Origin of the sequence: Silvanigrella paludirubra, from assembly GCF_009208775.1 — a bacterium.
Lineage (GTDB): Bacteria > Bdellovibrionota_B > Oligoflexia > Silvanigrellales > Silvanigrellaceae > Silvanigrella > Silvanigrella paludirubra.
In genome coordinates, this window is record NZ_WFLM01000005.1 from 349,195 (window position 1) to 406,865 (window position 57,671).

Below are 57,671 nucleotides of genomic sequence, written 5' to 3' on the forward strand. Positions count from 1 at the left end.
GTATAATTTTTTTACTTCTTATTGTACCATGAGAAAACTTTGAAGCCAAAATCCTCAAAGTTATTTTTTTCGGAGATATATGACTATGGATCAATCTATTCTTTCTATACAATCTTGTGTAAGTTATGGCCATGTTGGTAATAGCGCTGTTACGTTTCCATTACAACGCCTTGGAGTTGAGGTTTGGCCTATACACACGGTCCTATTTTCTAACCATACAGGATATGGACAATGGGGCGGAAGAGTTTTTGACATTGCCGCAGTAAGAGATGTTTTTTTAGGAATAAAAGAACGGGGTGTCCTTAATAAATGTAGTGCAATGCTAAGTGGATATATGGGCTCTAAAGAGCTTGGAAATGTTATGATAGAAGCAATTCTAGAACTCAGAAAATTAAATCCAAATATAATTTATTGTTGCGATCCAGTAATGGGGGATGTTGGAAGAGGTTTTTTTGTTAAAGAAGGTATACCCGAATTCTTTAAAGAAGAAATGATTAAATATGCAACAATTATAACTCCAAATCATTTTGAATTAGAATATTTAAGCGATCAAAAAGTAAATTCAATCGAAGATGCAATTGAGGCATCTAATAAAATTTTATCAAAAGGTCCACAAGTTGTTTTAATCACTAGTCTGTTACTTAAAGATAACTTAACTTCAAATATTAGCATGATGGCAGTTCATAAAAACTCTGTATATATAGTGACTACTCCTTATATTCCAATTACATTAAATGGAACAGGAGATATTACTGCGGCTTTATTTACTCATTTTTATTTAAAATACAAAACAATAGAAAAAGCTTTAGAAGAAACGATTTCAAGAGTTTTCAGCATTATAGAAGAAACACATAAAGAAAATTCAAAAGAATTAGTTTTAATAAAATCTCAAAATTATTTAATTCAACCTAAACATTTTTTTAAAGCAGAAAAAGTAAAATAAATCTCAATCCATCGTTCCGCCTTTTCCGCTATTATGGTCAGAGCTACTATGAGATCGATGTTTGAAAAAACGCTTTTCAAAATAAGCAACAAAAGATAAAAAACAAATAAGTCCAATTGTAATTATTATTGTTGATAAAAAAATGCCATATCCAATCATAATTCCCAAAGCAGAAACAGTCCAAATAACAGCTGCTGTTGTCAAGCCTTGAACCTTACTTTGAGATTTAAATATTGCACCAGCACCAATGAATCCTATTCCAGAAACAATTTGTGATACAATACGGGTAACATCTGCTGATGGTGCAGGTGTTGCCGAGCCATAATCTGACATCATCAAAGATGCTGCCGTAAATAATGCAGAAGCAGCACAAATAAGTGCATTTGTTTTAATACCAGCGAGTTTTCCTCTATACTCTCTTTCTATTCCAACAATAGTCCCAACAATTAAGGCAACGCCAACTTTTGGCAATAGAAAAAGAAGAATATCAATCTCAGGTAAGTAGTGTATAGGTAATTCGTAATCTAATGCCATTTAATAAGTCCTTTAATTATTTAAACTTATTTATTCTATTTTATTCTTTTTTGAGAAAATTGTTTGCAAATTTTTCATTGATTGCCAAAGTAATGACCAGACATTAAAAAAAATGAACTAAATGACGAATGAATTATAAATGAAATGATTTTTTGGAGTTAAAATGACTGAAAAAAAGGTTCAAATTAATGAAGATGATTTAGCAAGACACATGGGCGATCAAGCTTCTAGAGCAGAAACATCTGGAATTGCCCAAAAGAAATTTTTTCATTTTCAAAAATTAATTACAAAGGTCTATTCACTGTCTGACAAGGAATTTGACATAGCATTTTCAACGTTAGAAAGCATGCTAGAAAACTTTAATAGTAAAAAATTAAATGCCAAAAAAGATGAATCCGCAGAAAAAAATAAAACAAAATCAATAGAAATAATTACAAATAAACAATAATAATCTTATTGATATTCTGAAAATATAATAGAAAATTTATTTTCTTTAGACCTAAATATTGCTGAAGTAGGTTTAACTTCTAAAGGATTCACAAAAGCTATCCACTTTACTTCAACTTGGGTATCTTGAGAAAAAAATCCATAATAAAAACGACTATTCACAATTATGGCATATCCATTTTCATTTTTTGTTAACGAAACATAACTTTGAACTTCTATGTTGGAACCTGAAATATCAATATTTGAAATTGAAAAGTACTTATTATTTGAATCGTTTTTTTCTGGCTCTTGCTGAGGAATATCATTTGCTTCTAAATCTTTTTGTTCTTTTTTCTCTCGAACAATATAAATACCATTATTATCTTTTTGTTTTAAAAATGCGTATTCACCACATAAAAAACTACGCAAACCTTTTGCACCAATTTTAGAAAACAAAGAAGAAAATTGCTCAAAATAATCATTTGAAATAATAATATTATTAGATGAATTATAATTTATTTTATTTTCATCAATATCAAAAGAATAATATTCTTCACCCAATGGACCAATTACACTTGTTTTTAAAAGATTATAATTATTTTTCCAAACACTTTCCATTTCTATTGGTGGAAGGCGGACGCTATCCGTGCTAAAATCTGCTAAAAATTGTGGGTTACTTGCCTTGTAACATTTTTCTTTTATTATTTTTACAACTTCATTTATTGGATCTTCTTTTTTTACCAATATAAGTTCTTGTTTTTTCTTTGAAGAAACACACGAAGAAAAAACAAAAAATGGAAAAATTATTAAAATATTAAAAATAAATTTATTCATAATATTTATTTCACCATTAGTTGAAAAGCTGTTTTCGCAATATTTTTTCCAGCTAAAAACTCATACGTCCTTAATCCTGTTGGAGAAGTAATATTAATTTCACCTATTCTACAACCTATTAAGTCGAGCCCTGCAAATAAAATATTTTTACTTTTTAAATATTCAGCAATTTTATTGCAAATTAAATTTTGCTCTTTCGACATTTCGCGTAAAATAGCAGAGCCACCCTGGGCTAAATTAGAAGCAATTTTTCCTTCCGCAGGAATTCGAACAAAATCACCAATAACAACACCGTTTGCAATTAAGACCCTACGATCACCCTGAGTATGAATTTCTTCTAGAAATGGCTGAATCATTATTTTTGACATATTTAAATTTTCATTATTTTTTAAATTTAAAAATAATGATTCTGTATTTTTAAAATGCTCCACACTTTCACCACCATGGCCTAACCAAGGTTTACAAATAATTCCGTTTTTCATTAGAGATTTATTTTCATTACAAAAATCTTTAATTATTTCAAAAGAAGAAGATAAACAAGTAGGAATAATTTGATCATGAGTTAAAACACCATCAGAAAAGGCTTTCCATTGAAGAGCTTTTTCATGAAAAGATAAAAGAGCTTCTGCAGGATTTATTATTTTAACATCTGATTGTGAAGCTAGTATCCAACATAAATCTTTATAATTTTCATTAAAAGGAGGATCTTTTCTAACGAAACAAATTTCAAATTCTCTTAAGGGTATTTTTTTTTTATTTATTAAGTCAAATTTAATTTCATCAGTTGAAACCGAATGTATTTGATTTAAATCACTGACAAAAACACTTTCACCAAATAAATGTACGTTGTTAGATTCACACCAAAAAACTTGCCAAGAGTCCTCAATTGCAGCTTGAGCCAAGGCTATGCTTGAGTCTGATTTTAGTTTTGCTTTTTCAATAGGGTCTGCAATAATTAATAATTTTTTCTGCATAAAAGCTACATTCCTTTTAGGACAAAGCTAATCAATGCATAACTGTATTATAATCCAATGTAAATTGCAATCAAGAGCTTGCTCGTGAATCAAAATGAATGATATAAAATAAGTTTACTTACCATGTCACTTTAATAGGGAGTGAAAACAATGATTGATTATAGAAAACTTGGTTTTGTTTCAACAAAACAACACACTATTTGTGAATATGAAGGAAAAATGCTTGCTGAACATGTTATCACTCGTGATGGTTTTAATGATCATTATTCTATATTATATCAAAAAAGAGCTCCAACTCACGAGATTAAATCTGAAATTTTTAAACATGATAATCCATTTTTTCCTAATTATAACAAAGAAAGTAATACAGAACTAAAACGCCGTCATTTTCAAACACCTATTTATAAAAAAGAAGGCAATCTTTTAGATTCTAGAGCAACATTACTTGTAAATAATAGCTGCACTGTGGGTATAGCAAATCTTTCTAAAAGCGATACGTATTTTTTCTCGAATTCTGATGCAGACGAATTATTTTTTGTCTCAGAAGGCAAAGGTGTTTTACAAACTGTAATGGGAGAAATTGATTATAAAAAGGGGGATTATCTTTTTATTCCCAAAGCAATTCCGTATCGTTTTTTACCAAATGATAAATCAAACATGCTAATTGTAGAGGGTAAAAATAAATTTGGAATTCCTTCTGAATTTAGATTAGCAATGGGTCAACTTAAACTTGATGCGCCTTATAATCATAGAGATTTTCATTCTCCAAGTAGATTATTAAATATAGATGAAAATGAGAATTATCCCATAATTGTAAAAAAAGACAATCAATTAACAATTCACGAATATACAGATTTCCCATATAAAGTTGTAGGATGGGATGGTTGGTATTGGCCTTTTTCATTCTCTGTTTATGATTATCAGCCTAAAACAAGCTCCGTGCATTTACCACCAACAATTCACACCGCTTTTAGTGGTAATAAATTTTATGTCATGAATTTTGTTCCACGAATGTTAGATTACCATCCGAAAGCAGTTCCATGCCCATGGCCACACTCGAGCATAGACTGTGATGAAGTCATTTTTTATGTGAGCGGAGATTTTACGAGCCGTAAGGGTATTTCAAATTATTCTATAAGTTATCATCCTTCCGGGATCCCACATGGACCTCATCCTGAACGTTATGAACAAAGCATTGGCGCAAAATATACGCAAGAACTTGCAATAATGGTTGACACGTTTGAGCCATTATTTGTAACAGAAGCAGCAATGGTACTTGAAGATAAAAAGTATCATTATACTTGGGATAGCCCAAATCATCTTTAAACATTTAATAGAAATGGCACAAAGAATGGCTCAAAAAGAATCTGAAAATCATTTTAATGTTGTGCTTACTGGAGGCGGAACTGCTGGTCATGTTTGGCCTCATTTTGCTTTATTTGAAGCTAGTAATTCGGCACTTGCAAAAGCTTTCCAAGAAAATAAAATCAATGTTCATTATGTCGGTTCACAGTCTGGAATGGAAAAGGATCTTGTCCTCTCCAATCAGCCTACCTGGAAATACTATTCAATTGCCACTGGAAAATTACGCCGTTACTTTAGTCTAAAAAACTTTACTGATCCTTTTTTAATATTATTAGGTATAATACAAGCTTTTATATTATTAGGAAAAGTAAAAGCGTCTATTGTATTTTCTAAAGGTGGATTTGTATCAGCTCCTGTTGTTTGGGCTGCTTGGTTACGTGGCATTCCAATTATTATTCATGAAAGCGATGCTACGCCTGCATTAGCCACTAAATTAACAATTCCTTTTGCATTAAAAGCTCTTGTTGCTTTTCCTGAAACAATTAAAAGAATTTCACCATTATTTCAAAATAGAGTAATTGAAATTGGACTACCAATTAGAGAGTCTTTGTTTTCTGCAACAAAAGAAGAAAGTCAAAAATATTTTTCTTTATCTCCAGAACGAAAAACAATTTTAATTTTTGGTGGTAGTTTAGGAGCGCAAAGTTTAAATAAAAAAATGTTCGATATTATCCCTGAATTGCATAATAATTACAATATTATTCATATTGTAGGTAAGGGAAATAAATTTGAAATTCCTGGTTTATCTAACTATAGACAACTCGAATTTTTAAATGATGGCATGAAGTTTGCATACGCCTGCGCTGATCTCGCTATTTGCAGAGCGGGCGCAAGTAGTATTTTTGAATTAGCTGCAGCCCGCGTTCCCATGATTCTCATTCCATTAGGAATGCATGCAAGCAGGGGGGATCAAATTATTAATGCCCGCATTTTTATGAATAAAGGCTGGGCTCAATCCATAGATGAAAATACATTTCAAAATAACTCAGCTATTCAGCTTATTGAATCGACAATAAATTCGCTTGAAGAAAGAAAAAAAGCCCTCGAAAGTGCTCCTACAAAAGAATCTGCTATGAAAACTGCAGATCTTATATGGGAAATATTATTAAAAAATGAGAATAATAAGTAATGTCTGAAATTAATAATTTTAAACTTAATTTTGAAAAATTAATGAGTCAAAACCCAAATGACTCATTAGCCGAAATTAATCTTAGTTTTCATGAAATACCTGAATTTGCTAAAATCATTTGTGCAAATTTAGAGCCTGGAGATTGGCTTTTTTTAGATGGAGATCTTGGTTCAGGAAAAACAGCATTTACAAAAGAATTATCAATATCTCTTGGAGCAAATGAATTTTCTACAAGCCCAACATTTTCTATTTTAAATTCTGAATTACTAAACCCATTAAAAGGCATAAAAAACTCTAAAATTCTAAAATTAATTCATTTAGATTTATATCGTTTAAAAAATGGCAAAGAACTTATTTATTTAGGTTTAGAGAACGAATTTAATTTAAATTCTTCCATTTGTGTATTTGAATGGCCTTATAATGTAGAAGAAGAAGATTTTGAAACTTTATTTAAAGTAACAAAATGCTCGAGACCAAAAAGAATTATTGAAATATTAATTAATCTCAATTCTGATAGCTCATCAAGAAATTACACCGTTAAAAAGATTTTATAGCTTCATGTTTTATTACTTTTCTTTTTAAAACATAAGATAATATACTACCACAAACTATAAATAATATCGTTAAGTTTACATAATAATGCTTATCAAAAACATTCGCAAATAATCCTATTAAAGCTGCTGAAAAAGCTCCCGCTAATAATTGTAAGGTACCAAGTAATCCAGATACTAGTCCTGAATTTTTAGAAAAATGAAGAATCCCAGCAGACATTGCTGTACTAAGCAAAAATCCATTGCTACCTGTTACTAAAGTTACAGAAATCATTAATGTCCAAACATTAAGAGCATTAAATGACTCTAATAAAAAAAGAAGTAAACAACTTATCATCATGCCATTTATACCAATATTTAAAATATAATTTACAGATTTAGTTTTAAGCAATGAACGAGCAATAAGTGAAGTTGTAAAATAAGGAATAACGGCTGGAAGGTATAATAAACCAATTATTGCTGCAGAATAATCCATTTTATGGAACATCAATGGAGCACCTGCTGCATAGACCCACCAAACAGCAGTTGAAAAACAAACAATGAATATATAATAAAGTAACTTTAAATCTGTTAACATAATATAAAAATTATTTAAAATACTAAGTAAACTTAAATTTTTAGTTCTTTTTTCAATTGGTTTTGTTTCAGGTAAAAAGATAAAAACAAATAAGCTAATTATCAATCCAAAGATAAATACAAACACAAAACTTGAACGCCATGAAAAGTAAATAGATAAAGCTCCCCCAATAGAAGGTGCTAAAGCGGGGGAAAGGGATACTAAAGGAACTAATACAGCAAATGCTCTTTGAGCTTTTAAAGGTTCAAAAACATCAGAGAATAGAGAACGCCCTATTACGATACAGGCAGATGCAGAAATTGCTTGAAAAAATCGACAAATAATAAAAAATTCTATATTTTTAGAAAAAATACAGCCTAAAGTTGCTAACAAAAACATAGGTATCATTAGATTCAAAATTGATTTTCTTCCAAAACGATCAGACAATAGCCCATGCGGAATTTGACCAAGAGATAATCCAACAATAAAAGCGGTTAAAGACATTTGTGACAAACTCATCGAAGTATTAAAATATTTTGTCATTTCTGGCAAAAAAGGTAAAAATACATCAGAAGAAATAAAAACAATCATACACAATAAAGAAACAGATATAATAAAAAACCATTCTTGGGCACTTGAAATTTTATCTTGTAACAGATTTTTTTTAAATTCAGCTATATTCATGAATTCACCTTAAATTTTTAATTCTAATAAAATTTATTATTAATCTATTCATTTTTGCATGTCAAAAACTAAACGTACATATTTTTTAAAAACAATATAATAAATTTATAATTTTTTAGACTCATTGGTGAATATAAAATGTTATTTTATTTGAATAAAAAAGAAAAAACATTTATAAAATTATTTTTATTCATCTTTATTATTTTTTTTCATAATTATGCAAATTCAATATCTATTACTTTCATTGTCCCAGGAAAATCTAATGAAGATTTTTGGGTAAATTCTGCCGAGTTTACAAGAGCAGCTGCTCTAAATTTAGGTTTTGAATTTGAAGTATTATATGCTGAAAGAGATAGATTATATATGCTTGAATTAGCTAAAAATGTGTCAGAAAGAAAACAAAAACCAGACTTTGTTTTTATTGTCAATGAAAAACAAGCAGCTCCTCAAATGCTTCAAGTGTTAAATAAAAACAAAATACATACAATATTAACTCATATAGATTTAACAGAAGATCAAAAAGAAGTTTTAAAAACTCCTAGAGAAAATTTAAAATATTGGCTTGCCACTATTTATCCAGATAATGTAAATGCAGGTTATCAAATTGCTAATGAAATTTATAAAAAAACAAAAAAAAATGTTAAAAACAAAAAAAATTACTCACTAGTAGCAATTAATGGAGATAAATCAACAAAAGCTTCATTGGAAAGAGAGCTTGGATTAAATCAGTTTTTATTAGAGCATAAAAATATAACATTATATCAAATTATTTCTGCTGAATGGGAAAGGCAACTAGCATATGAAAAAATGCTTTTAATACAAAAAAGATATCACGACATTGATATGATCTGGGCCGCAAATGACCCCATAGCCCTAGGTGCTTTAAAAGCAGTTAAAGAGAAAAATAGAAAACCGGGTAAAGATATTTTTATAGGAGGTTTAAATTGGCAACAAGAAGCGCTTCAAGAAATAAAAAATGGTTCATTATCTATTTCTTTAGGCGGGCATTTTATGACGGGAGCCTGTGCTGTAATTATTTTGTATGATTATTTGCATGGAATTGACATAAAAGAAAAAAATTATGAAATGAATTTAAAGATTTTTTCTACTATCAATGAAAATGAAGCTGAAGAATATACTAAATACTTGGATAGATCACATTGGAAAAAAATTAATTTTAAAAAATTATCAAAATTTTTAAACCCTCAACTAAATGATTATGATTTTGATGCAAAAAAAATATTAAAATCCATTAATAACAATTAAATATTTTACAATATTTGAAATAATAAATTTAAAAAATTAGTTGACTAACACTAAACCAATAGTGTATTAGTTCATATTACACAATAAATTCATATGTAATTTTTATTTAACTACACATAATTACTAAAATGTAATTCATTTTTTCTTTGTGTTTCTAAAAAAATAGATCAAAATAATTTTTAATACATTAGTTACTAATTCATTTAATTTATAACTTTTTACTATTATAATTAATTAAATACTTGTAATATAAATTAAATTATGTATTAATTACATCTGAAGATTGTTTTATTTCGAAATACATTCAGCTTTAAAAAAAAGATTAAATAACATTCCTTTATTATTTAAAAAAAATTTAATACGGAGTAATTCATGAAAATTAAAATAATTTTCTCATTAATATTATCTTATTCTCCTTTTCTATTTTTAAAAAATACTTATGCTTTTGAACTTCCAGACGTAGATCCTATAGAGTGCAAAACTTCACTTAGAGAAGATTTTCTTTCAAATAAAGGAACTATTAGTTCTGTTATTGATAATATTGGAAAAAATTTTGACCCCGAAAATTCAAAACAAGGAAAAATAGTTGATTCATTTAGCGTAACGTTTGCAACAGCAGCATTGGCTACATATACCGCTGGAGTAGACGGATTTAATGTAACTTCAATTTTAAATTTAATTAAAAATATACTAGATAATGTTTATAAATTTGATTTTCCTAATGGCAATATTGCTGTTCCAGTATGCGAAAAGAAAAATCCTGCAAAAGAAATTACCCTAGCAAAAAATATTATTAATACTTTTTATAGTACTCATAAATTAGGGGTGAATCAATTTTCTTCAAGCTCAGATATTTTTACTATTCCAAAAAATAGTAAAAATATTTTAATAATTGGTAAAGAAAACAAAATGAATTTAGTTAAATTCATGAACTTTAAAGAAGATGATATAACAATTACAAGTGTATCAACTTTAGAATTTCCCTTAATAGCATTAAATAAAAGAAAAGATTCTTGCAAAGAGGGATTAACCTTAAAAGGTGGACAATATTGTACTGTAGAATATTCTTTTGATAGTAGTAAAGTTATTAAACAAAATTCACAAAGTATTATTGTAAATTATGTAAGTAATACAGGACCACACAGTGTTTCTTCTAACATAAGCTATGGGACATTCGATAAAGATTGTGTACCTTTTAAAGTATATGCACCATGGGGAATTGGCTATGCTATAGATATTAAAGGTCCAAATAATCCCGAAATTAATTTAGCTAGTTGTGCAATATTAAATGAAGAAAATTATGGTGGCAATAAAGAATATCCAGACTATTTTAAAAATATATCAGTTGGACAAACCTCTCCAAAAATTTATGTTTTAAAAAATTCAACTGTTAGAATTCATAGATTCTGGGGAAGTAATAATGATTATTTTTATAATATTAAAAATGGAATAAATAATTTTGTTCAATGTAATGGAACTTTATTTGGTAACATGAATTGCTGGGAAACAAGAAGAGATTTTTAATTTTTAGCATAAATAAAATAATATTTAAATGGAGATTTATCTATGAAAAACAAAAATATTCTTTCAATGATTTCTGTATTTTCAATATTTTTAATTTCAGCTTGTGGAAATAAAAAACTTTCCAAGTCTGATACGAATGAAGAAAACAATATAAGTGAAAATAGGAATATGAATGAGAAAATAGATCTTAAAAAAGGAGATGATACCAGTTCGGGTGAAGGGGGAATTAAAGACATCAAGTTACCAGAAACCTTTGAAAACCCATCAGTTTTATTTAACGCTTTAAAATATACTGAAGAACAATCACGTTTTTGTAGACTTTATTATGATAAAAATATAAGAGATGTTCTCAGATATCAGCTTAATGTTTTATATACGAAAGATATTAATAATGCTGACACTGGAAAAAGCGCTGCTGTTTCAAGCATATTAATTGCCACAATGGGGACATTTATTGGAGCAATTGACGATGAGGGTTGTGAAAAAGACCCTTCAAATTATGTTAAAACAGTTTATGAATACGTAGTAAAAACAAGTAAAATGCTAAAGCAATAAGAAAGTTTAAATGAATGGAAAGAGTTTTGCAAAATATTCCAACTTTTGAAAAAATACCATTTCAATATTCAATTATTAAAAATTTTATTGCAATCTTAAATTTAAAGATTACTAAAAATCCTTTAAGTGAATTAGAAAGCGCTGAATATGGCGCTTGTCAATTTGAAATTGAAAGCAAAAATATAATATTCAGAGTTGCAAAAACAACTCCTACGAAAATAGGGCAATTTGTAACACTTTGGAAACGCCCAAATTCTAATTCTGATATTGCACCATTTGATTTTGAAGATCATTTTAAATTCATAATGATTTTTGTTTATAATGATTTAAATTCAGGAGTATTTCTTTTTAATAAAAATATTCTTACAAAAAAAGGAGTTATCTCTTTACATAATAAAGGAGGAAAAAGAGCAATCCGAGTTTATCCACCATGGTGTAATCCTGATTCAAAACAAGCAATATCTTCTCAAAAGTGGCAATGCGAATATTATATTTCTCTAGATCAAACTACAGAAAAAGAAACAAGTTTATTTAAAAATATTTTAAATTCTTAATCACTATCCTTTAGCAATTTTTTTAATCATTCCATTAAAAATATAACCATGAAATGGCAATACAATAAACCAATAAAACCTACCAAAAACTCCTAATGGTCTAAAGGTTGCTGTTTGAATTACATTATTATTTTGATCAATTTTAAACTCTAACCAAGCTTCGCCTGGAAGTCTCATTTCTGCATATAATAATATTCTTTTATTTTCTTTATCTGCAATTAAGACTCTCCAAAAATCTAAAGCGTCACCTGCTGATATTTCAGTTTGATTTTTTCTACCTCTTCTTAGTCCAACACCGCCACATATTTGGTCAATAAATCCTCTTATTTTCCAAAGAAAGTCTCCAGAATACCATCCATTTATACCACCAATTGACCATATTTTTTCTATAGATTTTTCTACATTTTCTGATTTTTCTTTTCTGACATCTAAAAAGCATCCATAACTTGGTACTTCTAAGTGCGAGGAAATTCCATCGCTTAAAATAGAGCTCGTTTGAGCATCTTTCCAACTTGATAGCACTTGATTATGTTCAATTTTATCAAAAGCGATACGAATTGACTCTTTATAATCAATTAAATTGATATTTAGCATGTTTTTTAAGTTATTTTCTTTACATATTACTTCTATTTTCATGCTATCAACTAAATTTTTTGCTAAAGAATAGCTTGTTGCAGTTACAAAATAAAGCCAATATGAAGATAATCGAGGTGTCATGACAGGAACTTCAAATATTTTTCTTCTTAGTTTTCTTATATATGCAAATTGCAATAACATTTCTTTATAAGTTAAAATATCAGGACCACCGATATCATAACTTTTATTATACGTTTCTTTATTCTCCATGACTCCGGATAAATATTCAATTACATTTCTAATGGCAATAGGTTGAGTTTTTGTTTTAACCCATTTTGGTGCTATCATGACTGGTAATTTTTCTACTAAATCTCGAATTATTTCAAATGATGCACTACCAGAACCAACAATAATTCCTGCTCTCAATGTTGTTAGGGCGTAAGAAGAATTTGATAAAATATTCTCAACATTTTTTCTTGATTCTAAGTGTTTTGATAAAATAGTATCATTTATAATACCACTCAAATAGATAACTTGTTTGACAGAAGTTTTTTCCATATAATTTTTGAAATTTAATGCAGATATATTTTCTAAAATTTTAAAATCGTCATTATCTGTAGACATAGAATGAATTAAATAATAAGCGATATCTATATCTTTAGGAATATGAATAAGTGTTTCTTCTTTTAAAAAATCAACTTCAATTAAATGAACTTTTTTATTTTTAAACTTACTTAAATCAAACCTTTTTTTGTCTCTTACACAGCAGTATACTTCATGATTTTTATCTAAAAGCTCTGGTAATAATCTTTTTCCAATATAGCCAGTAGCTCCTGTTAAAAGTATTTTCATAAATAAATCCTTTATTTTACATTATAACATATAATGGATCGGAGTTTTTTATCATTTATTAAATTTTTATATTTAGCTTAATAATATTAAGATATTATGTTTAATTAAGTTTTTTTAAAATTGGATTTATTTATTAGAATCTTATCTAAATTAAAATACAATTCGCATTAAAGCGAATTGTATTTTCTATATTCATCTTTAATTTCTGATAATAAAATATTTTCAATTTCTTCTAATTTAACCTTACGTGGTTCTGATCTATTATCACGGTATTTCAACTCTACACAGCCTTCTGCATAAGTTTTTGGTGAAAGAATAATACGAAATGGAATTCCCATTAGATCGGCATCTGCAAATTGTGATCCTGGTTTTTCATCACGATCGTCCATTAAAACTTCTAAACCTTGCTTTGTTAAGCTTTGGTAAAGCTCTTCGGATTTTTCTATAATAATATTTTCTTTTCTATTTAAAACACAAAAATGTATTTCAAATGGAGAAATAGGTAGAGGTAATATAGGACCTCTGTCATCATGACTTTCTTCAATAATAGCAGGAAGAAGTCTTGTTATACCAATTCCATAGCATCCCATAATAGGGTATTGTTTTTTTCCATTTTGATCTAAATAGGTACATTCCATACCTTCTGAATATTTTGTTCCTAAATGGAAAATATTCCCAATTTCAATGCCACGTGTTTCTTTTAAGCTAGAGTTACAATTAGGGCATGGATCACCTTCTCTTGCAGCGGCAATATCTCCAATTATGACTTTCTTTTTTTCTGATTCTGTTAACTTAGACAAAAAGTCTCTTTCTAAATTAAAATTCACATAATGATAATCTTTTTCATTGGCACCCGTAGCTAAATTATTGCTTTTTGCAACGGTATGATCAATTACGACATAACATTCATTTAAATTTAAACCTATTGGACCTGTACTCCCCGCAACAGCTCCTGCCTTTACGATAGATTCATGAGTTGCTGTTACAACTTCAGATTTAACTAATGTTCGCACTTTTTTATCAATAACCTCAAGATCACCCCTTACAAAGGAGATAACAGGAACTCCTTCTAAGGTTTGAAACATGACTGCTTTTGCTGTTTGTTCAGCTGGAATTTTTAACATATTCGTTAAAAGTTCTATTGTTTTTGCATTTGGGGTATGCTCTTTTGTCATAGAAACTTCTGTTTGTTTTTTAATTACAAATGGTGAAGTCGATATTTCTTCATTAGCACTATATTTGCAATGAGGACATGTTATTAATTTATCTTCACCAGTTGGAGCGAGCATTTGAAATTCATGAGAATATTTTCCACCAAATAAACCATTATCTGACATTACACTCACAAAATTTTTACAGCCCGTACGCTTAAAGAAACGATTATAGGCATCATATACACGATCATAGTATTGCTTTAAATCTTCTTCATTTGCATGAAAACTATAAGCATCTTTCATTGTAAACTCACGCAAACGAATTAATCCACCGCGCGGACGAGGTTCATCACGAAATTTAGATTGAATTTGATACATCATAACTGGTAACTGACGATAACTCGTGATTTCCGTACGAGCTAAATAAACCACAGGTTCTTCATGTGTTGGGTTTAATACCATTGGTTTTTCATGACGATCTTTAAACTTCATCATATCTTTTCCAAAAGTTTGGTAACGCCCTGTTTCTTCCCATAGCTCTTTAGTTGCTGTACAAGGCATTCTTATTTCTTGCCCTTCAACAGCATTCATTTCTTCTTTACAAATTTTTTCAATTTTAGCGATACAGCGCATTCCAATTGGTAAAATGCCATAAATTCCTGCTGAGTACTGGCGCATAAAACCGCCTCTGAGCATAAATTTATGACTTGGTAATTCGCTATCACGTGGTGTTTCTTTAATTGTTCTACCAACTAATTTGGACATGCGCATAAAAAAAAATCTCCAAATATTATTATATTAATTAAATTTCATTCAATAAAAGTTCTTCAAGAGTAATGACATTGCCGCCAATATGTTCTTTTAAAGAAACAAATTCTTTTTCAGCAGATTCAAGATGATTACCTCTTCTAATACAAGTAATCAAACGATTTTTCGGGGTATGAGCAGATGGCACAAACTCTGTAGCTGTCACTTCATAGCCTTTAGAGCGTACTAAACAAATTCTGAGCGCATCTGTAAAATGTGCTGCAATTTCTCTACGAACCTGAGGAGTATGAAATACTGGAGACATAGGATGACTTGTTTCACTATCTTTCCATTTACGAGCTAGTTCTGCTTGGCAACAAGGAGCAACAGCAATAAAATCGGCTTTTTGTTTAATGGCAAATGAAAGTGCCATATCTGTTGCAGTATCGCATGCATGAAGCGCTACCACAGCATTCGGCCTTGTTTCTTTATCCCATTTGTAAGTTAACATAGAAGCAGATTCAAATTTTAATATAGAGCTATATCCTAATTTTTCAGCTTTTTCGTTACAGCTTTTTATAATTTTTGTATTTGTATCAACGCCAATTATTTCTACAGGATGTTTCCATTTTTCTATAAAACACCATGCTAATAAAAATGTAAGATAAGATTTTCCACATCCTGCATCTAAAATACAAACTTTTTTATGTCTTTTTACAAGATCTTCAAAATGCGGTTCTAACAAATTAAACATATGATTAATTTGAATAAACTTTTTTAAATTATCAGGAGAAATAGAAGCATCAGAGTTTAATAGACCTAATGAACGTAACAATAACGGCGCATTTAATGGAGTTATTGTGTAGTTTTTATCACCCATAATTTTTTTAAGTCGATCTTGTGTCCACCATTTATTGGCAACTTCTTTGAAATCTGGTGGCTTTTTATAAATTTCCATTATTGAATATTTCCAGCTTGTTTTAAGTGCTCTAAAAAAACAGAGACACCATCTTCGTCATTTGAAAGCGCTTTTGCTTTAGCAATTTTAAGCGCATGTAAATCGGCATTTGCCATTGCAACACCAAGTCCTGCTTCTGCTAACATTTCTACATCGTTTTCTCCATCTCCAAATGCAATCACATCTTTCATATTTATTCCTAAATAGTCGCAGACATATTGCATAGCTGTCCCTTTATTCACTTTTGGTGAACCAAGTTCAATCCAGGGCCAACCATTAAACGTACAAAATTTTGCACCAAGTGGTTTAAAAAACTTTGTTTGTTCAGTTAAAAAAGCCTCACGATTGCTATCAGGTGTTAATAAAAATAAAAAGCTAACAATAGATTCTGCGGGAGGATTATCAATATCCAATTCTTTAACATCGGAATCATAATGAGTAGAAAATTCATTTGAATCGAGAAGATTAGGATGCAAACAATAAAAACCATTTGCTGTATCAAAAAGAATATTCTGAATATAATAATCAGAATTTCCATTTAAAATATTTTTGCACATTGCAAAAATAGCTTCTTTTAATTGATTATCAACATAAGAAAGCATCATAGAATATCCATCAATACTTTTACGAATATCATTTCCATTTAAAGTAATAATTGGAGTGTCTATTTTTAATCCTTGAGTTACTTTTTTTACTGACTTTAATGTTCTACCAGTAGCAATAACTACGGGTATTCCATTATCAATAAATTCATTGAGACATTTTAAATTTCTTTGAGAAATAACTTTTTGTGAATTTAGAAGAGTGCCATCAAGATCAACAAAAATCGCTTTATAATTAAAGCCCATATTTTCCCCATCTTTAGAAATTATTTATTTCACGAAAAACTCAATTTTAATAAATCATAATTAACTTAACAAAGAACCTTCTTTCAAATATTCTGGAAGAAAAACAGGACTTATTTTTCCTTCAATTGTATCTGTAGATAACATCATTCCTTCGCTTGTTCCGAAACGCATTTTACGCGGCGCAAGATTACAAACTATAATTACTTTATGATTCACAACTTCCTCAGGTTTTACCCATTCTCTAATTCCTGAGAAAATTTGCCGTTCACCAAATTCACCAAGAGAGACAACAAGTTTTAATAATTTATCGGAACCATCTACACACTCAGCACTAACAACAGTACCAACACGCATTTGTACTTTAGAAAAGTCTTGAATTTGTATTATATCAGTAGCGAGATTTGTATCTGAATTTTTATTTTCTATATTAGATAATTTTTCTGATTTATCCACTTTTTTAACTTCTGATTTTTTAATTTCTTTTTTCTTATCAGGCTCAATGGCAGCAAGTTCAGCAGCAATATCAATTCGATTAAATAACTTTGGAATATGATCACAGACAAATCCACTATAAATAGAAGTAAATTCTTTTACTTTATTAATGGAAGGTGGAGTATGATTTAAATTTTCACCTATACTTAACAAAAGTTCATTCATTTTTGAAGGATGAAATGAATAAGATAAATATCCTACGGTTCTTAAAACACCAACACATGTAGCTAAAATATTTTCTAATTGAGCCAAACTTTTTTCATCGTTGTTTTTTGCAATTTCCCATGGTTTTTGATTTGCAATAAGTTTATCAGCTAAAGAAACTAAATTAGATATTTCATTCATTGCATCTGCAATTCTAAATTCATCAAATGATTTAGTAACATTGATTAAAGCATTTTGGGAGATTTTAACAATTTCTTTTTGTTCATCATTTAATTCATTCAAATGGAATTTTGGGATTTTTCTCTCAAAATATTTTTCAATCATGGCAAGAGTTCTTGATAATAAGTTACCAACACCATTTGCAAGGTCAGAGTTATATCTTTCAAAATAGGACTTCCAAGAGATATCAATATCATCACCAGGATTAGTAGCTCTAAAAACAAAATTAACAAACATATCTCGACCATAATGTAAAATTTGGTCAACAGTAACAACGTTACCTAAACTTTTTGACATTTTATGTGCATCTTTTAGCAACCAACCTGTTATTAATAACTTTGGCAAAGGAATATCTAAAGATAAACACATTGCAGGCCAGAATATACCATGAAATTTAATAATATCTTTACCAATAATATGATTTACATTTTTCCAAAATTCACTTGTACGAGCTTGATCTAAGCCACCAATACCTGTTACGTAATTTGGTAATGCATCAAACCAAACATAGGCAACATGCTCTTTATCAAAGGGCAATTCAATTCCCCAAGTTAAACGAGTTTTTGGTCTTGATATACTTAAATCACCTTCCAAATTTTTTAACATACCAAGTAGTTCATTTTTATATTTTTCTTGATGTGTTATTTTTCCTTGAGAAATAAGATCAATTAATTTATCGCGGTATTTTGAAGTTCTAAAAAAGTAATTTTTTTCTTTACGTAATTCTGTTGGTCTTTTATGAACTAAACAATTATTATTTTCATCACGCTCTGAATTTGTTAAAAACCCTTCACACTTTATGCAATAATAACCTTCATGCTCCCCAAAATAAATATCACCTTTTTTATGACAGTAATTTAAAATATCTTGAACATTTTTAACATGATCTTTATCTGTAGTTCGAATAAATATATCGTTATTTAATTCAAATCTTGCAAATTCTTTTTTCCATAAAATAGCCATGTCATCGACAAGTTTTTGCGGAGATATTTCAAGTTCTTTAGCTTTATCTTGAACAGCTTCACCGTGTTCATCAAGGCCTGTTAAAAACTTTACATTTTCTCCTCTTTGGGAATAATGTGTCTTTAAAATACTTGTTAAAATAGTAGCATAAACATGCCCAGCGTGAGGACTTCCATTTGCATAATAAATTGGAGTTGTAAAATATCGACAAGGTGTAGCCATTATAAAATCCTTTTTATTTAAAATAAAAAACTGGAAACTGCATGGAATACAGGATCCAGTTTTAAAAAATGAATGAATCACAACTCATGGGAGAGAATTAAATTAAAGCTACTTAACCTTGTTTGGCAAATGTAATCCAGGAACAATTTCAGCATTTTTAATTCCTACTTTTCCAGCAGCAATTTCACGTAAAGCAGTTACTGCTTCTTTATTTTTGCATTCAACTAGAGCATCACTTCCTTTTTGAAGCTGACGCATACGACGAGCCGCAAGCATAACTACAGCAAAGCGGTTAGGAATTTGATCTAAACAATCTTGAACAGAAATACGAGCCATAATGCTTCCTTAAAAAGAGCAAAAGGAGAATGAATACACTGTCTTTTAAAATACAGTATATCCTATGCTTGTAGCAATAGCTTAAGCATGCGTCAACACGTTTTTAAACATTGAGATCCAAGTTTGCATCGTTTTTCTTACCGTCCTAAAATATGTTGATCGATAGCTTTTTTTAAAGCGCCTAATTGGAGATTTTTATAAATGACAGTCCATTTTACCACAAAAAAAATAGCAATTACAGCAATATCTGCTGGAATTGTGGCTTATATCATCTATTTATCAGCAGGAGGCAAAAGCTCCTTAAATGAAAGAAATAATAAAGACATTCTTACAATTGCATTAGATTCTAAAGTAAGCTCTGGCGACCCCCGTATAATAGGTGGAGACGCAAATAGCTTATATATTGAAAATATAAGGTTTTTACCTTTGGTCAGCTTTGATGAACAAGGTAGTTTAATTAATATATTAGCCAATGAAATAAAGCCTATATCTAATAAAGCATGGAATATAACCCTAAAAAAAGGGATTAAATTCAATAATGGTAAAGTAATAAATGCCTATGATGTTGAAGCTACATACAATCAAATTATAAATCCCCAAAAAGGGTTTCCCCCAAGCCCAAGAAAAGCAGCTTTTAGCAATGTTACTTCATTTAAAGCTCTTTCTGAAAACCAACTTCAAATTGAGTTAAATTCACCAGACGCATCTTTTTTAAACAATTTAATTGTAGGCACACTCCCGAAAGATGCCGTTTATTCGGCTGCCCCCAATGAGATAAATAATAAAGGCTACGAAAGTGGACCCTATATTTTAAAATCAGCAGACTCTTCAGACTGGATTTTAGTAAGAAATGATCAGTATAATTACTCAGAAAAACCTAAAATGAAAGAATTGGATTTTAAAATTATTTCAGACAGCGGGACACGCTACGCTGCATTAGTAAGAGGAGATATTGACATTGCTCAAAATGCAATTGATCCCGATAAAGTCTCTTTAATTCAAAAGTCAAAGACAGATACATTTCATATTTTAAGTGCTCCAAAGTTATCAACAACATACTTGGCATTTAATTTTAGAGATCCAATTTTTAGCAATTTAAAAGTACGCCAAGCAATTGCTTATGCAGTAGATAGAAAAAGTCTTTTACAATTTAGATTACAAGGACAAGGCGTATTGGCTTCTAGCATGTTTCCTCCTAGTAATTATTATTTTGATTCAGCAATACCTGAAATTCCATTTAACCCTCAAAGAGCAAAATCCCTTTTAAAAGAAGCAAATTTACAAGAGCCTATTTCTTTTTCTATAAAAGTTTCTAATAGTAACAAAGCGACAGTTGAAGTTGCAAAAGCAATCGCTGCAAATTTAAAAGATGTTGGTTTTTCTCCCACTGTTGAAATGCTAGAAAATAGTGTTTTTAGTGACCAGGTAAAAAGAGGTGTTGCCAAAGTTTGGATTTCTCCTTGGGTTGGATTTAAAGATCCCGATCATTTACGATTTGTGTTTGCTTCAAATATGACGCCACCAAACGGAGGAAATAGAGGAGCCTTTGCTAACACACAAATAGATGAGCTTTTGCAAGAAGGAAAAGAAGAAATCAATCCTGAAAAAAGAAAATTAATTTATGATCAAGCTCAAAAATTATTAGCAGGCGAACTTCCATATGTTTATTTATGGCATAGTTTAAATGTTGCAATTGTTTCTAAAAATATAGAAGGTTTTAAATTATACGCTGACGGAAGATATTGGTCTCTTGTTAACGTTACAAAAAAATAAAGGACACGAATGCTTAAAATTTTTGTGCAACGTTTTTTACAATTGATAGCTGTTCTTTGGGGTGTTTCCTCTATTGTTTTTTTTCTACAAAGAATGATCCCTGGTAGTCCAGCTGATACCATTTTAGGAGTAGACGCTTCTGATGCGGACAAAGTAGCATGGCTTACTTTATATGGATTTCAAGATCCTTTATGGAAACAATATTTTAATTTTATAATTCAATTATGCCAAGGTGATTTAGGAAGAAGTTATTCAGGTTATATTTCGGTTACTGAAATTATTGTGCCTCGATTATGGGAAACAATACAACTAGCAACAGTTGCATTCATTTTTTCAATTTTACTCGCAACATTTGTTGGCGTTATAAGTGCAGCTTTTTCTGGCAAGTTTACAGATAAAGCTGCTGCCATTATTTCTTTATTAGCAATATCAGCTCCAAGTTTTATTATTGGTCCAATTTTAATGTGGTTATTTGCTGTTAAGTTAGATATTTTTCCATTAATGGGAAATTTTGGAGCAAGTTCTTTTGTATTACCAGCTATTACTTTAGGTGCTTCATTGGCAGCGTTTTCAAGTCGCATGATCCGAAGCGGAATTGTCGATGTTTTACAAGAAGATTATATTAGAACAGCAAAAAGCAAAGGTTTGTCTCCATTTACTGTTTTAACAAAACATGCACTAAGAAATGCTTTTTTGCCAACACTAACTGTTTTAGGAATGCAATTAGGTGTATTATTAAGTGGAACAGTAATAACGGAACAAATTTTTAATTGGCCCGGACTCGGAAGTCTTGTTGTAGAAGCAGTTCAGCAGCGAGAATATAATATTGTCTCAGGATGTGTAATAATAATGGCTACTATTTATGTGGCATGTAATTTATTAGTAGATATTTTATATCGAGTTTTTGACCCTAGGGTAAGATTATCATGAAAAAAATTACACATCGTTTCTTTAAAATTGCAGGCAAAGATAAAACAACAATATTCTCTGGTATGATTTTATGTTTTTGGGTTTTTATTGCTCTATTGCCTTTGGTTTTTTCTAAATTATCAAATATACCAATACATCTTCAGGAAAGACTTCAAGATCCTTCTTTAAATTATTGGTTTGGTGTAGATGGAAATGGACAAAGCGTTGGATTGCTCATTATGAATGGAGCTTCAACATCTTTAATTGTTAGTCTAATTACAGTGAGTATGTGCCTTGTCGTTGGCATTCCTCTTGGAGCAATTGCTGGATTTTTTGGTGGTAAAATAGATACCCTTATTTCAAGATTTATAGATATTTTATTAGCATTTCCACCTATGGTTCTTCCAATTGCTATCATGGCTTTTTTTGGGGGAGGATTAATTAACGTTGTTATAGCTTTAAGTATTACTGGTTGGGTAAGTTATGCTCGTGTTGTTCGAGGTCAGTTTTTATCTTTTAAAGAAAGAGAGTTTGTTGTTGCCGCAAAATCTTTAGGTGCTTCCAATCACCGTATGATGTTTAAACACATATTCCCTAACACGATCTCTCCTTTAGCTGTTCAAGCAACATTTTCATTAGCTGGAGTTATTATCGCTGAAGCTGGGTTAAGTTTTTTAGGTCTAGGAGTAAGCCAAGCCCATGTTAGTTGGGGAGGTCTTTTAAATTCTGCTCGTGATTATTTAACGACAAACCCCTATTTAGCTTTTTTTCCTGCACTTGCCTTATTTTCTATTGTCGCAAGCCTTAATTTTATTGGAGAAGCATTGCGTCTTACTTTTGACCCCAAGAGCATTGGTGCAGGCAGAATATAAAAAAATATTAATAAGATTAAATTAACAATAAAAAAATATTCAATTCAAATGTTTTATTATTCAAATTAAAAAAGTTATAATTTTTTTGAATTTATTTTAAATAATTAAAGTAGGGGGTTAAATGAGAGCAATATTTGTTTATGTTCTGGTCCTTATTTCGGCTCATAACCAAATATCGTCAGAAAAATTAAATCATATAAAGCTTTCCTATAATTCATCGCTTGCAATTCATAATTTTTTTGTTAACATTTAATTTATAGCGCCAATTTGAACTGCAGCTTGCAGGCGCTTAATAAATAGAGCTAAAGCGTGGAGATCAGTAATGCTATTATTCTATTATCCTCAGTATATTTACAATTCCTTCGTTTTTTCTTTTTTTAATTCTTTTTTAGTATTTATTAGAAAATTAAATTTTATGCATTGAACTATATAATTTTTAATAAATAAACAATTTCATATTTTTCACAAACCATAACTTATCTTAAGGAGATTAGATATGACTTATTTTCATACACATATTCTTGGATTCCCAAGAATTGGCAAAAATCGTGAATTTAAAAAAGCTTTAGAAGCTTATTGGAATTCAGAAATATCAGAACAAGAATTACAAAATATTGGAAAAGATATTAGAAAATACAATTGGGAAATCCAAAAAGATAGCGGTCTTGATTATATCACAGTGGGAGATTTTTCTTGGTACGATCATATTTTAGAAACAAGTGCATTGTTAGGTGTTGTTCCAAGTCGATTTAAAGAAAAAATAGATACAATAAATTTAGATTCTTTATTTTTAATGGCTCGTGGACAATCCTCAAATTCAAATAATATTTCAGCATGCGATATGACCAAATGGTTTAATACAAATTACCATTATATTGTTCCTGAATTTACGGAAGATCAAAATTTTACAATTTCTACAAATACTTTATTCGAGCATATTGATGAAGCCCAGGAGCAGGGTTATCTTGTAAAACCTGTTCTTGTCGGACCATTAACATATTTATGGCTAGGAAAAGCGAGTCATCCTAATTTTGACAAATTAACTTTAATCAAAAATATAATTCCTATTTACAATCAAATTTTTAAAAAACTAAAAGAAAAAAATATAGATTGGGTTCAAATAGATGAACCTATTTTAACTCTAGATTTATCACCTGAATGGATAAACTCATTTTCAGAAACTTATCAAAAATTAAATTTTAATAACTTAAAAATTTTATTAGCAACATACTTTGGTTCTATAGAAGATAAAATAGAACAGATCAATCGACTACCGATTCATGGACTTCATGTAGATTTATGTTCTAATCCAGAACAAATAGAATCAATTATAAATCAATACTCAGTTGATAAGGTATTATCCGTTGGGGTCATTAATGGAAGAAATATCTGGAAGTCCGACCTATTTAAAATTGAATCGAATTTAAATTATCTTAAAAATTTATTTGGAGAAAACTTATGGATAAGTGCAAGTTGTTCTTTATTACATTCACCTGTTGATTTAGATAGTGAACATAATATAGATCCCGAGATTAAAAACTGGCTTGCTTTTGCAAAACAAAAAATACAAGAAATTTCTTTAGTATCAAAAATATTAAGCAACTCAGAAGATAAAAATACAAATACATTTATTATTGAAAATTTTAAATCCACACAATCAAGACTAAAATCAAACAAGGTGCATAATTCTGAAGTTCAAAAAAATATTAATCTTATAAATGAAAATTATTTTAAAAGAAAAAGTGATTATAAAGAAAGAGCTCAAATTCAGAAAAATAAATATAATTTACCATTATTTCCAACAACAACTATTGGTTCTTTTCCACAAACAAAAGAAATAAGAGGGCTCAGAAAAAAATTAAAAGATAAAAAAATTGACCTAAATTTATATAATAATGAAATCAAAAAAAATATTTTAGATTGTATCCAAAGACAAGAAAAATTAGATATTGATGTTTTAGTTCATGGTGAAGCAGAAAGAAATGACATGGTGGAATTTTTTGGCGAATTATTAGAAGGATTCATTTTTACTTCTAATGGTTGGGTTCAAAGTTATGGCTCAAGATGTGTAAAACCTCCCGTCATTTATGGTGATGTCTATCGTAAAAAACCACTAACTTTAGAATGGACGTCTTACGCTCAATCTTTAACAGAAAGACCTGTAAAAGGAATGCTAACGGGTCCTGTTACGATCATTTCTTGGTCTTTTGTTAGAGACGATCAACCAATAAAAGAAACTGCAAAACAAATTGCTCTTGCCCTAAGAGAAGAGACGATTGATCTTGAAAAAGCAGGAATAAAATTTATTCAAATTGATGAACCTGCTTTTCGAGAAGCACTCCCTTTAAAAAAGAAGGATTGGAAAAATTATTTTGATTGGGCAATACCTTGCTTTAAAATTGCGTCATGCGGCATAAGCGATGAAACTCAAATTCACACACATATGTGTTATTCTGAATTTAATGATATTATTTCATACATTGCTGAACTAGACGCCGATGTTATTACCATTGAATGCTCAAGATCAAATATGGAATTATTATCTGCATTTGAAAATTATTGTTATCCAAATGAAATTGGGCCTGGTATTTATGATATTCATTCACCAAACATTCCAAATACAGATTTAATGGTGAATAATTTAAAAAAAGCATTAAATTTTATTTCGAAAGATAAATTATGGATTAATCCAGATTGTGGACTTAAAACAAGAAATTGGCCTGAAGTAGAATATGCTTTAAAAAATATGGTGCTTGCTGCGAAAGAATTGAGAAAAAATGCAACTTAGTGCAAATTAAAAAAATTTGCACTCTTTTTAAAAATGTATTCATAATCATATCTTTGTAATAAAAAATATTTCATTAAAATAAAATAAAGATTACCAATAAAATAGAAATAAATAAATTTTAATAAACACTTTCATTGAATAGACAAATTAACAAAATTCTTGTAAAGAATAAAGCAATGTCTGAAATTAAATGCTCTATCCAATTTTTAGAGGAAAACATGCGAAAAATATATTTATTATCGTCTATTTTATTTGGAGTAATTTCATTTCAATCATTTGCTATTGCAGATTGCAAAAAAGTACGATTTTCAAGTATTGGATGGACAGATATTTCTGCTTCAACTGCAGTTGCTACCGAAGTTCTTAACACTTTAGGTTACGAAACAAAATCGACAGAATTGTCGGTACCAATGACTTTTGCAGGAATGAAAAATAAAGACATAGATGTGTTTCTTGGAAATTGGATGCCATCTATGACGGCCGATATTCTTCCCTATCAAAAACAAGGTTCCGTTGAAACGATTGGTACTGTCTTAAGAGGTGCAAAATATACTTTAGCAGTTCCATCCTATGTATATGAAGCTGGTGTAAAAACTTTTGCTGACATTGCAAAATATAAAGATAAATTCCAAGGAAAAATATTTGGCATAGAACCTGGAAATGATGGAAACAGACATATCCTTCAAATGATTCAAGACAACGCATTTAATTTAAAAAGCTGGAAGTTAATTGAATCGAGTGAACAAGCCATGATTATGGAAGTTATGCAATCCGTAAAAAGAAACAAATGGATTGTATTTTTAGGCTGGGAACCACACACAATGAATAAAATGATTAAAATGAATTATCTTGATGGGGGAGATAAATATTTTGGTCCAAAAGAAGGAGAATCTATTGTTTATATAAATAGTAGAAAAAACTTTTCGAAAGAATGTCCCGAATTAACAAAATTTTTTCATCAATTTAACTTAACAATTGAGGATGAAGAAGAAATTATGGGAATGATACTAAATAAAAAAATGGAACCAAAAGACGCAGCTCGTATATGGATAAAATCAAACTTTCCAAAAGTTAAAAAATGGTTGACAGATATAAAATTAAGCAATGGAAACAATGCAAATTTTGAAGAATTTCAAAAAAACTTCTTAACTATAAATAAATAATTTATTTTAAGTAAATTAAAAGAGGATATTTATGGAAAAAATACCAATAGGAATTTGGGTCCAAGATATAGTTAATTATATAGTTGATTTATCAGAATATCATTTAAGATTATTTTCAGACTCTTTAAATTTAGTTATTGGTAAAACAGTTGATGCATTGGAATGGACAAATCCATTTATATTAATTCTTATTATAGTAATATTAACTTACATAATAAAAAGAAATTGGAAAACATTAATTTTAATTATTTTTGGATGTCTTTTTATTTTAAATCTTGGCTACTGGAGAGAATCTCTAGAAACAGTTACGTTGGTACTTTTTTCTACTTTAGTTTCTGCATTAATTGGAATTCCTCTTGGAATTTTATGTGCTCATAGACCATTTTTCTACTCATTTTTAAGACCAATTTTAGATTTAATGCAAACAATACCTACTTTTGTATATTTAATACCTACATTAATGCTATTTGGCTTAGGAATGGCACCAGGACTTTTTTCAACCATTATTTTTTCAATGCCTGCCACAATTCGTTTGACTTATTTAGGAATGAGTAAGGTACCACCTTCACTTATGGAAGTAGCTGACTCATTTGGCGCAAATCGATGGAAAAGATTATGGACAATTGAATTTCCTTACGCGAAAAGTTCCATTCTAACAGGAATTTCTCAATGCGTTATGCTTTCACTATCTATGGTTGTAATAGCTGCTTTAGTTGGCGCAGAAGGCCTAGGAAAACCAGTTGTTCAAGCATTAAATACCGTGAATATTGTCAAAGGTTTTGAATCTGGATTAACAATTGTCATTATAGCCATTTTACTTGACAGAATATTATCTGTTTCTAACAAAAAAGTTGGTGAATTAACATGACTCAAGAATGTTTTAATATTAGTCATCTTGATTTAGTTTTTGGAAAAAATCCAAATAAGGCCTTTAATGCTTTAGATGCTGGTAAAAGCAGAGATCAAATTCATAAAGAATTAAACCAAATTGTAGCCGTCAGAAAAGTTAGTTTCAAAGTATATCAAGGCGAGATTCTAGTAATAATGGGTTTGTCTGGTTCAGGAAAATCATCATTGTTACGTTGTTTCAATGGAATGAATGGAAGAAGTCATGGAGAAGTAAGGGGGACAATTCAATTTAGAGATCCCTCAACACAACAATTAATAGACATAATTCACTGCCCAAAAAATGAATTAATGGGAATTCGAAAAAATAAAATCTCTATGGTATTTCAACAATTTGGTTTAATGCCATGGAGAACGGTTGAAGAAAACGTAGCTTATCCTTTAGAAATTCAAAAAATTCCAATTGAAGAAATAAAAAAACAAGTTGCAGAAAAACTTCATTTAGTTGGCCTCTCTGAATGGAAAAATAAGTTTCCACATGAGTTATCTGGTGGAATGCAACAACGAGTTGGATTAGCAAGAGCTTTTGTTACAGATGCCGATGTTTTACTAATGGATGAACCATTTTCAGCATTAGATCCTTTGCATAGAAAACATTTACAAGACGAAATTTTACAGCTTCAATATAATTTAAAAAAAACAATTATTTTTGTTACCCACGATTTTTCAGAAGCAATTCGGATTGGTTCTCGAATTGCAATTATGGACTCAGGAAATATTTTACAAATAGGAACTGCAAAAGATTTAATTGATAAACCTTCATGTGAAATAGTAAAAAGATTTACATCAGACGTTACTTTAAATAATCCTATTTATTCTTAAGGAAACCAAGCAATGAGTGTATTTACTAAAACTATTCCAGCATCATGGTATTATGATCCTGAAATTTATGAGATGGAAAGAAAATCTGTTTTTGCATCTGAATGGATTTATATTGCGGAAGAAACAGATTTAAAAAATGAAGGCGATTATATTAAACATGATATAGCAGGTTATCCTATTTTTCTTGTTAAAGGAAATGATAAGATAATTAGAGCATTTCATAATGTTTGTATTCATAGAGCAGCTCCTTTAGTGAATGAAAAAAACGGAAGTTTAAAAAATTCGTCTATCACATGTAAATATCATGGATGGACATATGATTTAAAAGGAGAATTAATGAATACTCCTTTATTAGAAACTTCCGAAGTTAAAAAAAACTGTAACTCTTCTTTATTTGAAATAAAAGTTGATATCTTCAATGGTTTATTATTTATAAATATGGATAAAAATTCCTGCCCTTTTAATGAATTTATTTCCCCCTTAAAAACTGAAATAGAACATTCTAAATATCCTATGAATGAATACACAATTTATGAAAGCATGGAAAAAGAAGGAAATTTTAATTGGAAAACATGGCTTGATGGCTTTCAAGAATGTTACCATTGTATGACAGTCCATCCTTTATTTAATAGAGATTTTTATTTAAGAAAATATAAAATTGAAAATAAAGATCGTTATTCTGTTCATTCTTGTGAAAGAAAAACTTCTTCTGGAATGGGTCACTTTGAAGGGCTATGGCTGTGGCATTATCCTAACTTAGGTTTACCTTGTTATGAAAACTGTTTTTATATGTTACAGGTAAATCCTATAAGTCCAAATAAAACAAAATTAAATTATCGATTTCGTTTTAAACAAGACGTTACTTTAGAGCAAAGACAAGAATTTGTTAAATTAATTGAAAAAATTACTGTTGAAGATATTTTAATTTGCGAACAAGTACAAAAAAATCTTGAGGTTGGAATTTATCAAGAAGGTATTTTGCATCCTGAGCGTGAAAATGGGGTTGAATATTTTCATTCCTTAGTAAGAAAAGCAATTACAAATTTAAAAGGAAATCGTGATGTCAAAAATTCAATATGATTTTATTATTATTGGTGGCGGTTCTGCTGGCTGCGTTTTAGCGAATCGCTTAAGTACAAATCCAGATAATAAAGTATTAGTACTTGAAGCAGGAAGACCTGATTATATTTGGGATATATTTATTCACATGCCAGCCGGGCTAATGTACCCATTAGGTAACAAAGCATATGATTGGTGTTACCAATCTGATCCAGAGCCATTTATGAATGGAAGACGTATTTTCCATGGTAGAGGTAAAATATTAGGAGGCTGTAGCTCAATCAATGGAATGATTTATATTCGTGGAAATCCTCTTGATTATCAAAAGTGGGCTAATCAAAAAGGATTAGAAGATTGGAATTATCAACATTGTTTACCCTATTTTAATAGAGCGGAAACAAGAATGATTGGGGCCAATGAATACCACGGATTTAATGGTCCACTTATGCTTGAAACAGCTTCATGTGAAAATCCATTATTTCAATCCTTCTTTGAAGCAGTCCAACAAGCAGGATATCCCTTAACAGATGATGTCAATGGTTATTGTCAAGAAGGGTTTGGACGTTTTGATAGAAATATTAATAGAGGTCGAAGACTTTCAGCCGCTAGAGCTTATTATCACCCTATAAAAAAGAAAAGACCAAATCTTCATTTAAAAACACGAGCGCTAACAACAAAAATATTATTTGATGGAAAAAAAGCAATCGGAGTTGAATATCAAAAATTTGGAATTACTCATAAAGTATATGCTGGCGAAATTATTTGTTGTGGTGGTGCTATTAATTCGCCACAATTATTACAATTATCTGGTATAGGAAATGCAACTGAATTAAGATCGCATGGAATTAAGGTAACTGAAAACCTTCCAGGTGTAGGCGAAAATTTACAAGATCACCTCGAGGTGTATGTTCAACATGCCTGTAAGTTACCCGTAAGCATGTACCCAGCGTTAAAATGGTGGAATAAACCCAAAATAGGGTTTCAATGGTTATTTCAAAGAAAAGGAGCCGCAGCAACAAATCATTTTGAGGCTGGTGGATTTATTAGAAGTAACAATGAAGTAACATATCCAAATATTCAATTTCATTTTTTACCACTAGCTGTTCGGTACGATGGATCTTCTCCATCTAATGGACACGGCTACCAAGTCCATATAGGTCCCATGAATTCCGATGCAAGAGGTCATGTAAAAATTCGCTCCTCAAATCCAAAAGAATATCCAAGTTTAAAATTTAATTACTTATCAACAGAACAAGATCGCAGAGAATGGATAGAAGCCGTTCGCTGCGCTCGAAAAATATTAAGCCAAGATGCGATGAATGAATTTAATGGAGGAGAAACATCTCCAGGCCCTGCTGTAGAAACGGATAAAGAAATATTAGACTGGGTAGCACGGGATGCCGAAACTGCTTTACATCCTTCTTGCACTTGTAAAATGGGTGAAGATCCTATGTCTGTTGTCGATCCCAAAACTATGTCCGTTCATGGAATTAAAAATTTAAGAGTTGTAGATGCCTCTGTGATGCCTTTTGTTACGAATGGAAATATTTATGCTCCCGTTATGATGATTGCCGAAAAATCTGCAGATATTATTTTAGGTAACACATTACTGGCTCCAGCTTCTGTAGATTATTACCAGCACGAATCAAATAATAAATCTAAAAATAGTTATACTCAATCTGAACTAAGCATGCAGTAAACTTATTAAATTAACAATTTTGGATTTTAAATGACAAATTTAACTCACAAAAAAACGATTACTATGCATAAAGGCAGACTTGAAGCATTTAGCGATGGTGTTTTAGCGATCATTATTACTATTATGGTATTAGAGTTAAAAATTCCGCATACAGATGATTTATATGAACTTTTACCTCTATTACCCATATTTTTAAGCTATTTTTTGAGTTTTATTTATGTAGGAATTTATTGGAATAATCACCATCATGTCTTTCAAATAGTGAAACATGTCAATGGAAAAATATTATGGGCAAATTTGAATTTATTATTTTGGCTTTCCTTACTTCCTTTCGCTACCGCTTGGTCTGGTGAGAATTCTTTTTCAAAAACTCCCGTTGCTATGTACGGCTTTATTTTACTTATGGCATCTGTTTCTTTTTATATTTTAGTAAAATCTCTTGCCTCATCGCATGGCTCAGACTCAGATATTGCAAAATCTCTTGGCGGTAATTTAAAAGGTAAAATATCAATTGTTATTTATGCACTTGCAATTTTTTTAACTTACTATTCTTCCTATGTTTCGATGTTTATTTATTTATTTGTAGCTATTCTTTGGATAATTCCAGACAAAAGAGTTGAAAATATAGTTCAAGAATAATATTTTAATTATAATATCATTACTTTTTATACATAATAGCATTAATAAAAACAATTATATTGATTATTATCTATATAAAATATTAAATATTAAAATTATATTTAATATTTTATTTTATATAATTAGATTAATTTTCCACTATTATAAGATACTATAGAAAGATTTATATGTTTAAATTATGTAATATGTAAAAAAATACAGTAATAAATTATTCAAATGGAAAATTCGAATTTAAATATTATAATAGCTATTATAAAAAAAGATTTGAAGAAGAAGACTACTTAGCTTATTTGGTTTTAACAAAAAATAATTTCAATAAAAATGTATTAAATGTATCAAGAAAATTAGCCGATCAATTAAAAATATGTAAATTTTTATATACAGAAATAAATAATAGCTTTATGTCTAAAAAAGGAACCTATCCTATACCAAAATTAGAATTTAAATCAAATAATGATGTAATTAATTTTTTTGAGACTGAAACAGATTCATTATTAATATTATCTGTTTTTTGGCATGTTGGGTTTTCATTATCTTATATTGAGCATCAGGAAATTTTTAAAAAAGTAGTAAAATATGTTAAAAATAATAATACATTTTATACTTCACATATTTCTCCTACAAAAGATTATACAGAGGATAAAAACATGAAAGATAAATCATTAATTAATTATAATATTACTAGATTTGGAAATACTTCGTTTGTCCAATCACGTAAACTTTTTGATAATAAATTTTATTCATATAGTTTTTCAAAAGATTATATAAGAGTTAATGCTAATTCAAAAAATGAAGATGTACAAAATTTTATTAAAAATAACATACCATTTATTTCTGGATTTTCAGGAATTGCAAATCTTTCTTGTAAAGTAATTTTATTATCTGGTATAAAACCAAAATCAAACGAATCAATAATGTTTATGGAATCAATGGCTGCATTTATTGTTGCTTCAGGTATGCACTCTTATACAGAAGTTTATAGTTCATATAATTTATTTCTTAATTTATTCAGTAAAAAAAATAAATACTCTTTTTTTATAAATATAAATTAGAAAGAAATATATTTTATTAATTATAGAATCTGTTTATTTTTATACATTTGTAAAATCTCTTGATACAGAATTATTTATTGCAAATATTTGGATAATTCCAGACAAAAGAGTTGAAAATATAGTTCAAGAATAATATTTAAATGAAATTCAAGAAAATAATTAATTTTATATAAACATCAATTAATTATTATTTTCAGAAAAAAACTTTTTTGCAGTTTTATTTAACGAAATTAATGCTCTTTCAATATCAGCAGATGATGTTCGCCAATTACAAAATGCAGCACGAATTCCATGCTGCTCTTTATAAATGGTTTGAGACAAAAAAACTTCACCTTCTTTGTGCAATATTCTTGAGTTTTCTGGAGTAAGATAAAATAAATTTGGAAACTCATTTAATTCGCTTAAGTAACTAGCTCGATTGTAAAAAGTTTTTTGCTGAATTTTTTGTATGTTTTGTTAACTGAATAGAATAATAATATTATTCTTCTATTCAGTTAAATTATCAAAATCTACAGAATTCACTGTTCCAGCATTTGCCACAACTATAATTGGCTTTGCTTTATTTCTTTCTAATTCTTCTTTTAAAAAAGAAATATCAATACATTCTCTATCAGGTTCACATGGTATATATATTTAAAGAATCACGACCCATTCCAAGCATAGCAAGCGATTTTAATATACTTGAATTAGGTGATGCACTTAAAATTTTTAATTGGTAAAGTTTGTATAAACCATCTTCGGTAATATCAATTTAATTCCTTTCTCCAGCCCATTGACTTCCTATTGCAAGAGCAACAAAATTAGAAATTGTTGCTTCACTTACAAAAGTACCATTAAAATCATTAGATATGCCAAATAATTCACGTAACATGTAAAGATGTGCTAAAAAATGATTTACAAACTCTTCTAAAGCTCCGTTAGATCCTTTAGAGTTTTCTTGTAATCCATTTAAAATGTGTTCTTTATTTTTTCTGTCTGGTACAATTCTGTTATCAATATTATTATAAAAATTTTACTACATTTAAGAGTAAATTTTGAAGTTTAGGAGTTTTATTCTGTCATTTAATATTTCTTTCATATTAATTCACCTATATTAACTATCTTTTTAAAAGAAATATTAACATAATTATGATTTTTTATAAATTGTCAAGGCAGAATTATAATTTAAAAATTATAGAAAAATTAAACATATTATCGCAATTAAAGTATACGGCAAAGAACCTAAAAATAAATAAAGAGGACTTATTCCATCTTCACCCAAATTTTTATTTAAAATTCCGTAGCCAATTGGATTGGGTGCATTTGCAATAACGGTTAATCCACCACCAGCCACAGCTCCAGCAACAAGTGAATATTTCATAGCATCTGATAAATTAGGAACTAAGGTACCTAAATAAGTTAAAGCTGCATTGTCTGTAACAGCAGTTAAAGCTGTAGCTCCAATAAACATTGTAACTGGCTGCAATAAATTTACTAAAGGAATAAGCCACCATTGTTGTAGAGCGCCTAAAGTAACAAGGCCGCCTAAGAAGAAACCAACAAGTAAACTTTCTCTTATTTTTAAAGAATCATGATATTCTTTTGTTACTTCAAACCAACCAATAAATAATAAAAATAATGGAATTAAAAAAGAAACATATTTATGATAAACAATACATAGTATTAGAAATACAATATTTGTAACAATTATCCAATAAGGTGTTTTTTGCTTTTCTTCATTTATAATTAGGCTTTTTTCAGTATCTTTAATTGGATTTCTAAAAATCACAGAAGTTACTAATGTGCCAATTAGAACGGCAATAATTGATTTCCAACCAAAGTTTGTAAACATAAATTGAAGATCCCATTTCCATGTATTTGCAACGATTAAAACGGGTGGTGCGGCAAAATGAGTGAGTGTGCCTCCGATAGAAATATTAACAAATAATAATCCAAGCATAGCATACTTAAATCTCATATTTTCTGTTTTCGAGAAAAAATGCTCTTGTAATAATAAAGCACATACTGTCATAGCAACGGGCTCAGTAATTAATGAACCTGATAAAGAGCCAAAAATATAAATACAACAAAAAAGAGCAATTTTTTTATGAACAAAAAATATTTTAGAAAAGAATAAGGATAAAAAATTTATTCCTCTATCAGCAAGATACATAACAGGTTTTGTTGCTGACATACACATAATAATAAAAACAAAAATAGCTTCTTTAAAATCAAGTTCATTTAAAAAACTTAATGATGCAGGCATTCCTAAATAAACAGAAATTAAAGCAATAAAAATAAAAGCCCAAAAACCAAATACGACTTCAACTTCTCCCAAAAAGTGAAGAACTTTTTCTGACATAGATCCCTTTGGACGCTTATGTGCCATAGCTATAATTCGACTGGTACAAAACGTATGCAAAACAGCGCATACAAAAATAAAAGTTGCAGAATAAATAATTACTTTATTTTGTAAAAGTTCACTCATTATTGAAATTTGTTCAGGACAACTTACTGCCATTTTTAAAACTTTCCTTGCAGTTATTTAAGGGCTTTGCCATATTCAAATCGGATGAATTAATGGAAAGGCTCCTATTTATGAAATATTCCCTTGTTTTTTTTGATGCTGACGATACCCTCTTTGACTTTAGCAAATCTCAAGAAATTGCTTTTCGAGAGTCCATTTCGCACTTTAATATAAGCTATCATACGGATAGACTTTATTACGAATATAAAAAATCAAATAAAGAACTCTGGGCAAAATTGGAACAAGGCTCCATTAACGCAGATGAATTAAGATTACTCCGTTTCAAAAACATTTTTGAAACTCATAAAATTAATCAAGATCCTAAAATCTTTGGCGACTATTATATAGAAAAGATTTCAAAAAGTACACATTTAATCCCCTATGCCTTACAAATCTGTCAGTTTATTAAATCACTAAATATAAAAATTGGAATTATAACAAATGGTTTTACCGATACTCAAAAAAACAGATTTGAGAAATCAGAGCTATTTCCCTTTTTTGATTCTATTACAATTTCCCAAGAAACAGGCTTTCGTAAACCACAACCTGAAATTTTTGAAATCGCATTAAAGAAACACTTAAACATAAAAAAAGAAGAAGTCCTTATGATAGGTGATAATTTACATGCAGATATTCTAGGAGCGAATGAATTTGGAATGGATACATGCTGGTTTCACAAAAGCGGGGGACAACCTAAAGCCGATATTCAGCCTAAATATATCATTACAGAGTTAATGCAACTTAAAAAAATTATTGCTAAAACATAATACAATTAAAAAAATTTTAATAAAATAAGTATTATTTTTATATTAAATTAAATTAGAAATCATTTTGAATAAAAATTCTCAATTTCTTCTATCATAAGTTCAGGAGCTTCATCCGCAACAAAATGACCTACTTTTTCTAAAACTTTTGTTTTTGCATTAGGAATTAATTTTTTCCAATATTCATAAGATTTTAAAGTAATTAATTTATCTGATGCTCCCCATAATAACAAAACAGGAATTTTAGAAAGTTTATTTAATTGATTCTCTATTTGCCAAACATCGTCATTTTCTTTCACAAGAGCTTGAGCAAATCCCCAAGTGCCAAACCTTTCGTCTTGATTTTTAAACTTCTCTATATATTTTTGATGTTTTTCTATCGTTAGAGGAGTATGTTTTCCCCATGCTAACTTAACAAAAAATTTTGGAGAATAATTCATTTTTAAATATAAAAATTTCATTGTTGCAGATGACATTAAAAATTTCATCCAATTAGGAAAATATTCAATTTTACTCATAGGCCATGCCCAAGAATTTATGATAACTAAACTAGATACCAAATTCATATTTTCAAGAATAAAAGGAAGAGAAATAATTCCTCCAAAATCATGAACCACAATATGAAATTTTTTTAAATTTAAATGCTGTATTAATTTTGAAAAATTCTCTTGATGATTTTGAATGGTATAATCATAATCTTTGGGCTTGTCAGACGCTCCAAACCCAATATGATCTGGAGCAATAACTCGAAATGTATTTTTAAATTTATTTATAACAGTAATAAACTCATCCGATGAGCTTGGTGTTCCATGAACAAATATTATGGGAAAACCATTTCCAATATCATGATATCTTAAAACTATACCCTTTTGTATTTCCAATTCATCCATATTATTCCTCTCCATTACAAATTAATAAATAGCAAGTTCATATTTGAGATAAATCAACTATAATCTATCTAACTTCAAAAAAAATATTTATGCCATTATTATTTATTTATTTTCAAAATATTTTTTTATAATAATTAAATTATTTAAATAATAAATAGAATATTAAATTAAAAACAATTTATTATAAAATAGAATTCTTATTTTTATAAAAATATTAATATTTATTTACTTTTTTTAAAATTTAAAATAACTACTTTTGTCATTTTTGTATTTTTAATAAATTACAAAATTATATTGTTTTAAATATTTAAATCAAAGGAAATCAAATGATTAAAAAAAAATTCTCTCTTATTTCTTTTTTTGCGATAACGGGAATTGCTTTTCATTCAGGATGCTCTAAATTTAACAATGATAGAGATAAAAATAATTCTGATTTTAATAGTTTAAGTATTTCTAAGGCAACAAAAGAAAATTCTAATATACAAACATCAATAGATAATACTTTTGAAAATACTTTTAAAATATACACAGATACCTTATCTGAAGATGAAAAAATTAACTATCTGACCAAAACCTATAAAAGATATTTAGTTAAAATTCAAAAAAAAGAAAATAAATTATTTCTTACTTCAAATTTAAATATTGAGAATAAAGAATTTAGTTCAATAAATGATTTAAATAGAGGACTGCAAAAAGAAATTTTTAGCAAAAACACTGAAAGTATTAAAAAATTTCAAAATAATTATAGTATTAAATTTAATTTTAATTCAAATCAAAATGAAAATTTATTTGAATTAGAAAGCTATTGGTTAAATACTAAACTGGAATTTAATGATTTTGAAACTGCTATCAAGTCGATTATTAATGAATATCAAGTGATTACTGAAAAATATATTCAAATAGCAGAAAATATTATACAAGGTAAAGTTTCAGAAAACGATTTTTATAAACTTAATTTCCAAGGTTATAATGATAATATTAGTGATTTTATAGATGCTATTTCAAATAAAAATATAGTTTCGTATCATGATAATTCAATTATTGGCTCATTATTTTATCCAACTTTTTTATTTTTAATAGATAGTGAAAATAATAATTTTTATAAAATAAATGATAAAAATAAAATAAATAATACTTTAATTGATATTTATAACCAATATATAAACATAAATGAAACTATAATTCATTTATTAAATAACAAAAATTCAATCCCTGATGAATTAATTGAACTTAAGTTTCTAAATTTAGAATTTCAAACAAGCCTAATAAATAAAATTGGTGACCTTGTTAAAAATAAAGACCAAAATAATTTAGATAAAACTTTAAAATATATTGAATTAAAAGCAAATAAATTAATTGAGACTGAAAATAATTTAAATTTTAAAATTAATAATTCTTCCAATAATATAAAATTAAATGTAGAAAAAATTAAAGATAGTTTTAGTAAAATAAATTCTCTTAAAGATTATATTGGTGGATGCCAAGCCCATTTATATGTTGATGGCTCTTGCTGGCAAAGTGAATTTGGCTATTTAAGTCATGTCATTTCAGAACAAGAAAAGAAACTTTATAACTACTATAATGGAAATAATTTTATTAATTCAAAAGATAAAGAAATATTAAAATTATATAAAAATATTATAAAATTTGAAAATAATTTTAAATTATTTAATCAAATAAATTCAATGTATTCATATGATAAAATAAAATTAATTAATCATTTAAGGTTTATCAATGAATCTATTTATCGAATAAATAATATTGAAAACGTATTAAAAGAATTTTCTGATATCGGCTACAATTTTCAAACAAAAAAATCATTTAAAGCTTGGCTTAATGAATTTAATGTAGAACTGCCAACAAATTTAAGTATTTTCCATGATTATTATAAAAACATCCAAAATTTTAATGAAGGAATTGAATTATCAGGGACAGAATTTGCTATATTAATGACAAATCAATCTGGCTTAGGATTAATTCCTTTACCTCCTGTAAATTTACTATCATCATTACCAAATCAAATATTCAAACAAAATATTTCCTGTAACTATAATTTTAATGCATTAGATAATGAATCAGAAGAATATAAAATAATTCGCGGTATAAAAGACAATCAAAACTCTAATGCATTTGAAAAAATTACAAATAGAATTAAGTTATTAAATGATTTATCAATAAAAAAATCCCAATTAAGGGTTTGGCATAAATTATATACAGAAATAGACAAAAATCCTAATATTAATATTGAAAATTTAATAAAAAAGACAAGAGGAAATATACTTGCGGAATCAGTAAATCATTTTTATGATTTAAAAGCATTAGATAATATATTTGATAAAGAATCAAAAAACAAAAATATAGAACATTTAAAAAAGTCTCAAAATTATTTATTAAACTCAACAAAAGATAATAATTTTCAATTAAACTTTTATAGATATATTATTAAACACTTAACATTTTTAAAAGATTCTTATGAAAATGAGACAAATAATAAAATAGATATTTCAAATATTGATATTAATATTGAAGTAAGAAATTTGAATACAAAAGAAGTTTCTATAGAAATAAAATCTATGATTGATTATTTAGATCTATTAGGATTAAAAGACGACTTAGAAAAAGCAATTATAAACAAAATTTCACGAAAAGATTCTTTACTTGATTCTTCTTTTTTAAGAAATGCAAATAATTATATTGAAAACAATAGTAATTTTCAGTTTCAAAAAAATAAATCTCAATTTTCTGATAATTTAAATAAATTTTATTTCCCAGATTATTTACTACCAATGAGTTCATCATATTATAAAAATGAGAATGAAAAAATATTTAAGACAGATTTATTTTTAAAAGATTTAGAAAACTATTCTAAAATATCAGAAAGTAAAAAATTATTAATAAATGATATTCTTTCTACAATTTTTAACTATGAATTTGATGAAATAAAAGCAAAAACAAAAATTGGAACTGAATTTAATACCTCATTAAAAAACATCTATAGTAGAATATATAACCAGTTTTATAAATTTAAAAACGATTCTTTACCAGCATTTATTTTTAGTTCAAATCAATTTGACTTATATAAATCATTTAATACTTATATTTTTGAAAATGAAAATCATGAAAGCAAAATTAGTAAAATTAAAAAAATTGGTAATCGTTTATTAAAAACAATAAATGCCGTTAATATAGGCATGAATATTGTTTATACGCCATCAAGAATTTTTAGCATTCATAGTTTATATTCTGATAAAGATTACATAAGAGGCTCACGTGAAACTGGTGGTATTATAATTGATTCTTTTGATATGTTTATTGATATTTACAGAAATAAAGATCTCTTAAAATCAAATCCAGCAATGTTTCATAAACTTGCGAAAGCACAAATTGCTTTAAACACATTATCTGCTGGTTTTAGTTTATGGCAAGGAATTGATAATTTAGTTGAAGCAAAAAAATACGAAGGAAAAAGAAAACAAGATCTTCAAGTAAATGGAGCTATTAATATAGCTTCTGCTGCAGTTTCCTTATCTACAATTGCAGCCGCAAAATTAACCGCAATGGCGGGTCCCGTGGGGGCTGCTACTGGTTTTATATTAATGTCAGCACAAAGTATATATACAGCCGTTCGCTTTCATGAAAGCTTAACAGAATTAGGTGTTGATGAAGAAACAAAAGCTGCTTTGGTTTCTTTTAGCATTATGACATTTGGTATGCAGTTTGATCACAGCAATGTTCCAGGTGTAGCTTATGCTTCAAAAGTTCATATAAAGAAAAACCAATTAAAAGAAAGTCTAAAATATTATAATGATAATCATGAAAAAAGTGGTTTTTATTTTGAAAAAATAATTACACCAGAAATACGTTATTATTATCCCTATACTAGAAGAGACACAACCACATATAATGGTAGTTATTTGCAAGGGCAAAGTACCACAACAATAGGCGGTCAATTATTAATTGACCAAATTCATCAATGTCAAACAAATAATATTTATCCAGAAAATATTTTAAATCAATCTAATAAATTAAATTTAAACTCTTTATATGAAATTTTAGATCATAAAAAGTACAAAAAAATGATATTGCCTGCATCAGAAGTTGGTGTTGGATATGGCAATAGATATTATGATGATACTAGATACTGTGAAGAGAACTCTTTAAATAAATACTCCTTAATGACTACTTTAAAAGCGGATGATAATTCTGTTTTAACAGAATTACAAAAAAATAATTTAAGTAATTTAATTTATGTTGGAATTGATGACCAATATAAACATGGCAGTGGAATATCATACATAAATGGAGAAAATAATTATAAAAACTTCTTTATTATTAATAAAGGTCAATATCACTATAATTTAAAAGGAGCTAATAAAAACGATTATTTTGAAATAAGAAGTCAAGTCTCTAAAAAATTTAATATTAACGGATCTAATTTTTATAAATTAAAAAGAGAACCATTCAAGGGTACATATTTCTATTCATATAATATTAAAACAATGGTTAATGCTTTAAAAAACGATGAATTAAAAATTTATGGGAACGATGGTATTGATACTTTATCAATGCAATTTTTTGAAATGGATAATGAAGTTAAAGATTTTGAACCTAATATTTTTATTAGACAGAGTGAAAATCAATTAATAAAAGATAATCCAATTTCAGATCCAAATAGAGCTCATGAATATAAATATAACTATTACGAAATAATTGGTGGTTATCCAAATATAGATTTAGAGCGATTGCCTGAAGTTGAAGGCATTGAGCAATTTATTGGTTCTAAGTATAATGATATTTATATAGCTACTTCACAAAATGATTTTATTTATGGAAATAAAGGAAAAGATAAATTATATGGCGCAGCGGGTGACGATGTTTTATTTGGAGGAGAAGATATTGACTATTTAGTTGGTGGAGAAGGTAACGATACTTACATGATTAGTAAAGAAGACTTTTTAGTTAATAAAGACAGCTATGATATCATTAATATTTTTGATAAAAACACAAATAGAAGTCCATTTTATACAAATAATATTGAAGAAAAAGATTTCATAAATACTGATATTACAAATCTAGGTATGATAAAAGAAAATAATGATTTATGGATAGTAACAAAATCCGATGAAATATTAAAAAGACATAATTTAACAGAAAATGAGCATGTAAAAATTGTAAAAATTGAAAACTTTTTTCAAGCTATAATTGATAATAATAATAATCTTCCAATTTTATCCTCTAAAGATGGATTTATTTATAACTATGACCCATCTTTAATTTCTAGTGAAAGTATTTTATGGTTAGATACAATAATGATAAATACAAATTATGAAATAAATAAAACTAATATTTTTAATATTCACAGTAAAATTGATACAAAAATAGGACTTCGTCTTGATACTTTAAAAAACCTTTCCGAAATTACCACTGTAATAGGCTCTCCAGATGCGGAAATTATTATTGGAAATAATAAAGATAATGTTTTAAATGGGGTTGAAGGTAACGATCATTTAAATGGAATGGATGGCGATGATATTTTAATTTCTTCACTCGATCTAACTAAAAACAAACCTACTTTAGATTTACATGGCGGTAGAGGCGAAGATATTTATTTTATAAGTATTAAAAATGCTTCATCAGCCATTAACAACAATGCAAATATTTATATAAATGATATTGATACAAACTCTATTATTAATATTGATTTTCCAGATTACTCAAACATAACTTATGGTGGATATATGGGATCAAATCAAATTAATTTTTATGACACAAGCTCATCATTTTCTAATCAAAAAGTTATATTTACTCTGCATTTTAATAACAAAATAAGACCAAGAAAAGTATTAATTAATACCTCTAAAGAGTCTTTTACAATTGGAGAAGATTTTTTAAATTTTAAGCAACATTAAAATATATTTTTATTATTTAAGAAGGAGTATTTATGAAATTGAATTTTATATTTAAATATTTATTAAGTTTATATTTATCTGTTTTTTATTGTTTTCCGTCTTTTAGTTCACCTGGAAGAAATTGTACAACAAATTTAAGTAGATCTTCCCCTCAATTGAATCAAACTCCTCAATCAGGAAGAAATCCTTCTGGAAATCACGGAAATAATCATTGGTTGTATGATCATGAAAATAGAGGAGGTCATTTGATTAGCAGACATATTTCAAAGAGTGATGATGAACTTAGGAATAGGGCTAATATAGAAAGAAAAGTTTCTGTTTCCAGTTTTCATAGTTTTGAATCTGCAGATAAATTTGTTTCAACAATAATTAGCCAAAATCAAAGTGATATAAATCTATGGAAAGCGAATGTCAGCGATCAACAATCATTTGTCATTCAATTAAAAAGAGGAATTACTGAATCAGGAAATACTTTAGTTTCTTCTGGAAAAATATATAATGATAGACATGGTCGTATTGAAAATGCCTACAATGCTAAAGTTGTTCTATTAAAAGATAATCGAATGCGCGAGGGATATAAAATACTAACAGGATATCCTGTAAATTAAAGCATGCCTCAATTTTATAATATTAGAACTATATAAAAATTAGAATAAAACTATCTTTTCTATTTGTATTGAATTATCTTAATAGTATCATTATATTAAACTTCATATTCTAAAAGTGAATTAATTATTTTATAAATACCTGAAAAATACTTTGGTATTGTTACTTAAAGCTAATCTATTTGAGGCATATATGATATCTTCCCCATCAGATCTTTCTTACTTCATAGAAGTTGCAAGCACATTAAACATTTCTAGGGCTGCGGAACGAGCCGGAATAAGTCAACCCTCTTTAAGTTTAGCTATGCAGAGACTAGAAGAATCCATTGGTACACCACTTTTGACGCGCAATAAATCAGGAGTTACCTTAACCCAAGCAGGAAAACAATTACTAGCTCATTCAAAACATCTTTTACAAATATGGGATAAAGTAAAAGACCAAGCACTTGCATCTGTAAATGAAATTCAGGGTTCCTATACTATAGGATGTCACCCTTCAATTGCTTTATATTCTCTTGGAAATTTTCTACCAAATTTAATGGAACAACATAAACAACTAAACATAAAACTAATACATTCTCTTTCTAGAAAAATAGTAGAGGGTGTCATTAGCTCTTCAATCGATATAGGTATTGTCGTAAATCCAATACATCATCCAGATTTAGTTATACGTAAAATTAGCGAAGATGAAATTACTTTCTGGAGCTCAAACTCTGCTCGTGATATTCAAAAAATAAATACAAATGATGCTATTCTTATATGCGATCCTGAATTACTACAAGTTCAATCCGTTTTAAAGAAAATGTCGAAAATTGGGATAAAATTTAATAGAGTGATCACATCAAGCAGTTTAGAAGTTATTTCTATGTTAACTTCTAGTGGATGTGGTGTTGGCATTTTACCTTCCCGTGTTGCCACTTTAATAAAAAGCCAAAAGCTTGAAAAGCTTGAAAATTTCCCTTCTTTTCATGATGAAATCTGTTTACTATTTCGGGTAGAAAATAAAAATGTAAAAACGATTCAAGCAATTTCAAAAGCAATTACAACTTCTATGTCTTCATATCCAACAAAATAAAAATTTATAAAGAATTTACAAAATTTGTCCACATAAATTGATTTTGTTTTTGTCGCACTTCTTGTCTACTCTTTTGTAAATATTCATCTGATATTAATTCTGCTTGCTTTATCCCTAATTGTAATGCTTGTAATTGAATTTGGCACGCCTTATCACAAACAATAAAATCCCAAAGTGCTTCTTGCAATGTTCGCGATGCAGTAAAAAGACCGTGATTTTTTGCAATAACAACTGAGTAATTTCCAAGAGCCTCAGCAATTAAAATTCCTTCATGCGAAGATCTTACAGGCCCAGTATAGCCTGTATAAATACCTTGATCATTATGAATTGAGGCACCAAGTTGAGTTAAAGGTTCTATCTTAATACCAAGTAAACTTTGTACAACTGTATTGTCTGAATGTGTATGAACAATAGCAGATACATCTGGTCGCAAACGATAAATGGCGCGATGAATAATTTCACCAGGGTGTGACTGTCTGTTACCTTCTAAAATATTTCCATCAAGATCAACTCGTAAAACATCGTCTATTTTTATTTGATTAAACGTAACACCGCTTGGATTGATCCAATATTGATTTGTTTCTGGGATACGTACACTCACATTCCCAAATGGACCAGAATCTAATTTTTGTGAAACTAATATATGACAAGCTAAAACAAGCTCATGCCGAAGTTGATAAGATAAGCTGACTTGCATATGATCTTCTTTCATTTTCTCTCCCAAAAGGAATTGCTGAATTAAAAATTTGACTCCAAAACTCGTCCCAAGCTGTTTTACTTTCTATATATCCATCAAATAAATCTTTTGTAAAATCAGGATATTCTAAAATAATTTCACTTATTGCATTTTTAACAATTGTTTGATGGTGTAAATCAATTTCACCAATATGAATATCCCAAAATTCCCATTCTAAATTTTGCTTTATTTTCTCAATTTCAGGATTTTTTGAAAAATACTCATGCATAGTAGATAAATAAATTTGACATAAACATTCTCCACCCATTCCGCGCAAACCAACTCCATAAGCCCATGAATTTTTGTTTAAAGAATTTTGGACAGATAATAAATAAGGCATACAAGTAGTAGATTCATATTGCAATTCTTCATTTTTAATACCTAAGCTTCTTAAAAAGTTATCGTATAAAATAGGATGTGCTGCTTTTGATTTTCCGTTACCTAATTCATCATTTAGAATTTCTGCTAAAATTGATTTTAAATTTCCAAAAGGCATTTTACTTATTAATATTCCAAGGTCAGCTATATAATAGTGCGTAAAAAATCGATATTGAATAAATATATTTTTTAGAACATTTAATGGAGCTACTTTTAAATATTGTAAATTTTTATCAATCCGGTATTTTTCAGTCATTTTTGTCTGGTCAACTAAATCCCAAAAAATATTTTGCGCCTCATTCATATTTTCCATGAATTTCTCCAAATATAAAAAATAATTAATTTTATTTTACAATATTATATTAAATAAATTCTATATATAGATAAAATATAAAACCTCTATCGTTACCATAGGTAATAATTATATCTTAAAAAAACATATATTCTCTTTTATTTTTAAAAACTTAAGACTTACCCCTTTACAAACTGTTTATAATGATTACTTTAATTTTGTGGTTAGAAAAATGTTTTATTATAATTAGGAGGAATTTTTATGTCATTTTTACAAAATTTCAAGAAACCTTCTTCTCTCATATCTCGCTTTGAGGAAGATCCTTTTTATGAATTACAAACAAATATTAATAAACTCTTTGGTAGTCTAATAAATGAGCCGTTAAACGATAAATCATTATCCAAAAAAATTAAATGGAATCCATCCATTGAATTAAAAGAAACACCAAAAGAATTTATACTTATTGCTGATTTACCAGGTTGTGAAAAAAAGGATATTCATATTACTCTTCAAAATGATATTCTTACCATTAAAGGCGAAAGAAACTTTGAAGAAAATAAAAATGATGACAAGTATCATTTAAGTGAAAGGTTTTATGGTTCCTTTGAAAGACAAATACATATGCCTGAAAGCTTAATAAACAAAGAAAGAATTGACGCAAAATTTAATAATGGAGTTCTAACTGTTTCTTTAGAAAGAAAAAATGAAATTCAAAATAATTCAAAAAGAATTGAAATCAATTAATTCAATACATATTTAATTCTAACCACAAAAAAATCGTTGTAACTTGTTAAAAGTTACAACGATTTATCTAATTAAAATATCAAAATTAATTTTTAAACTTTTTAAAAGCTAAAGAAACATTTGTTCCGCCAAATCCAAATGAATTAGATAAAACAGCGTTCACTTCTTTTTTAACTGCTTTTAAAGGGGTATAGTTCAAATCACAATGTTCGCCTGGATTTTCTAAATTAATTGTTGGTGGAATAATTCCTGTTTTAATTGCCATAACTGAAAATACAGCTTCAATACCACCTGCTGCACCTAGTAAATGTCCTGTCATACTTTTTGTAGAGCTTACATTTAGTTTATAAGCTTGTTCTCTGAAAACTGTTTTAATTGCCTGAGATTCGCACAAATCATTTAGCTCTGTAGATGTTCCATGGGCATTTATATAATCAATATCTTCAGGTTTTAATCCAGAGGTATCGAGCGCCTGTTGCATAGCTCGGGCACCACCTTCTCCTTCAGGAGCTGGGGATGTAAAATGATAAGCATCTCCTGATGCACCAAAACCAGCTATTTCACAAATAATATTAGCTCCACGTGCTTTTGCGTACTCATAATCTTCTAAAATAAGTATTCCAGAACCTTCACCCATTATAAAACCACTTCTATCTCTATCGAATGGTCTAGAAGCTTTTTCTGGTTCATCAGAACGATTTGAGCACAATGCTTTCATTTGTCCAAAACCAGCGTAAGCAATTAAACTTAAAGCGGATTCAGCGCCTCCACAAATCATTGCTTTTGCTCTACCAGATTGGATGTACATCATTGCATCACCAATAGAGTGAGCTCCGCTTGAACAAGCTGTTGCAGCACAAATATTTGGACCTTTTGCACCTGTTTCAGAAGAGACCACACCAGCAGCCATATTTCCTATAAAACCCGGAATCGTAAAAGGAGAAACGCGTTTAATTCCTTTTGTTCTTGCGATAAAAGATTGATCTTCTAAATAACCTAGAGCGCCAATTCCAACTCCTATTGAAACACCAATTTGATGATGATTTGTGGCATTAATTTCAAGATTAGCGTTTGCTAATGCCATTTTAGAAGCAGCAACGGCGAGTTGCACAAAACGTTGATTACGTTTAGCTTCTTTCTCATTCATGTATTTAGTTGGATCAAAATTTTTCACTTCACCAGCAATCGTTACGCAATTTTCAGGTGGTTCAAACATGGTTAATTTGCCGATACCACTTTTGCCTGCAATTACGTTTTCCCAGCATTCCTCTAAATTATTGCCGATTGGACATACGATTCCAAGGCCTGTAACAACGACTCGTTTCATTTATCAAACCCTCTCATCAAAACAAAATAAAAGATCAAATGAATAAATACTATCTAGCCCGTATCTTATAAACGTGCTACCTATGCAATTTCTCCAGGCTGTTAATGCTCTGGATCAAAATTTCAACATATACCACACCCTAAGTAATACACGTTGAGTAAGGAACGCAACTATGAATAATCTTAAACAAACAATACTTAACAAAAAAGCTATACTTTGGGATTTTGATGGATGCCTATGTGACTCGGAACGAATTCATTTTTTAGCATATGAAAAGGCATTTATGCAATATAATCATATATTAAATGAGCACGAGTATTATGAAACCTTTACCCATACAGGTGGAGGAGTGTCAAAAGAAATTGAAAAGTATAATATCAAATGCGATCCCGATTTAATCCGCAAAGAAAAAGCAAAATATTATTGGCAACTCATTTCAGACTACCAAGCAAAAATATATCCTGAAATACCTGAAATTTTGTCTATTTTAAATAAAAAAGGGATTATTAATGCAATAGCTAGCAATAGTCCTGCAAATGAAATTAATCTTATTCTTTCACAACATAAAAGCGAAAATCTTCCCATAGATATGATTGTTGGCCTTGAACAAGGAATGCGCAAAAAACCTTTTCCCGATTTATATAATAAAGCAATTTCACAATTAGGAATTGAACCTTCCGAAGCTTTAGTGATTGAAGATTCTGAACGCGGACTTATTGCTGCACATGAAGCAGGCTGTGAATCCGTTTGGGTAAAAACATCTTTAAATATTCGCTTTGAAACAAAAACATCATATATATCAAGACTTACTCATGCTGAAATTTTAAGTGCATTAAAGTAACGATATGTGGATGGATAATTGGGTATTAAATTTACCAAAAAAATATTGGCCAAAATACAAATCTCAAGATTTGAATGAAAATTCTTTTTTATTTCGATTTTTTGAAACAAAACGAAATGTTGTTGTTTTATCAAGCTCCAATAAACCAGATATTGAAGCCAATGTTCTTGAATGTGAAAAAAATAACGTTCCTATTTTGAGAAGAAAAGGTGGTGGGGGAACTGTTGTTTTAGGTGAAGGATGTCTCATTTTAACTTTTGCATTTTATGCAAAAGATGTTTTTGGAAACAATAAATACTTTCAAATGATCAACCAACTTTGGATTAATGCCTTAAAAGAAGCTGGTTGTCCCGAACTTTCGCAAAATGGAATAAGTGATATAAGTTTTTTAGATAAAAAAATTGCTGGTACAAGTATTTTTAGAAAAAAACATTTACTCGTCTATCAAGGAAGCTTACTCGTAAATCCTAATATTGAATTTATTTCGCAACTATTAGCTCACCCATCCCGTGAACCCGATTACAGACAAGGCAGAGATCACAATAGTTTTTTAACAACAACACAAAAACTAGGTTGCCCATTAACGGCTAGTGAACTCGCTGATCATTGTCAGGCGTATTTTCAACAACATGTTGCTCAATTTTTTCAAAATGAAATTCTTAACAAATAATTTTTTATTAATTTAAAACAATATTTGCATTTTCTGTTACTAAAACATTATACAGAATATTAGGTATTTCTTCATAATTATCTAAAAATTTAATTAAAGGAATTTTTCCGTTACTTTCTGGTAAAATATCATCTAACTTTTCTATTTCAAAAGTTATAGAATCATCCGAATTAATTTGTTTTAAATATTTAATTACATTTAATTCACAATTTAATAAATAAATATCATCACAAACAAGACTTATTTTAAAATAATTATTGCCTATAAGAATTTGAGCTTTAACAACTTCTATTGATTTTGCTATAATTTCATAAAATGTTAATGTAAATATTTCAATAGGCTCTCCATTATTATTTTTAAAAACGATGGGTCTATATTTTCTTCCTATAATCCCTTCAAAGGAAAACGCCTCATTTTCATTAGCACTAGATAACGCTAAGTCTCCTAATTCGTATCTAATTAACGGTTGCGACAAATTTACAAAATTTGTAATTACAACCTTTCCAATTTGTCCTTTTGGAACTGGTTTATTATTTTCGTCTAATATCTCTACATGATTTAAGTTATTAAATAATTTAAATTTACCAAAATTTTTTCTTACTGCCATATTCATACATTCACTGCAATTATAAAGATTATAAATATCTGAATTGAAATTTTCTTTAATTAATTTTAAATTTTCGTCTGTTAAAACCTCACCAGAAAGATATATTTTTTTAGGATTTATTTTTAATAATCCTTCTTTTTTATATTTAGTAAGAGATATAAAAATGCCAGGATATGCAATTATCATTTCTGGTTTAAATTGATTCAGTTCATTTATAATTTCATTGATAGGATTTTTAATTGATATTTCTTTTTTATTATATACAGAAACAGGGGCATATCTAAACACCAACGAAGCTATTGTTCTTGTTTCTAATACAGCCAACAAGACAACTCTAGTTTTTATTGAAAATAAAGATTTATATGGTTTAGCATTATTAATAAAATTATTGAATATAATTTTTTTTAATTCTCTATTTTCGTACAATACAGGCAATTTAACACCCGATGTGCCAGAAGTATATACACAATTATATTTATTATCTATGAGTTCATGAGTTTGAGACCTAATCAAAGATTCAAATATTTTATTGCTATTTATATCCTTGGAGCAGATAATATCTTTATAATTGTTTATAATATCCGACTTTTTTATCACAGGAAGAGATTCAAAAGTAATTTTTGCTATGTTTTTTTCGTTAATACCATTTTCATTAAATATTTTCTTATAAAATAAAGAATTATGATAAGCATGTTTTGCAATTTTTCTTAATTTATATATTTTTAAAATATTAATTAATTTATATTTTAACTTTATACTAAAAATAGATAAAAAATCAGCAAATTTTATTAATAATAACTCAATCATTGTTTTAATAAAAAGCATAATTTAAAACCTTTCTAAATATAAGATTATAAATCTTTTATATTCTCAATTATTTTCTATTATTTCTCTTATCTTATTTTTGTTTAAAAAAAATAAAGTATTATTTATTAAAAAATATAGGGACATAAAACCCGTCTCATTATAAATTCCATAAAAAAAGATTACATTATAATAATAGTATTTTTTTAATATTTTTGTTTTATGTCAAGCATTTGTCATCATGCATTTACTGAATGAATTTATTTTATTTTACTCAATTTCCGAATGCTGCTCAATTCGAACCAAAAATCGATCTTTTCCTTCATAATCACAGAGAGCAAACCATTCATTTAATGGCAAGTTCCACATAGGATGATTTATTTGAATAACTTTACTCACACTATTACAAATTTTTTGAGGCTGTTTTTCAGCCAATTCCATAGAAAAAATACTATTTTTATTTAATAATTCAAATTGAATAATATTTTGTAAAATATTTTTACCTATTTTTAGCCCATTATCATCACAAACTAATGCAATTTTAGGTTCAAAATCTTTTACACCAACATCAAGCTTCTGCCATTCTTCTTCTGTAACATAGGGTGGGTTAGAAACAATAATATCTGCTTTTTTATATTCTAATGAAAGCATTTTAAATAAATCAATATTTGTTACATCGGCATTTATCCAAGTAACATTTGAAACAGAATTTAATTCTGCATTTTTAATACAAACATCAATTGCATCTTTAGATAAATCAATACCAACTACTTTTGCTTCAGGATATTTTTTTGCTAAAGCTATAGCAAGACAGCCCGATCCTGTGCATAAATCAAAAATAACTTTTGGCTTTTCATTTTTTAATTTATATTTTTGCAAAACAAAATCTAACATGGTTTCTGTTTCTGGCCTTGGTATTAACACACGATTATCTACATATAATTTAATATCATGCCAATATTTTTCATTTAACAAGTAAGATACAGGCTCACCTTTTAAGCGTTTTTTTACAAGCTCTCTAAATAAATTACGTTCTTTTTCTGTTAGAGGTTTATCAATTTCAATATATAATTGAATTTTTGAAAGGTTAAGAACACGACTTAAAAGAAGTTGAGTATCTAAAAGTGGCGTTTCAATACCACTTTCAGAAAATCTTTTTGTGGTCCAATTTAAAATCTCTCTAACTGACCACAATATTTCTTTTTTTTCTTGTCCAATGACTTGCATATTTTATTTGCCTTCAGCTTGTAACTTTAATGCTTCAGCTTGATAAAACTGACGTAACATATTAAGCATTTCCTGAATTTCGCCTTCCATAAATGCGTCAATAGAGTGGATCGTATGATTAATTCTATGATCTGTAACGCGAGATTGAGGAAAGTTATAAGTACGAATTCTTTCGCTCCTATCGCCTCTACCCACTTGTGATTTACGTTCTTCCGAGAATGCTTTCTCTTTTTCAATTTCAGCCGCTTCAAGCAGTTTAGCTTGTAAGATTTTCATTGCTTTAGAACGGTTTTTTATTTGAGAGCGCTCATCTTGACATGCTACTACAATTCCACTTGGAATATGGGTTATACGAACAGCTGAGTCCGTTCTATTGACGTGCTGACCTCCTGCCCCACCAGCTCGGTAGGTGTCTACACGAAGATCATTTTCATTGATTGAAACTTCCACATCATCGGCTTCAGGCAATACAGCTACTGTAATGGTTGAAGTATGAACTCGCCCCTGCGCCTCTGTTTGAGGTACACGTTGAACACGATGAACACCACTTTCATATTTAAGAATGCTGTAAACACCTTCTCCTTCAATCAAAGCAATAACTTCTTTTGTGCCCCCAAGTTCATTTTCATTGAGTGACATGATTTCCATTTTCCATTTTTTACGTTCTGCATAACGAGCATAAGCCCTAAAAAGCTGACCCGCAAATAAGCTGGCTTCATCACCACCAGCTCCAGCACGAATTTCTAGAAAAATATTTTTTCCGTCATTGGGATCTTTGGGAAGCAAATGTATAGCGAGGTCTTTTTCAAGTTCTTCATAACGTGCTTTTAAGCTTTTAAGCTCATCAAAAGCAAGGTCTTTCATTTCCCCTGTGCTTTCTTCCATAAGCTCTTCTGTTGATTTTTTATCTTCTTCTATTTTTTTAAATTCTCTAAACAAACGCACCGTTTCTTCAAGATCAGAGCGCTCTTTGCTTAGTTTGCGAAATTCAGTGTTGTTTGAAATAATTTCGGGGCGAGAAAGAAGGCTTTCGAGCTCAAGAAATCTACGTTCAATTTTAGCAAGCTGTAGCATCATGAGTTTATATTCCAATTGCAAATAAAGTGAAACCGAATAAGAGGCTCTAAAACCCTCTTAACACGCAAAAAGGGAGCATCCAAAGATTGGACATGCCCCCTGTTTATATCTTAAATATAAGATTTTACTTGCTTGTTTGAACTGTCTTAGCCGCATATTTACGGTTGAAGCGCTCAATACGTCCTGCAGTATCTAGAACCTTGTGTTTACCTGTCCAAAATGGATGGCATACGTTGCAAGTTTCGATTTTTAATACATTTTTTGTGCTACGTGTTTCAAATGTATTCCCACAAGCGCAGTGAACTTCGCATGGGCCAAATTTAGGATGAATGCTTTCTCTCATAAAAACCTCAGAGTTATTAATAGCTTACGCTTGTGTGACTTGCGTGAAAAACTTCCTGCCGAGATTCACGGCACCTGAAGATGGCATCTAGTAGCAAATGACGGGATTAGAGTCAACGTCTAAATGCAAGGATTTTAAGAAATCTTTTCCAGGCTATTGACATCACTCCCTTTTTTGTTACCTTAAAAGTGCAGTCTGCTTTAAGTGATTTTTATTATAATTCATCCTAAAAATCTTTGTTTTAAAATTTTTTAATATTAAAAGTTAAGGATGTTCAAATGAGTATGTATTATCAAAATAGAGTCGTCGGTTATTTTTCATCAATTGCTATTGCAAATAATTTTGATGTCGAAATTTTTGTTGGTAAAAGCCAAGGCATAGAAGTAAAAAGTAAAGGCAGTTTTTTATCTAAAATCATTACAGAAGTAAACTCCTTTGGAAAACTTTATATTCATATGGAAGAAGGCTTTAACTGTCCTAACAGAGTACATATTATAATTCACACTCATATATTAAATTCATTATATATTAGAGACAGCGTTCATGCAAGCGTTTTGAATATTAAAGGCGGACATTTTAGTTTTGAAGGTACCGATTCCAGTCAATCAAATTTAATTGGATCTGTAGATAATTTTAAAGTGGTAGCCTTTGGATCTGCAAAATTAAATGCAGTTGAATTAGAAGCTAAAACAGCTTCTGTTTCCTGCAACCATTCTTCACAGGTACGTTTATTTGCACAAGATTCCATTGCTGGTGCAGCTTATGGAAATTGCAATGTGCACTATAAAGGCAATCCTGCAATTCAAGTTTTTAACTCGGGACAATCTTTTATTTCTGCGATTTAAACTTTTTTACTAAATTCATCAACAGCTCGATAAGCCATATCTATAGCTGTATGAGTAAAAGGAATCCACGAAGAATCCGAGTTCGCAATTGTTATGTTACCAACTGGTGCGCGAGCTATTTCGATTATTTTGTTACTTTCATTTAAATTATCGTATAATGAATTAAAAGTATAAGAATAACCGTGCGACCAACGGTTTATTGTTATACCTAATATATCTTTTTTATGATTAAATCCTGCTGCTCCAAACATTCTTTGTAATTGATTTCGGATATCTTTTTCTAATTCAGAAAATGGAGTAGATAATAACTTATAACGACCAATTCTTGATTTACTTCTTGCATCTAAATTAGGATCTATTACTGTTGGTACATGAACCAAATGAACACAAATAGGTTCATTTGGATTTTGTGAATGCTTATAGTTTCCAATATTAACAGGATAATCTAATTTAACTCTTGAGTAAGGCATTTTTGGCACATAAATTTCATGCACACCAAGTTTATAAAATGAATTCCAATTTTTAATAATCACTTTGCTATAGACAATACAAGCTTTAACATTTGCTGAAAGTGATTTTTTTTGTTCTTGTGACATATCACTTAAAATATGAGGAATCATCATATTATAACCTGCCATTACAGTATGCTTTGCCTGTACTTTATGAAGTTTTCCTTTTTTATCTAAGTAACCAATATTAACATTAGAATAAGGATCTGTAACGTTAACAACAGTGCTATTTAATCTTATTTTTACTAAATTATTTGGAATATCTAGCTTTGAATAATCAAATTTAGAAAGCACAATATCTTTCATTGAAATGCCAGGTGCTACTGCTGGGATCATTTTTCTAACTAGAAGTCTTGCAATTGAAGCATTTCCATCAGGAAAATGATAAATATAAGGGTCTTCAAATTCTGCTTTTCCCGGCCCTGCAAGTGGCGGTAAACTAAGACCATCTAAACCAGGTAATCCAAGAGTTCTTGCATCTAAAGCAGAAATGCCTTCAATTCCATTTGCAAAAAAATCATTACTTCTAGATTGAAAATAATGTATAGCTTTTTCACTTAACTTAACATTTTTTATTAAATAATTTTTATAACTTGTTTTTGATAAATATTCGATACATTCTTTAACACTTTTTCCTGGTAAATAATTAATTCTTTTTTCATGTAATGAAATTAGGCTTTCTTTATCCGAATTTGAAAGTGGAAATTCATTTATAAAATCTTTATATTTTTTCCCATTTAAATCATTTGGATCAATATCGTCTGCAACTGCTCTTCCTGGATCTCCAGAAACCATTTTATCTTGACCAAATGTTTCTTTATCAAAAAAAACACCTCTACTTAAACCCATTTTAGGATAAAAGTTTTTATTAAAACATCTACCAAGTTCATCTATATCAATTGAAATATCCTTTAATAAAGACAACGCAACTTTACTATATAAACTTTTTGGTGATTGTAATGATTCTGTTCCACCATATGACAAAATTAGCTTTCCATTAATATTAAATTCATTTCTTTTAGCATGGCCTCCAAAGTCATCATGATTATCTAAAATTAAAATTTTTGATTTTAAGCCAAACTTTAATTGATAAAATCTTGCAGCTGCAAGACCACTAATACCAGCACCAACTACGACGAGATCATATTTTTCTTCCGTTGCTAGGTCTTGAATAGAATATTTAAAACCATCCCTTCCTAATTTATGAGCATTCTCAAACGAACCTGGATGATTTCCTCTTAAACCAGTTAAAGAAGGAGGATAATAAGTCGAATTTTCTGCCGCATTTAAGATATCAATAGGACTTAATCCTGCAACAACACCAATCGAAACTCCATTAAGAAAATCACGTCTTGTAATGCTCATTTGGAATCCTTTCGTTTAAGTTAGCTACTTATATTTAGTAAAATTTATCCATACTGTCAAAATTATTAGCATAATTAAGAATATAGGATTATGGTAAGTTTCATTATTTTTAATTAAATTTAAACATATTATATAAGTTAATTAATTTCTGAATTAGAACAAATATTAAATTTTATATTAATATCTAAAATATTTATTCTACTTTTTTAATGATAATAATTGCAATTATCTTTTTAAAATAAAACATTTATAACTTTATTTTTTAAATATTTTAATTTATAAAAATTATTGCTGCAGTTTTTAAATTAAATTTTAGTCTATTTTCTTAAAGGATGATTTATAAATGAAAAAAATATTTACCAAATGTCTTTTTATTATATTGTTTTTTTATCCGATAGAATTATATGCACAATTTATATTATCAATTTTAAATAAGTCGGATACATATTTGGATATTGTTCATCCAGAAGAAAATGTATTTGTTACAAACTTATTCAGAGGTTCAACTCCCATAATCGAAATAAAAAACACATCTTATTTACTAAGAGACGAATTTTTTAATATTCAAAATGATAATTCATTTTATATTGATCAAAAAAAATATAAAGTAAATATATTTTACTCTTCAAATAACGAATGCTCATGGATTCACACTTTTGGATATATAAAAAAACCACACGGCTTTGGTCTAACCATTTATATAAATGACAAAGAAAGTGGAACAATTTGTGCAAATAAATACAGTATACTTGACTATCAAGTAAATTCTACTTTAGAATTTTACAAGACAAGTGAAAATAAAAAATCACTTAAATTTTCAAATGTAGGCTGGTGGGAAAATAATACAGTATATCCAACAAGCATTGAAATAAATTTAGATTAAAAAAATCATTCATAAAAATTCTTAAATAAATACATTTGAAATTATAAGACTAATCTATATATTAAAATAGTTGTTAAGATTATAATTCATAATATTTATGAAAGGTATTTAAATGATTCAGAAATTATTTTCTATCATCCCAAAAATAATATTTATTCTTTCACC

General features: G+C 28.6%; 51 protein-coding genes (1 of these 51 running past the window's edge). 30 read left to right on the top strand and 21 right to left on the bottom strand.

What is annotated here, in order from left to right:
* Nucleotides 1-79: 79 nt before the first annotated feature.
* On the top strand, nt 80-943 hold the full coding sequence (pdxY, locus tag GCL60_RS14835; protein ID WP_153421454.1) for a pyridoxal kinase PdxY: 864 nt from the start codon (nt 80-82) through the stop codon (nt 941-943).
* A 3-nt stretch (nt 944-946) separates the two neighbouring features.
* On the opposite strand, the gene GCL60_RS14840 is transcribed toward pdxY, so the two are convergent.
* On the bottom strand, nt 947-1,477 hold the full coding sequence (locus GCL60_RS14840; protein ID WP_153421455.1) for an MgtC/SapB family protein: 531 nt from the start codon (nt 1,475-1,477) through the stop codon (nt 947-949).
* Nucleotides 1,478-1,640: 163 nt separating this feature from the next.
* Between GCL60_RS14840 and GCL60_RS14845 the strand changes: the two genes are divergently transcribed.
* Nucleotides 1,641-1,925, top strand: coding sequence for a hypothetical protein (locus GCL60_RS14845; RefSeq protein ID WP_153421456.1), 285 nt, complete (start codon nt 1,641-1,643; stop codon nt 1,923-1,925).
* Between the two features lie 5 nt (nt 1,926-1,930).
* Here GCL60_RS14845 and GCL60_RS14850 read toward each other — a convergent pair whose 3' ends face one another.
* Both GCL60_RS14850 and GCL60_RS14855 read right to left on the bottom strand, forming a co-directional pair.
* Nucleotides 1,931-2,737 carry a hypothetical protein gene (locus GCL60_RS14850; protein WP_153421457.1) on the bottom strand — a complete coding sequence of 269 codons (807 nt, stop codon included), beginning with the start codon at nt 2,735-2,737 and terminating at the stop codon, nt 1,931-1,933.
* A 5-nt stretch (nt 2,738-2,742) separates the two neighbouring features.
* On the bottom strand, nt 2,743-3,711 hold the full coding sequence (locus tag GCL60_RS14855; RefSeq protein ID WP_153421458.1) for an ATP-grasp domain-containing protein: 969 nt from the start codon (nt 3,709-3,711) through the stop codon (nt 2,743-2,745).
* Between the two features lie 150 nt (nt 3,712-3,861).
* On the opposite strand from GCL60_RS14855, the gene GCL60_RS14860 reads away from it, so the two are divergent.
* The 3 genes from GCL60_RS14860 to tsaE are packed head-to-tail and all read left to right on the top strand — an operon-like array spanning nt 3,862 to nt 6,759.
* Nucleotides 3,862-5,037: a homogentisate 1,2-dioxygenase gene (locus tag GCL60_RS14860; protein ID WP_153421459.1), complete on the top strand. Its 1,176-nt coding sequence runs from the start codon at nt 3,862-3,864 to the stop codon at nt 5,035-5,037.
* A gap of 25 nt (nt 5,038-5,062) precedes the next feature.
* On the top strand, nt 5,063-6,205 hold the full coding sequence (locus tag GCL60_RS14865) for a UDP-N-acetylglucosamine--N-acetylmuramyl-(pentapeptide) pyrophosphoryl-undecaprenol N-acetylglucosamine transferase (protein ID WP_161998237.1): 1,143 nt from the start codon (nt 5,063-5,065) through the stop codon (nt 6,203-6,205).
* Nucleotides 6,205-6,759, top strand: coding sequence for a tRNA (adenosine(37)-N6)-threonylcarbamoyltransferase complex ATPase subunit type 1 TsaE (gene tsaE, locus GCL60_RS14870; RefSeq protein WP_153421461.1), 555 nt, complete (start codon nt 6,205-6,207; stop codon nt 6,757-6,759). Before GCL60_RS14865 ends, tsaE begins: the two co-directional genes overlap by 1 nt.
* On the opposite strand, the gene GCL60_RS14875 is transcribed toward tsaE, so the two are convergent.
* On the bottom strand, nt 6,743-7,996 hold the full coding sequence (locus GCL60_RS14875; RefSeq protein WP_153421462.1) for a multidrug effflux MFS transporter: 1,254 nt from the start codon (nt 7,994-7,996) through the stop codon (nt 6,743-6,745). The genes tsaE and GCL60_RS14875 overlap by 17 nt on opposite strands.
* 138 nt (nt 7,997-8,134) lie before the next feature.
* On the opposite strand from GCL60_RS14875, the gene GCL60_RS14880 reads away from it, so the two are divergent.
* The 4 genes from GCL60_RS14880 to GCL60_RS14895 all read left to right on the top strand — a co-directional run bounded on the left by GCL60_RS14880 (nt 8,135) and on the right by GCL60_RS14895 (nt 11,895).
* On the top strand, nt 8,135-9,262 hold the full coding sequence (locus tag GCL60_RS14880; protein ID WP_153421463.1) for an ABC transporter substrate-binding protein: 1,128 nt from the start codon (nt 8,135-8,137) through the stop codon (nt 9,260-9,262).
* A 372-nt stretch (nt 9,263-9,634) separates the two neighbouring features.
* Nucleotides 9,635-10,786, top strand: a complete 1,152-nt coding sequence (locus tag GCL60_RS14885) for a hypothetical protein (RefSeq protein ID WP_153421464.1) — start codon at nt 9,635-9,637, stop codon at nt 10,784-10,786.
* A gap of 42 nt (nt 10,787-10,828) precedes the next feature.
* On the top strand, nt 10,829-11,341 hold the full coding sequence (locus GCL60_RS14890; RefSeq protein ID WP_153421465.1) for a hypothetical protein: 513 nt from the start codon (nt 10,829-10,831) through the stop codon (nt 11,339-11,341).
* A gap of 14 nt (nt 11,342-11,355) precedes the next feature.
* Nucleotides 11,356-11,895, top strand: coding sequence for a MepB family protein (locus GCL60_RS14895; protein ID WP_153421466.1), 540 nt, complete (start codon nt 11,356-11,358; stop codon nt 11,893-11,895).
* Nucleotides 11,896-11,898: 3 nt separating this feature from the next.
* On the opposite strand, the gene GCL60_RS14900 is transcribed toward GCL60_RS14895, so the two are convergent.
* From GCL60_RS14900 to rpoZ, 6 genes are all read right to left on the bottom strand, one after another.
* Entirely contained in the window at nt 11,899-13,323 is a 1,425-nt protein-coding gene (locus GCL60_RS14900; RefSeq protein ID WP_153421467.1) for an SDR family oxidoreductase, read from the bottom strand.
* Nucleotides 13,324-13,490: 167 nt separating this feature from the next.
* Nucleotides 13,491-15,248 carry a proline--tRNA ligase gene (locus GCL60_RS14905; RefSeq protein ID WP_153421468.1) on the bottom strand — a complete coding sequence of 586 codons (1,758 nt, stop codon included), beginning with the start codon at nt 15,246-15,248 and terminating at the stop codon, nt 13,491-13,493.
* Between the two features lie 31 nt (nt 15,249-15,279).
* Nucleotides 15,280-16,182, bottom strand: a complete 903-nt coding sequence (locus tag GCL60_RS14910; RefSeq protein ID WP_153421469.1) for a class I SAM-dependent methyltransferase — start codon at nt 16,180-16,182, stop codon at nt 15,280-15,282.
* Nucleotides 16,182-17,030 (bottom strand): Cof-type HAD-IIB family hydrolase, encoded by an 849-nt coding sequence (locus GCL60_RS14915; RefSeq protein WP_153421470.1) that lies wholly within the window; start codon nt 17,028-17,030, stop codon nt 16,182-16,184. The genes GCL60_RS14910 and GCL60_RS14915 overlap by 1 nt, the downstream gene beginning before the upstream one ends.
* Nucleotides 17,031-17,090: 60 nt before the next feature.
* Nucleotides 17,091-19,091, bottom strand: coding sequence for a methionine--tRNA ligase (gene metG / locus GCL60_RS14920; protein ID WP_153421471.1), 2,001 nt, complete (start codon nt 19,089-19,091; stop codon nt 17,091-17,093).
* Between the two features lie 108 nt (nt 19,092-19,199).
* The gene (gene rpoZ, locus GCL60_RS14925) at nt 19,200-19,427 is read right to left on the bottom strand and encodes a DNA-directed RNA polymerase subunit omega (RefSeq protein WP_148698522.1); all 228 of its coding nucleotides are present in this window, start codon (nt 19,425-19,427) and stop codon (nt 19,200-19,202) included.
* A gap of 201 nt (nt 19,428-19,628) precedes the next feature.
* Between rpoZ and GCL60_RS14930 the strand changes: the two genes are divergently transcribed.
* From GCL60_RS14930 to GCL60_RS14980, 11 genes are all read left to right on the top strand, one after another.
* Entirely contained in the window at nt 19,629-21,200 is a 1,572-nt protein-coding gene (locus GCL60_RS14930) for an ABC transporter substrate-binding protein (RefSeq protein WP_153421472.1), read from the top strand.
* A 9-nt stretch (nt 21,201-21,209) separates the two neighbouring features.
* Nucleotides 21,210-22,130: an ABC transporter permease gene (locus tag GCL60_RS14935; RefSeq protein WP_153421473.1), complete on the top strand. Its 921-nt coding sequence runs from the start codon at nt 21,210-21,212 to the stop codon at nt 22,128-22,130.
* Complete coding sequence (locus GCL60_RS14940; protein WP_153421474.1) at nt 22,127-22,981, top strand: ABC transporter permease; 855 nt, start codon at nt 22,127-22,129, stop codon at nt 22,979-22,981. Before GCL60_RS14935 ends, GCL60_RS14940 begins: the two co-directional genes overlap by 4 nt.
* Nucleotides 22,982-23,477: 496 nt before the next feature.
* Nucleotides 23,478-25,769: a 5-methyltetrahydropteroyltriglutamate--homocysteine S-methyltransferase gene (gene metE, locus GCL60_RS14945; RefSeq protein ID WP_153421475.1), complete on the top strand. Its 2,292-nt coding sequence runs from the start codon at nt 23,478-23,480 to the stop codon at nt 25,767-25,769.
* A gap of 176 nt (nt 25,770-25,945) precedes the next feature.
* Nucleotides 25,946-26,932, top strand: a complete 987-nt coding sequence (gene choX / locus GCL60_RS14950) for a choline ABC transporter substrate-binding protein (protein WP_202614041.1) — start codon at nt 25,946-25,948, stop codon at nt 26,930-26,932.
* 31 nt (nt 26,933-26,963) lie between these two features.
* Nucleotides 26,964-27,800 (top strand): ABC transporter permease subunit, encoded by an 837-nt coding sequence (locus GCL60_RS14955; RefSeq protein WP_153421476.1) that lies wholly within the window; start codon nt 26,964-26,966, stop codon nt 27,798-27,800.
* Entirely contained in the window at nt 27,797-28,660 is an 864-nt protein-coding gene (locus GCL60_RS14960) for an ATP-binding cassette domain-containing protein (protein ID WP_153421477.1), read from the top strand. Before GCL60_RS14955 ends, GCL60_RS14960 begins: the two co-directional genes overlap by 4 nt.
* Before the next feature lie 12 nt (nt 28,661-28,672).
* Nucleotides 28,673-29,740, top strand: coding sequence for an aromatic ring-hydroxylating oxygenase subunit alpha (locus tag GCL60_RS14965; RefSeq protein ID WP_153421478.1), 1,068 nt, complete (start codon nt 28,673-28,675; stop codon nt 29,738-29,740).
* Nucleotides 29,721-31,418: a choline dehydrogenase gene (betA, locus tag GCL60_RS14970; RefSeq protein WP_153421479.1), complete on the top strand. Its 1,698-nt coding sequence runs from the start codon at nt 29,721-29,723 to the stop codon at nt 31,416-31,418. Before GCL60_RS14965 ends, betA begins: the two co-directional genes overlap by 20 nt.
* A 63-nt stretch (nt 31,419-31,481) precedes the next feature.
* On the top strand, nt 31,482-32,057 hold the full coding sequence (locus GCL60_RS14975; protein WP_153421576.1) for a TMEM175 family protein: 576 nt from the start codon (nt 31,482-31,484) through the stop codon (nt 32,055-32,057).
* 290 nt (nt 32,058-32,347) lie between these two features.
* Nucleotides 32,348-33,109 carry a hypothetical protein gene (locus GCL60_RS14980; RefSeq protein ID WP_153421480.1) on the top strand — a complete coding sequence of 254 codons (762 nt, stop codon included), beginning with the start codon at nt 32,348-32,350 and terminating at the stop codon, nt 33,107-33,109.
* Nucleotides 33,110-33,289: 180 nt separating this feature from the next.
* On the opposite strand, the gene GCL60_RS14985 is transcribed toward GCL60_RS14980, so the two are convergent.
* Both GCL60_RS14985 and GCL60_RS14990 read right to left on the bottom strand, forming a co-directional pair.
* Entirely contained in the window at nt 33,290-33,430 is a 141-nt protein-coding gene (locus GCL60_RS14985; RefSeq protein ID WP_153421481.1) for a hypothetical protein, read from the bottom strand.
* A gap of 850 nt (nt 33,431-34,280) precedes the next feature.
* The gene (locus tag GCL60_RS14990; protein WP_202614043.1) at nt 34,281-35,609 is read right to left on the bottom strand and encodes a putative Na+/H+ antiporter; all 1,329 of its coding nucleotides are present in this window, start codon (nt 35,607-35,609) and stop codon (nt 34,281-34,283) included.
* Between the two features lie 77 nt (nt 35,610-35,686).
* On the opposite strand from GCL60_RS14990, the gene GCL60_RS14995 reads away from it, so the two are divergent.
* Nucleotides 35,687-36,382 (top strand): YjjG family noncanonical pyrimidine nucleotidase, encoded by a 696-nt coding sequence (locus GCL60_RS14995; RefSeq protein ID WP_161998238.1) that lies wholly within the window; start codon nt 35,687-35,689, stop codon nt 36,380-36,382.
* Between the two features lie 59 nt (nt 36,383-36,441).
* Here GCL60_RS14995 and GCL60_RS15000 read toward each other — a convergent pair whose 3' ends face one another.
* A complete protein-coding gene (locus GCL60_RS15000) occupies nt 36,442-37,269 on the bottom strand; it encodes an alpha/beta fold hydrolase (RefSeq protein WP_161998239.1) in 828 nt (275 codons plus the stop codon).
* Nucleotides 37,270-37,595: 326 nt separating this feature from the next.
* Between GCL60_RS15000 and GCL60_RS15005 the strand changes: the two genes are divergently transcribed.
* The 3 genes from GCL60_RS15005 (at nt 37,596) to GCL60_RS15015 (ending at nt 44,858) form a co-directional block, all read left to right on the top strand.
* On the top strand, nt 37,596-43,178 hold the full coding sequence (locus GCL60_RS15005; protein WP_153421484.1) for a calcium-binding protein: 5,583 nt from the start codon (nt 37,596-37,598) through the stop codon (nt 43,176-43,178).
* A gap of 32 nt (nt 43,179-43,210) precedes the next feature.
* Nucleotides 43,211-43,786 carry an RNase A-like domain-containing protein gene (locus GCL60_RS15010; protein WP_153421485.1) on the top strand — a complete coding sequence of 192 codons (576 nt, stop codon included), beginning with the start codon at nt 43,211-43,213 and terminating at the stop codon, nt 43,784-43,786.
* A gap of 190 nt (nt 43,787-43,976) precedes the next feature.
* The gene (locus GCL60_RS15015; RefSeq protein WP_153421486.1) at nt 43,977-44,858 is read left to right on the top strand and encodes a LysR family transcriptional regulator; all 882 of its coding nucleotides are present in this window, start codon (nt 43,977-43,979) and stop codon (nt 44,856-44,858) included.
* 4 nt (nt 44,859-44,862) lie between these two features.
* On the opposite strand, the gene GCL60_RS15020 is transcribed toward GCL60_RS15015, so the two are convergent.
* On the bottom strand, nt 44,863-45,570 hold the full coding sequence (locus GCL60_RS15020; protein ID WP_153421487.1) for a class II aldolase/adducin family protein: 708 nt from the start codon (nt 45,568-45,570) through the stop codon (nt 44,863-44,865).
* A complete protein-coding gene (locus GCL60_RS15025) occupies nt 45,521-46,285 on the bottom strand; it encodes an iron-containing redox enzyme family protein (protein WP_153421488.1) in 765 nt (254 codons plus the stop codon). Before GCL60_RS15025 ends, GCL60_RS15020 begins: the two co-directional genes overlap by 50 nt.
* Nucleotides 46,286-46,525: 240 nt before the next feature.
* Here GCL60_RS15025 and GCL60_RS15030 point away from each other — a divergent pair, with 240 nt between their 5' ends.
* Nucleotides 46,526-47,008, top strand: coding sequence for an Hsp20/alpha crystallin family protein (locus GCL60_RS15030; protein WP_153421489.1), 483 nt, complete (start codon nt 46,526-46,528; stop codon nt 47,006-47,008).
* Nucleotides 47,009-47,093: 85 nt separating this feature from the next.
* Here the strand turns inward: GCL60_RS15030 and fabF are convergent, their stop codons facing one another.
* Nucleotides 47,094-48,335 (bottom strand): beta-ketoacyl-ACP synthase II, encoded by a 1,242-nt coding sequence (fabF, locus tag GCL60_RS15035; RefSeq protein ID WP_153421490.1) that lies wholly within the window; start codon nt 48,333-48,335, stop codon nt 47,094-47,096.
* A gap of 172 nt (nt 48,336-48,507) precedes the next feature.
* Here fabF and GCL60_RS15040 point away from each other — a divergent pair, with 172 nt between their 5' ends.
* Together GCL60_RS15040 and GCL60_RS15045 are read left to right on the top strand one after the other, a co-directional pair.
* Complete coding sequence (locus GCL60_RS15040; protein ID WP_153421491.1) at nt 48,508-49,176, top strand: HAD family hydrolase; 669 nt, start codon at nt 48,508-48,510, stop codon at nt 49,174-49,176.
* Between the two features lie 4 nt (nt 49,177-49,180).
* Nucleotides 49,181-49,846 (top strand): lipoate--protein ligase family protein, encoded by a 666-nt coding sequence (locus GCL60_RS15045; protein WP_153421492.1) that lies wholly within the window; start codon nt 49,181-49,183, stop codon nt 49,844-49,846.
* Nucleotides 49,847-49,853: 7 nt separating this feature from the next.
* On the opposite strand, the gene GCL60_RS15050 is transcribed toward GCL60_RS15045, so the two are convergent.
* The 4 genes from GCL60_RS15050 to rpmE form a co-directional block, all read right to left on the bottom strand.
* Nucleotides 49,854-51,278 (bottom strand): phenylacetate--CoA ligase family protein, encoded by a 1,425-nt coding sequence (locus GCL60_RS15050; RefSeq protein WP_153421493.1) that lies wholly within the window; start codon nt 51,276-51,278, stop codon nt 49,854-49,856.
* Between the two features lie 249 nt (nt 51,279-51,527).
* Nucleotides 51,528-52,484, bottom strand: coding sequence for a peptide chain release factor N(5)-glutamine methyltransferase (gene prmC / locus GCL60_RS15055; RefSeq protein ID WP_153421494.1), 957 nt, complete (start codon nt 52,482-52,484; stop codon nt 51,528-51,530).
* Between the two features lie 3 nt (nt 52,485-52,487).
* A complete protein-coding gene (gene prfA / locus GCL60_RS15060) occupies nt 52,488-53,561 on the bottom strand; it encodes a peptide chain release factor 1 (protein ID WP_153421495.1) in 1,074 nt (357 codons plus the stop codon).
* A 124-nt stretch (nt 53,562-53,685) separates the two neighbouring features.
* Nucleotides 53,686-53,904, bottom strand: a complete 219-nt coding sequence (gene rpmE / locus GCL60_RS15065; RefSeq protein ID WP_153421496.1) for a 50S ribosomal protein L31 — start codon at nt 53,902-53,904, stop codon at nt 53,686-53,688.
* A gap of 278 nt (nt 53,905-54,182) precedes the next feature.
* On the opposite strand from rpmE, the gene GCL60_RS15070 reads away from it, so the two are divergent.
* A complete protein-coding gene (locus GCL60_RS15070) occupies nt 54,183-54,749 on the top strand; it encodes a GIN domain-containing protein (protein WP_153421497.1) in 567 nt (188 codons plus the stop codon).
* Here the strand turns inward: GCL60_RS15070 and GCL60_RS15075 are convergent.
* Nucleotides 54,746-56,623 (bottom strand): NAD(P)-binding protein, encoded by a 1,878-nt coding sequence (locus GCL60_RS15075; RefSeq protein ID WP_153421498.1) that lies wholly within the window; start codon nt 56,621-56,623, stop codon nt 54,746-54,748. The genes GCL60_RS15070 and GCL60_RS15075 overlap by 4 nt on opposite strands.
* 343 nt (nt 56,624-56,966) lie before the next feature.
* On the opposite strand from GCL60_RS15075, the gene GCL60_RS15080 reads away from it, so the two are divergent.
* A complete protein-coding gene (locus GCL60_RS15080) occupies nt 56,967-57,506 on the top strand; it encodes a hypothetical protein (protein WP_153421499.1) in 540 nt (179 codons plus the stop codon).
* A 112-nt stretch (nt 57,507-57,618) separates the two neighbouring features.
* Nucleotides 57,619-57,671: the 5' end (the start) of an SgcJ/EcaC family oxidoreductase gene (locus tag GCL60_RS15085; RefSeq protein ID WP_153421500.1), read on the top strand. Its footprint extends 445 nt past the window's final position; 53 of the gene's 498 nt are visible here — the first part of the coding sequence; the start codon lies at nt 57,619-57,621; its stop codon lies beyond the right edge, outside the window.

Coding starts and splice junctions, on each gene's coding strand:
- pdxY (WP_153421454.1), top strand. CDS start 80: ATGACTATGGATCAATCTATTCTTTCTATACAATCTTGTGTAAGTTAT.
- GCL60_RS15000 (WP_161998239.1), bottom strand. CDS start 37,269: ATGGATGAATTGGAAATACAAAAGGGTATAGTTTTAAGATATCATGAT.
- prmC (WP_153421494.1), bottom strand. CDS start 52,484: ATGCAAGTCATTGGACAAGAAAAAAAAGAAATATTGTGGTCAGTTAGA.
- choX (WP_202614041.1), top strand. CDS start 25,946: ATGTCTGAAATTAAATGCTCTATCCAATTTTTAGAGGAAAACATGCGA.
- GCL60_RS14845 (WP_153421456.1), top strand. CDS start 1,641: ATGACTGAAAAAAAGGTTCAAATTAATGAAGATGATTTAGCAAGACAC.
- GCL60_RS14890 (WP_153421465.1), top strand. CDS start 10,829: ATGAAAAACAAAAATATTCTTTCAATGATTTCTGTATTTTCAATATTT.
- GCL60_RS14875 (WP_153421462.1), bottom strand. CDS start 7,996: ATGAATATAGCTGAATTTAAAAAAAATCTGTTACAAGATAAAATTTCA.
- GCL60_RS14850 (WP_153421457.1), bottom strand. CDS start 2,737: ATGAATAAATTTATTTTTAATATTTTAATAATTTTTCCATTTTTTGTT.
- GCL60_RS15050 (WP_153421493.1), bottom strand. CDS start 51,278: ATGCTTTTTATTAAAACAATGATTGAGTTATTATTAATAAAATTTGCT.
- GCL60_RS15025 (WP_153421488.1), bottom strand. CDS start 46,285: ATGGAAAATATGAATGAGGCGCAAAATATTTTTTGGGATTTAGTTGAC.
- GCL60_RS14855 (WP_153421458.1), bottom strand. CDS start 3,711: ATGCAGAAAAAATTATTAATTATTGCAGACCCTATTGAAAAAGCAAAA.
- metE (WP_153421475.1), top strand. CDS start 23,478: ATGACTTATTTTCATACACATATTCTTGGATTCCCAAGAATTGGCAAA.
- GCL60_RS15070 (WP_153421497.1), top strand. CDS start 54,183: ATGAGTATGTATTATCAAAATAGAGTCGTCGGTTATTTTTCATCAATT.
- GCL60_RS14880 (WP_153421463.1), top strand. CDS start 8,135: ATGTTATTTTATTTGAATAAAAAAGAAAAAACATTTATAAAATTATTT.
- GCL60_RS15030 (WP_153421489.1), top strand. CDS start 46,526: ATGTCATTTTTACAAAATTTCAAGAAACCTTCTTCTCTCATATCTCGC.
- GCL60_RS15020 (WP_153421487.1), bottom strand. CDS start 45,570: ATGAAAGAAGATCATATGCAAGTCAGCTTATCTTATCAACTTCGGCAT.
- GCL60_RS14940 (WP_153421474.1), top strand. CDS start 22,127: ATGAAAAAAATTACACATCGTTTCTTTAAAATTGCAGGCAAAGATAAA.
- GCL60_RS15040 (WP_153421491.1), top strand. CDS start 48,508: ATGAATAATCTTAAACAAACAATACTTAACAAAAAAGCTATACTTTGG.
- GCL60_RS14995 (WP_161998238.1), top strand. CDS start 35,687: ATGAAATATTCCCTTGTTTTTTTTGATGCTGACGATACCCTCTTTGAC.
- GCL60_RS14840 (WP_153421455.1), bottom strand. CDS start 1,477: ATGGCATTAGATTACGAATTACCTATACACTACTTACCTGAGATTGAT.
- GCL60_RS15045 (WP_153421492.1), top strand. CDS start 49,181: ATGTGGATGGATAATTGGGTATTAAATTTACCAAAAAAATATTGGCCA.
- GCL60_RS14910 (WP_153421469.1), bottom strand. CDS start 16,182: ATGGAAATTTATAAAAAGCCACCAGATTTCAAAGAAGTTGCCAATAAA.
- betA (WP_153421479.1), top strand. CDS start 29,721: ATGTCAAAAATTCAATATGATTTTATTATTATTGGTGGCGGTTCTGCT.
- metG (WP_153421471.1), bottom strand. CDS start 19,091: ATGGCTACACCTTGTCGATATTTTACAACTCCAATTTATTATGCAAAT.
- GCL60_RS15080 (WP_153421499.1), top strand. CDS start 56,967: ATGAAAAAAATATTTACCAAATGTCTTTTTATTATATTGTTTTTTTAT.
- GCL60_RS14990 (WP_202614043.1), bottom strand. CDS start 35,609: ATGGCAGTAAGTTGTCCTGAACAAATTTCAATAATGAGTGAACTTTTA.
- GCL60_RS14865 (WP_161998237.1), top strand. CDS start 5,063: ATGGCTCAAAAAGAATCTGAAAATCATTTTAATGTTGTGCTTACTGGA.
- rpmE (WP_153421496.1), bottom strand. CDS start 53,904: ATGAGAGAAAGCATTCATCCTAAATTTGGCCCATGCGAAGTTCACTGC.
- GCL60_RS14915 (WP_153421470.1), bottom strand. CDS start 17,030: ATGGGCTTTAATTATAAAGCGATTTTTGTTGATCTTGATGGCACTCTT.
- GCL60_RS14885 (WP_153421464.1), top strand. CDS start 9,635: ATGAAAATTAAAATAATTTTCTCATTAATATTATCTTATTCTCCTTTT.
- GCL60_RS14960 (WP_153421477.1), top strand. CDS start 27,797: ATGACTCAAGAATGTTTTAATATTAGTCATCTTGATTTAGTTTTTGGA.
- tsaE (WP_153421461.1), top strand. CDS start 6,205: ATGTCTGAAATTAATAATTTTAAACTTAATTTTGAAAAATTAATGAGT.
- GCL60_RS14895 (WP_153421466.1), top strand. CDS start 11,356: ATGGAAAGAGTTTTGCAAAATATTCCAACTTTTGAAAAAATACCATTT.
- GCL60_RS14860 (WP_153421459.1), top strand. CDS start 3,862: ATGATTGATTATAGAAAACTTGGTTTTGTTTCAACAAAACAACACACT.
- GCL60_RS14955 (WP_153421476.1), top strand. CDS start 26,964: ATGGAAAAAATACCAATAGGAATTTGGGTCCAAGATATAGTTAATTAT.
- rpoZ (WP_148698522.1), bottom strand. CDS start 19,427: ATGGCTCGTATTTCTGTTCAAGATTGTTTAGATCAAATTCCTAACCGC.
- GCL60_RS15015 (WP_153421486.1), top strand. CDS start 43,977: ATGATATCTTCCCCATCAGATCTTTCTTACTTCATAGAAGTTGCAAGC.
- GCL60_RS14930 (WP_153421472.1), top strand. CDS start 19,629: ATGACAGTCCATTTTACCACAAAAAAAATAGCAATTACAGCAATATCT.
- GCL60_RS15075 (WP_153421498.1), bottom strand. CDS start 56,623: ATGAGCATTACAAGACGTGATTTTCTTAATGGAGTTTCGATTGGTGTT.
- GCL60_RS14900 (WP_153421467.1), bottom strand. CDS start 13,323: ATGAAAATACTTTTAACAGGAGCTACTGGCTATATTGGAAAAAGATTA.
- fabF (WP_153421490.1), bottom strand. CDS start 48,335: ATGAAACGAGTCGTTGTTACAGGCCTTGGAATCGTATGTCCAATCGGC.
- GCL60_RS14905 (WP_153421468.1), bottom strand. CDS start 15,248: ATGCGCATGTCCAAATTAGTTGGTAGAACAATTAAAGAAACACCACGT.
- GCL60_RS14965 (WP_153421478.1), top strand. CDS start 28,673: ATGAGTGTATTTACTAAAACTATTCCAGCATCATGGTATTATGATCCT.
- GCL60_RS15010 (WP_153421485.1), top strand. CDS start 43,211: ATGAAATTGAATTTTATATTTAAATATTTATTAAGTTTATATTTATCT.
- prfA (WP_153421495.1), bottom strand. CDS start 53,561: ATGATGCTACAGCTTGCTAAAATTGAACGTAGATTTCTTGAGCTCGAA.
- GCL60_RS15005 (WP_153421484.1), top strand. CDS start 37,596: ATGATTAAAAAAAAATTCTCTCTTATTTCTTTTTTTGCGATAACGGGA.
- GCL60_RS14975 (WP_153421576.1), top strand. CDS start 31,482: ATGCATAAAGGCAGACTTGAAGCATTTAGCGATGGTGTTTTAGCGATC.
- GCL60_RS14935 (WP_153421473.1), top strand. CDS start 21,210: ATGCTTAAAATTTTTGTGCAACGTTTTTTACAATTGATAGCTGTTCTT.